The organism is Acidimicrobiales bacterium (assembly GCA_036399815.1).
In the GTDB taxonomy this organism is placed as follows: domain Bacteria; phylum Actinomycetota; class Acidimicrobiia; order Acidimicrobiales; family DASWMK01; genus DASWMK01.
The window spans coordinates 1-57083 of record DASWMK010000177.1 but is presented as its reverse complement, the minus strand read 5'-3'; the positions used below and the strand labels follow the sequence as shown (position 1 = coordinate 57083).

53 protein-coding genes and 1 other RNA gene (1 of these 54 running past the window's edge) are annotated in these 57083 nt (G+C 75.8%); 31 read left to right on the top strand and 23 right to left on the bottom strand.

All coding sequences use genetic code 11. From position 1 onward, the window contains the following. Window positions 1-161, bottom strand: the 5' portion of a protein-coding gene (locus VGB14_13020; protein ID HEX9993843.1) for a peptide deformylase. 430 nt of this gene lie to the left of the window's left edge; the window shows 161 of its 591 coding nt (coding positions 1-161); the start codon lies at window positions 159-161; the stop codon falls past the left edge of the window. 18 nt (window positions 162-179) lie between these two features. Then, window positions 180-1064, bottom strand: a complete 885-nt coding sequence (locus tag VGB14_13015; protein ID HEX9993842.1) for a DUF4349 domain-containing protein — start codon at window positions 1062-1064, stop codon at window positions 180-182. Between the two features lie 122 nt (window positions 1065-1186). Between VGB14_13015 and VGB14_13010 the strand changes: the two genes are divergently transcribed. The 5 genes from VGB14_13010 (at window position 1187) to VGB14_12990 (ending at window position 10847) form a co-directional block, all read left to right on the top strand. Next, window positions 1187-5347 (top strand): DEAD/DEAH box helicase, encoded by a 4161-nt coding sequence (locus VGB14_13010; GenBank protein HEX9993841.1) that lies wholly within the window; start codon window positions 1187-1189, stop codon window positions 5345-5347. A gap of 205 nt (window positions 5348-5552) precedes the next feature. Next, window positions 5553-6551, top strand: a complete 999-nt coding sequence (locus VGB14_13005; GenBank protein ID HEX9993840.1) for an ABC transporter substrate-binding protein — start codon at window positions 5553-5555, stop codon at window positions 6549-6551. 310 nt (window positions 6552-6861) lie between these two features. Beyond that, complete coding sequence (locus tag VGB14_13000) at window positions 6862-7659, top strand: ABC transporter ATP-binding protein (protein HEX9993839.1); 798 nt, start codon at window positions 6862-6864, stop codon at window positions 7657-7659. Further along, window positions 7656-9368, top strand: coding sequence for an ABC transporter permease subunit (locus tag VGB14_12995; protein ID HEX9993838.1), 1713 nt, complete (start codon window positions 7656-7658; stop codon window positions 9366-9368). The genes VGB14_13000 and VGB14_12995 overlap by 4 nt, the downstream gene beginning before the upstream one ends. Window positions 9369-9416: 48 nt before the next feature. Beyond that, on the top strand, window positions 9417-10847 hold the full coding sequence (locus VGB14_12990) for a metallophosphoesterase (GenBank protein ID HEX9993837.1): 1431 nt from the start codon (window positions 9417-9419) through the stop codon (window positions 10845-10847). A gap of 23 nt (window positions 10848-10870) precedes the next feature. On the opposite strand, the gene VGB14_12985 is transcribed toward VGB14_12990, so the two are convergent. Continuing rightward, window positions 10871-13051 carry an MMPL family transporter gene (locus VGB14_12985; protein HEX9993836.1) on the bottom strand — a complete coding sequence of 727 codons (2181 nt, stop codon included), beginning with the start codon at window positions 13049-13051 and terminating at the stop codon, window positions 10871-10873. Window positions 13052-13147: 96 nt separating this feature from the next. Next, complete coding sequence (locus VGB14_12980; protein ID HEX9993835.1) at window positions 13148-16213, bottom strand: BTAD domain-containing putative transcriptional regulator; 3066 nt, start codon at window positions 16211-16213, stop codon at window positions 13148-13150. A gap of 81 nt (window positions 16214-16294) precedes the next feature. On the opposite strand from VGB14_12980, the gene VGB14_12975 reads away from it, so the two are divergent. Further along, window positions 16295-16543 carry a hypothetical protein gene (locus VGB14_12975; protein HEX9993834.1) on the top strand — a complete coding sequence of 83 codons (249 nt, stop codon included), beginning with the start codon at window positions 16295-16297 and terminating at the stop codon, window positions 16541-16543. On the opposite strand, the gene VGB14_12970 is transcribed toward VGB14_12975, so the two are convergent. After that, a complete protein-coding gene (locus tag VGB14_12970; protein ID HEX9993833.1) occupies window positions 16528-17088 on the bottom strand; it encodes a GNAT family N-acetyltransferase in 561 nt (186 codons plus the stop codon). The genes VGB14_12975 and VGB14_12970 overlap by 16 nt on opposite strands. 43 nt (window positions 17089-17131) lie before the next feature. Between VGB14_12970 and VGB14_12965 the strand changes: the two genes are divergently transcribed. Then, window positions 17132-17848 carry a CPBP family glutamic-type intramembrane protease gene (locus tag VGB14_12965; protein ID HEX9993832.1) on the top strand — a complete coding sequence of 239 codons (717 nt, stop codon included), beginning with the start codon at window positions 17132-17134 and terminating at the stop codon, window positions 17846-17848. Continuing rightward, entirely contained in the window at window positions 17845-18276 is a 432-nt protein-coding gene (locus VGB14_12960; GenBank protein ID HEX9993831.1) for a nitroreductase/quinone reductase family protein, read from the top strand. Before VGB14_12965 ends, VGB14_12960 begins: the two co-directional genes overlap by 4 nt. A gap of 33 nt (window positions 18277-18309) precedes the next feature. Here VGB14_12960 and VGB14_12955 read toward each other — a convergent pair whose 3' ends face one another. After that, window positions 18310-19170 carry a helix-turn-helix transcriptional regulator gene (locus VGB14_12955; GenBank protein HEX9993830.1) on the bottom strand — a complete coding sequence of 287 codons (861 nt, stop codon included), beginning with the start codon at window positions 19168-19170 and terminating at the stop codon, window positions 18310-18312. A gap of 125 nt (window positions 19171-19295) precedes the next feature. Between VGB14_12955 and VGB14_12950 the strand changes: the two genes are divergently transcribed. Next, window positions 19296-20318, top strand: a complete 1023-nt coding sequence (locus VGB14_12950; protein ID HEX9993829.1) for a zinc-dependent alcohol dehydrogenase family protein — start codon at window positions 19296-19298, stop codon at window positions 20316-20318. On the opposite strand, the gene VGB14_12945 is transcribed toward VGB14_12950, so the two are convergent. Both VGB14_12945 and VGB14_12940 read right to left on the bottom strand, forming a co-directional pair. After that, on the bottom strand, window positions 20296-20775 hold the full coding sequence (locus tag VGB14_12945) for a DUF1801 domain-containing protein (GenBank protein HEX9993828.1): 480 nt from the start codon (window positions 20773-20775) through the stop codon (window positions 20296-20298). The two genes, VGB14_12950 and VGB14_12945, sit on opposite strands and share 23 nt — an antisense overlap. 2 nt (window positions 20776-20777) lie before the next feature. Continuing rightward, complete coding sequence (locus VGB14_12940; GenBank protein HEX9993827.1) at window positions 20778-21134, bottom strand: VOC family protein; 357 nt, start codon at window positions 21132-21134, stop codon at window positions 20778-20780. A gap of 82 nt (window positions 21135-21216) precedes the next feature. Here VGB14_12940 and VGB14_12935 point away from each other — a divergent pair, with 82 nt between their 5' ends. Next, window positions 21217-21837 carry a helix-turn-helix domain-containing protein gene (locus VGB14_12935; GenBank protein ID HEX9993826.1) on the top strand — a complete coding sequence of 207 codons (621 nt, stop codon included), beginning with the start codon at window positions 21217-21219 and terminating at the stop codon, window positions 21835-21837. 26 nt (window positions 21838-21863) lie between these two features. Here VGB14_12935 and VGB14_12930 read toward each other — a convergent pair whose 3' ends face one another. Both VGB14_12930 and VGB14_12925 read right to left on the bottom strand, forming a co-directional pair. Next, window positions 21864-22505 (bottom strand): class F sortase, encoded by a 642-nt coding sequence (locus VGB14_12930; GenBank protein HEX9993825.1) that lies wholly within the window; start codon window positions 22503-22505, stop codon window positions 21864-21866. A gap of 32 nt (window positions 22506-22537) precedes the next feature. Further along, on the bottom strand, window positions 22538-23317 hold the full coding sequence (locus tag VGB14_12925) for a hypothetical protein (GenBank protein ID HEX9993824.1): 780 nt from the start codon (window positions 23315-23317) through the stop codon (window positions 22538-22540). A 672-nt stretch (window positions 23318-23989) separates the two neighbouring features. On the opposite strand from VGB14_12925, the gene VGB14_12920 reads away from it, so the two are divergent. Further along, on the top strand, window positions 23990-25135 hold the full coding sequence (locus tag VGB14_12920; GenBank protein HEX9993823.1) for a hypothetical protein: 1146 nt from the start codon (window positions 23990-23992) through the stop codon (window positions 25133-25135). Window positions 25136-25229: 94 nt separating this feature from the next. On the opposite strand, the gene VGB14_12915 is transcribed toward VGB14_12920, so the two are convergent. Next, window positions 25230-26240 carry a serine hydrolase domain-containing protein gene (locus VGB14_12915; protein ID HEX9993822.1) on the bottom strand — a complete coding sequence of 337 codons (1011 nt, stop codon included), beginning with the start codon at window positions 26238-26240 and terminating at the stop codon, window positions 25230-25232. Between the two features lie 182 nt (window positions 26241-26422). Between VGB14_12915 and VGB14_12910 the strand changes: the two genes are divergently transcribed. Beyond that, window positions 26423-26551, top strand: coding sequence for a hypothetical protein (locus VGB14_12910; protein ID HEX9993821.1), 129 nt, complete (start codon window positions 26423-26425; stop codon window positions 26549-26551). A 231-nt stretch (window positions 26552-26782) separates the two neighbouring features. On the opposite strand, the gene VGB14_12905 is transcribed toward VGB14_12910, so the two are convergent. The 3 genes from VGB14_12905 to VGB14_12895 are packed head-to-tail and all read right to left on the bottom strand — an operon-like array spanning window position 26783 to window position 29102. Beyond that, window positions 26783-27214, bottom strand: coding sequence for a hypothetical protein (locus VGB14_12905; protein ID HEX9993820.1), 432 nt, complete (start codon window positions 27212-27214; stop codon window positions 26783-26785). Next, complete coding sequence (locus VGB14_12900; protein ID HEX9993819.1) at window positions 27211-27738, bottom strand: hypothetical protein; 528 nt, start codon at window positions 27736-27738, stop codon at window positions 27211-27213. The genes VGB14_12905 and VGB14_12900 overlap by 4 nt, the downstream gene beginning before the upstream one ends. After that, a complete protein-coding gene (locus VGB14_12895; protein ID HEX9993818.1) occupies window positions 27735-29102 on the bottom strand; it encodes a phage portal protein in 1368 nt (455 codons plus the stop codon). The genes VGB14_12900 and VGB14_12895 overlap by 4 nt, the downstream gene beginning before the upstream one ends. 289 nt (window positions 29103-29391) lie before the next feature. On the opposite strand from VGB14_12895, the gene VGB14_12890 reads away from it, so the two are divergent. Genes VGB14_12890 through VGB14_12880 form a run of 3 tightly spaced genes read left to right on the top strand, consistent with a single transcriptional unit; the run spans window position 29392 to window position 32359 of the window. Next, window positions 29392-30288, top strand: coding sequence for a phage major capsid protein (locus tag VGB14_12890; protein ID HEX9993817.1), 897 nt, complete (start codon window positions 29392-29394; stop codon window positions 30286-30288). Between the two features lies 1 nt (window position 30289). Further along, window positions 30290-30880 (top strand): hypothetical protein, encoded by a 591-nt coding sequence (locus VGB14_12885; protein HEX9993816.1) that lies wholly within the window; start codon window positions 30290-30292, stop codon window positions 30878-30880. A gap of 3 nt (window positions 30881-30883) precedes the next feature. Then, the gene (locus VGB14_12880) at window positions 30884-32359 is read left to right on the top strand and encodes a terminase large subunit (protein ID HEX9993815.1); all 1476 of its coding nucleotides are present in this window, start codon (window positions 30884-30886) and stop codon (window positions 32357-32359) included. 1095 nt (window positions 32360-33454) lie between these two features. Here VGB14_12880 and VGB14_12875 read toward each other — a convergent pair. Further along, window positions 33455-34195: a hypothetical protein gene (locus VGB14_12875; protein ID HEX9993814.1), complete on the bottom strand. Its 741-nt coding sequence runs from the start codon at window positions 34193-34195 to the stop codon at window positions 33455-33457. After that, complete coding sequence (locus VGB14_12870; GenBank protein ID HEX9993813.1) at window positions 34192-34599, bottom strand: hypothetical protein; 408 nt, start codon at window positions 34597-34599, stop codon at window positions 34192-34194. The genes VGB14_12875 and VGB14_12870 overlap by 4 nt, the downstream gene beginning before the upstream one ends. A gap of 169 nt (window positions 34600-34768) precedes the next feature. Between VGB14_12870 and VGB14_12865 the strand changes: the two genes are divergently transcribed. The 3 genes from VGB14_12865 (at window position 34769) to VGB14_12855 (ending at window position 36769) form a co-directional block, all read left to right on the top strand. Further along, window positions 34769-35209, top strand: a complete 441-nt coding sequence (locus VGB14_12865; protein HEX9993812.1) for a hypothetical protein — start codon at window positions 34769-34771, stop codon at window positions 35207-35209. Next, on the top strand, window positions 35209-36315 hold the full coding sequence (locus tag VGB14_12860) for a tyrosine-type recombinase/integrase (GenBank protein HEX9993811.1): 1107 nt from the start codon (window positions 35209-35211) through the stop codon (window positions 36313-36315). Before VGB14_12865 ends, VGB14_12860 begins: the two co-directional genes overlap by 1 nt. An 85-nt stretch (window positions 36316-36400) precedes the next feature. Next, complete coding sequence (locus VGB14_12855) at window positions 36401-36769, top strand: hypothetical protein (GenBank protein HEX9993810.1); 369 nt, start codon at window positions 36401-36403, stop codon at window positions 36767-36769. A 74-nt stretch (window positions 36770-36843) separates the two neighbouring features. Here the strand turns inward: VGB14_12855 and rnpB are convergent. The 5 genes from rnpB to VGB14_12830 all read right to left on the bottom strand — a co-directional run bounded on the left by rnpB (window position 36844) and on the right by VGB14_12830 (window position 42270). Continuing rightward, window positions 36844-37194: RNase P RNA component class A (rnpB, locus tag VGB14_12850), an RNA gene on the bottom strand. 52 nt (window positions 37195-37246) lie between these two features. Beyond that, window positions 37247-38689, bottom strand: coding sequence for an FGGY-family carbohydrate kinase (locus VGB14_12845; GenBank protein HEX9993809.1), 1443 nt, complete (start codon window positions 38687-38689; stop codon window positions 37247-37249). Continuing rightward, complete coding sequence (locus VGB14_12840; GenBank protein ID HEX9993808.1) at window positions 38686-39060, bottom strand: hypothetical protein; 375 nt, start codon at window positions 39058-39060, stop codon at window positions 38686-38688. Before VGB14_12840 ends, VGB14_12845 begins: the two co-directional genes overlap by 4 nt. Continuing rightward, a complete protein-coding gene (locus VGB14_12835; protein ID HEX9993807.1) occupies window positions 39057-40574 on the bottom strand; it encodes an FAD-binding oxidoreductase in 1518 nt (505 codons plus the stop codon). Before VGB14_12835 ends, VGB14_12840 begins: the two co-directional genes overlap by 4 nt. Before the next feature lie 7 nt (window positions 40575-40581). Beyond that, window positions 40582-42270 (bottom strand): glycerol-3-phosphate dehydrogenase/oxidase, encoded by a 1689-nt coding sequence (locus VGB14_12830; GenBank protein HEX9993806.1) that lies wholly within the window; start codon window positions 42268-42270, stop codon window positions 40582-40584. A gap of 50 nt (window positions 42271-42320) precedes the next feature. On the opposite strand from VGB14_12830, the gene VGB14_12825 reads away from it, so the two are divergent. From VGB14_12825 to trpD, 4 genes are all read left to right on the top strand, one after another. Further along, on the top strand, window positions 42321-42683 hold the full coding sequence (locus VGB14_12825) for a helix-turn-helix domain-containing protein (protein ID HEX9993805.1): 363 nt from the start codon (window positions 42321-42323) through the stop codon (window positions 42681-42683). Window positions 42684-43044: 361 nt separating this feature from the next. Beyond that, on the top strand, window positions 43045-43275 hold the full coding sequence (locus VGB14_12820; protein ID HEX9993804.1) for a WhiB family transcriptional regulator: 231 nt from the start codon (window positions 43045-43047) through the stop codon (window positions 43273-43275). A gap of 14 nt (window positions 43276-43289) precedes the next feature. Beyond that, window positions 43290-44459 carry an acyl-CoA dehydrogenase family protein gene (locus VGB14_12815; GenBank protein ID HEX9993803.1) on the top strand — a complete coding sequence of 390 codons (1170 nt, stop codon included), beginning with the start codon at window positions 43290-43292 and terminating at the stop codon, window positions 44457-44459. 562 nt (window positions 44460-45021) lie between these two features. After that, window positions 45022-46083, top strand: coding sequence for an anthranilate phosphoribosyltransferase (trpD, locus tag VGB14_12810; protein HEX9993802.1), 1062 nt, complete (start codon window positions 45022-45024; stop codon window positions 46081-46083). A 90-nt stretch (window positions 46084-46173) separates the two neighbouring features. Here trpD and VGB14_12805 read toward each other — a convergent pair whose 3' ends face one another. Together VGB14_12805 and VGB14_12800 are read right to left on the bottom strand one after the other, a co-directional pair. After that, window positions 46174-46452 carry an Lrp/AsnC ligand binding domain-containing protein gene (locus tag VGB14_12805; GenBank protein HEX9993801.1) on the bottom strand — a complete coding sequence of 93 codons (279 nt, stop codon included), beginning with the start codon at window positions 46450-46452 and terminating at the stop codon, window positions 46174-46176. A gap of 11 nt (window positions 46453-46463) precedes the next feature. After that, window positions 46464-47417, bottom strand: a complete 954-nt coding sequence (locus VGB14_12800) for a hypothetical protein (protein HEX9993800.1) — start codon at window positions 47415-47417, stop codon at window positions 46464-46466. Between the two features lie 2375 nt (window positions 47418-49792). Here VGB14_12800 and VGB14_12795 point away from each other — a divergent pair. The 9 genes from VGB14_12795 to VGB14_12755 all read left to right on the top strand — a co-directional run bounded on the left by VGB14_12795 (window position 49793) and on the right by VGB14_12755 (window position 56990). Then, window positions 49793-50020: a hypothetical protein gene (locus VGB14_12795; protein ID HEX9993799.1), complete on the top strand. Its 228-nt coding sequence runs from the start codon at window positions 49793-49795 to the stop codon at window positions 50018-50020. Window positions 50021-50040: 20 nt separating this feature from the next. Then, window positions 50041-51441, top strand: coding sequence for an NYN domain-containing protein (locus VGB14_12790; GenBank protein HEX9993798.1), 1401 nt, complete (start codon window positions 50041-50043; stop codon window positions 51439-51441). An 89-nt stretch (window positions 51442-51530) separates the two neighbouring features. Beyond that, window positions 51531-51737 (top strand): hypothetical protein, encoded by a 207-nt coding sequence (locus VGB14_12785; GenBank protein ID HEX9993797.1) that lies wholly within the window; start codon window positions 51531-51533, stop codon window positions 51735-51737. A 97-nt stretch (window positions 51738-51834) separates the two neighbouring features. After that, window positions 51835-52992 (top strand): tRNA epoxyqueuosine(34) reductase QueG, encoded by a 1158-nt coding sequence (gene queG / locus VGB14_12780; GenBank protein HEX9993796.1) that lies wholly within the window; start codon window positions 51835-51837, stop codon window positions 52990-52992. Between the two features lie 2 nt (window positions 52993-52994). Beyond that, the gene (locus VGB14_12775) at window positions 52995-54125 is read left to right on the top strand and encodes a glycosyltransferase family 4 protein (GenBank protein HEX9993795.1); all 1131 of its coding nucleotides are present in this window, start codon (window positions 52995-52997) and stop codon (window positions 54123-54125) included. Beyond that, window positions 54118-54840: a hypothetical protein gene (locus tag VGB14_12770; protein ID HEX9993794.1), complete on the top strand. Its 723-nt coding sequence runs from the start codon at window positions 54118-54120 to the stop codon at window positions 54838-54840. The genes VGB14_12775 and VGB14_12770 overlap by 8 nt, the downstream gene beginning before the upstream one ends. A 182-nt stretch (window positions 54841-55022) precedes the next feature. Further along, the gene (locus VGB14_12765) at window positions 55023-55487 is read left to right on the top strand and encodes an SRPBCC family protein (protein HEX9993793.1); all 465 of its coding nucleotides are present in this window, start codon (window positions 55023-55025) and stop codon (window positions 55485-55487) included. Window positions 55488-55490: 3 nt separating this feature from the next. Beyond that, window positions 55491-56690, top strand: a complete 1200-nt coding sequence (locus VGB14_12760; GenBank protein HEX9993792.1) for a TRC40/GET3/ArsA family transport-energizing ATPase — start codon at window positions 55491-55493, stop codon at window positions 56688-56690. Window positions 56691-56735: 45 nt separating this feature from the next. Continuing rightward, complete coding sequence (locus tag VGB14_12755) at window positions 56736-56990, top strand: hypothetical protein (GenBank protein HEX9993791.1); 255 nt, start codon at window positions 56736-56738, stop codon at window positions 56988-56990. The last annotated feature ends 93 nt before the right edge of the window (window positions 56991-57083 follow it).

Sequence of the window (57083 nt, the reverse complement as noted above, 5' to 3'; positions counted from 1 at the left end):
TCGGGCCTCGCCACCTGGTTGGCGGCCAGGCCGACCCCGGGCGCCGCTCGCAGGGTCTCGACCATGTCGGCGACGAGCGGCCCCAGCGAGCCGAGGTCGTCCCGGGCGACTGGCGGCGCCGCCACCCGGAGCAGCGGGTGGCCGGCCTGGACGATCTCCATGCCGACCAGCATGCCGCCTCAGTCGGCGGCGACCGTCCTCGGGTGGCGGCGGCGGTCGACGAGGCGCCAGGCCAGCGCCAGCGCGAAGGCGATCGGCACGAACGGGAGCAGGGCGCCGATGACCACCAGGGTCCCCGCCGTGGTCGCCTGGAGCGCCCGCCAGCCCTTCCTCAGCCCGCCGACGAACCCGCCCTCGTCCTCCTCGGCGGGCGCCGCCTGGCCGGGACCGTCGATCGAGACGCTGATCGTCGACAGCTGCACCTGGTCGTCGAGCACGGCGAGGCGGCCCTCGAGCGACTCCAGCTCGGCCTCCCGGCGGGACAGCTCGCCCTCCAGGCTGGCGATGTCGGTCACGGTGGCCGCCCGGTCGAGGAAGCCGCGCAGGCGCTCGACGCTCGTCCTCGCGGTCGCGATCCGGCCCTCGAGGTCGACGACCTGCTCGCTCACGTCCTCGGCCGACGCCGACTGCTCGACGACCTCGCCCAGGTCGCTCACCTCCACCAACGTCTCGGCGTAGCGGGGTGCCGGGACGCGCAGCACGAGGTCGGCCGACGGCTCCTCGCCCGCCGAGCGCCGGTCGTCGGCCGCGAACCCGCCGGCCGTCTCGGCGATGGCGACCGCCCGGTCGGCGGTCCGGTGCACGTCCTCGGCCTCCAGGCGGACCTGGGCGGTGAAGACGAGCGACCGCTCGAGGCTGATCGGCTGCCCCTCGGGCAGGGCGACCGCGTCCCCGCCGGTGCCGCCGCCCTCCACGGACTCGCCGCCGCCCTCGTCGAGCGCGGCCGCGTCCCCGCCACTCGCCGCGGTCCCGTCCTCGTCCTCGTCGCCGGCCGAGCACCCCGCGACGACGAGGCCTCCGCCGAGCACGACCGCCAGCAGGCACCACAGGAGTCGTCGGGTCATGCCGGTGTGACGTCCGTCCGGTCCGTGCCGGTTCCCGCCGCCCGTTACGGGTCGGTGACGCCCTCCGGCGGCGGCGGCCGGTTCCTGTCACACCCCCTGCCTACGATCGGCCCGTGGTCGCGATGCCGCTCGAGCTCCCCTTCGCCGGGCCGGCCGGCGCGGTCGGCGGGTTCCACCCGGCCGTCGGCACCTGGTTCGCGCGGCGCTTCCCCCAGGGGCCCACCCCGCCCCAGGAGCAGGGGTGGCCGCTGATCAGGTCGGGGGTCGACACGCTGATCGCCGCGCCCACCGGCTCGGGCAAGACCCTGGCCGGGTTCCTCGTCGCCATCGACGCGCTGTACCGGGCGCACGACGCGGGCGAGCCCGTCGCCGACCGGGCACGCGTCGTGTACGTCTCGCCGCTGAAAGCGCTCGCCGTGGACATCGCCGAGAACCTGGAGCGGCCCCTGGCCGAGATCGCCGCGGTGGCGGCGGAGCTCGGCGTCCGCCCGGCCCCGATCCGGGTGGCCGTGCGCACGGGCGACACCACGAGCGCCGAGCGGGCGTCGATGCTCCGGCGGCCGCCGAGCTTCGTCGTCACCACCCCGGAGTCGCTCTACCTGCTCGTCACCAGCGGCCGGGGCCGGGAGGCGCTGCGCACCGTTGAGACCGTGATCGTGGACGAGATCCACGCCGTCGCGAGGGACAAGCGGGGATCGCACCTGGCGCTCACCCTCGAGCGGCTGGAGGCGCTGTGCGACCGCCGGCCCGTGCGGGTCGGGCTGTCGGCCACCCAGCGGCCGATCGAGACGGTCGGCCGGCTCCTCGTCGGCGCCCGCCCCCTGCCGGCGGTGGTGGACGTCGGCCACCAGCGCCGCCTCGACCTCGGCCTCGAGCTGCCGGACGGCGAGCTGGAGGCGGTGGCGTCGGCCGAGCAGATGGCGGACATGGTCGACCGCATCGCCGCGCTGGTCGGCGGCCACCGGACGACGCTGGTGTTCGTCAACACCCGCCGGCTGGCCGAGCGGCTGGCCCACCAGCTGGGCGAGCGGCTCGGGGACGACGTGGTCGCCGCGCACCACGGCAGCCTGTCGAAGGAGCGCCGGCACCGGGTCGAGACCCGGCTGCGGGCCGGCGAGCTGAAGGCGCTGGTGGCCACGGCCTCCCTCGAGCTCGGCATCGACATCGGGCCGGTCGAGCTCGTGTGCCAGGTCGGCTCGCCCCGCAGCATCGCCACGTTCCTCCAGCGGGTCGGGCGTTCCAACCACAGCCGGTCGGGCACCCCGAGGGGCCGCCTGTTCCCGACGACGAGGGACGAGCTGGTCGAGTGCACGGCGCTGCTGCTCGCCGTGCGGTCGGGCGAGCTCGACGCCATCGTGCCGTCGCTCGTGCCGCTCGACATCGCCGCCCAGCAGATCGTCGCCGAGGTGGCGGCCAAGGAGTGGACCACCGACGGGCTGTTCGACCTCGTCCGCCGGGCGGCCCCGTACACCGGGCTGACGAGGGAACGCTTCGACGAGCTGGTCGCCCTCGTGGCCGACGGGATCGAGACCGGCCGGGGCCGGCGGGGCGCCTACCTGCACCACGACGCCGTCAACGGCGAGCTCCGCAGCCGCAAGGGCGCCCGGCTGGCGGCGGTGATGTCCGGCGGCGCCATCCCCGAGACCGGCGACTACCGGGTGGTGGCCGAGCCCGACGACACGTTCATCGGCACCGTCAACGAGGACTGGGCCGTCGAGTCCACGGCGGGCGACATCTTCCTGCTCGGCACCCACTCCTGGCAGATCCGCCGGGTGGAGGCCGGGGTCGTCCGGGTGCGGGACGCGGGCGACACGCCGCCGACGATCCCGTTCTGGCTCGGCGAGGCCCCGGCCAGGACGGCCGAGCTGTCTGCCCAGGTGTCGGCGCTGCGCCGCCGGGTCGACACGCACCTGGCCGCCGGCGACCCGGACGGGGCGAGGGCGTGGCTCGCCGAGGCGGCCGGCATCGACGGGGCGGCGGCCACGATGATCGTCGACTACCTGGCCGTCGGCCGGGCCGCCCTCGGCGCCATGCCCACCCAGGAGTGCCTGGTCCTCGAGCGGTTCTTCGACGACACCGGCGGCATGCAGCTGGTCGTCCACTCGCCGTTCGGGGGCAGGGTCAACCGCGCCCTCGGGCTGGCGCTGCGCAAGAAGTTCTGCCGCACGTTCAACTTCGAGCTCCAGGCGGCGGCCACGGACGACGCCGTCGTCCTCTCGCTCGGCCCGCACCACAGCTTCCCGCTCGACGAGGTGCCCCGGTACGTGTCGAGCCGGACGGTGCGCGACACGCTCGAGCACGCCATCCTCGACTCGCCGATGTTCCAGGCCCGGTGGCGGTGGAACCTCAACCGGGCGCTCCTCGTCCTCCGCTACCGCAACGGCCGCCGCAACCCGCCGCCCATCCAGCGCATGGAGTCCGACGACCTGCTGGCGGCCGTGTTCCCCCAGGCGGCCGCCTGCCAGGAGAACGTCACCGGGCCGATCGACATCCCCGACCACCTCCTCGTCCGCCAGACCATCGACGACACGCTCCACGAGGCCCTCGACGCCGACGGGCTGGAGGACCTGCTGCGCCGGATCGAGGCCGGCGAGGTGCGGGTCCACTGCGTCGACACCACCGAGCCGTCCGTCCTCGCCCACGAGATCGTCACCGCCCGCCCCTACGCCTTCCTCGACGACGAGGAGTTCCAGAACCGGCGCACGAACGCCGTCCGCCTCCGGCGGGGCCTCGCCGTCGACCTGGCGTCGATCGGCGCGCTCGACCCCGAGGCCGTCGAGCGGGTGCACGCCGAGATCGACCCCGTGCCCACGTCGGCGGACGACCTCCACGACCTCCTCTGCTCGGTCGTCGTCCTGCGGCCCCGCCTCGGCTGGCGCGAGCTGTGGTCCCAGCTGGCCGCCCGGGGCCGGGTGCAGGCCGTCGAGGGCCTGTGGTGCGCCACCGAGGCGGTGGAGGACGCCCACCGGGCGCTGGCCGGGGACGAGGCCGCCGTCGCCAAGGTCGTTCGCGGGCACCTGGAGCTGAGCGGGGTCACCACGGCCGAGCGGCTGGCCGAGGCGACCGCGCTGCCCGTCCGCCGGGTCGCGGCCGGGCTGGCCGCCCTCCAGCACGAGGGGTTCGCCCTCCAGGGCCGCTACACGGACGGCGCCGACGGGCCCCAGTGGGTGGCGCGCCGCCTGCTGGCCCGCATGCACGCCTACTCCCGGCGGTCGAGGCGGGAGGGCGTCGAGGCCGTCACCGCGCAGGACTTCATGCGCTTCCTGCTCCGGTGGCAGCACGTCGCCCCCGGCACCCAGCTGGCCGGCGACGCCGGGCTGGTCACCGCGCTCGAGCAGCTCCAGGGCTGGGAGGCGGCCGCGGCGGCGTGGGAGGCCGAGCTGTTCGCCCGCCGCGTGCGCCACTACGAGCCGGCCTGGCTGGACCGGCGGTGCCACGACGGGGACGTCGCCTGGCTGCGGCTCACCCCGAGGACGGGCGACGACGCCGCCGCCCCGCCCGCGGCGCCGAGCAAGGCGACGCCGATCTCGGTGGTCTTCCGCGGCGACCTGCCCTGGCTGCTCGCCGCCGCCCACGCCGGGGGCGAGCCGCGGTGGCCCAGCGTCGGCGCGACGGCCGAGGTCGTGGAGGTGTTGCGGGAGCGGGGCGCCTGCTTCGCCGGCGACCTCGCCGCCGCCACCCGCCGCCTGCCCGACGACGTCGAGCGGGGCCTGTGGGACGGCGTGGCCCGCGGCCTCGTGATGTCCGACGGGTTCGCCCCGATCCGGGCCAGGGTGGCCGGCAACCGGGCGCCGGCCCGCCCCCGCCGCATGTCCCGGCTGGGCCGGGTGGCGGCCGGCACGGGGGCGTCGCCGGGGCGCTGGTCGCTGGTGCCGCCGGCCGGCGCCGACCTGGACCGCGACGAGCTGGCCGAGGCGGTCGCCGAGCAGCTGCTGAACCGGTGGGGGGTCGTGTTCCGCGACCTCGCCGTCCGCGACTCGCTGCGCCTGCCGTGGCGCGAGCTGCAGTGGGCGCTGCGCCGGCTGGAGGACCGGGGCCTCGTCCGGGGCGGGCGCTTCGTCGGCGGGTTCTCCGGCGAGCAGTACGCGCTGCCGGCGGCCGCCGAGCAGCTGGCCCACGTGCGCAAGGTGCCGAGGACGGGGGAGCGGGTCGCCGTCAACGCCACCGACCCGCTCAACCTCGTCGGCCTCGTGGTCCCCGGCGACACCGTCCCCGCCGTGCGCACCAACCAGGTCGTCTACGTGGACGGCGTGGCCGAGGAGGTCGCCGCCGACCGCCGCTGACCGCCGGGGCGCCGGGGGCGCGCTGACCCGCCGCACCTCGGGCGCGTATGATGCGACCGGCACTCGAAGAACACCGGCGGTCACGCTCGGCGCGGGGTGCGTGAGGCGAGGATGCTGCAGGGGGAGCGCCGGCTCGGCGCTCTGCACTCGTCGCCCGGCTCCCGCCCGACGCCCTCGGCCGGCCGGGTGGGGAGGGGGAGCGGGGATGCGGGGATGGCTCGGCAAGGTCGTGGCGGTGCTCGGCGTGCTGGCGCTGCTGGCGGTGGCGGGCTGCGGTGACGACGGGGGTGGCGGCGACGACGCGAACGGCGACGGCACCACCAGCCTCGTGATCGCGGCGACGGGAGCGGACTCGATCCCGTTCATGGCCATCCTCCAGGTCGCCATCGACAAGGGCTGGTACGAGGAGGAGGGCCTCGACGTGTCCCTCTTCTCGGGTGGTGGCGGCGGCGACACCCTCCGCATCGCCACGAGCGGCGAGGCCGACATGGCCATCGCCGGCAACACCGCGGTCGTGCTGGCCGCCCAGCAGCCGGACTCGAACCTGACCGTGGTCGCGCCGTGGTTCCAGGTGAACGACATCTCGTTCATCACGCCCGACGCCGACGCCACCCTGGACGGCGCCGTGCTGGCGTTCTCCCGGGCCGGGTCGACGAGCGAGCTGACCATCCAGGCCATCGCCAACGAGCACCCCGACCTCGGGATCACCGGCCAGCAGGTCGGCCAGCCGGCCGACTCGTGGGTGGCCGCCGAGTCGGGCCAGGTCACCGCGGCGTGGGCGCTGCACCCGTTCATCACCGAGAAGGTGGAGGCGGGCGGGACCGTGCTGGTCGACGCCAGGGACGAGATCGGCGACTTCCCGATGAACCTGGTCGCCGTCAACAGCGACTACGCCGAGGACCACGCCGACGAGCTGCGCACGTTCTTCGAGGTGACCGACCGGGCCTTCGACTACGTCGTCGACGACACCGAGGACGCCGCCGCCGACATCGCCGAGGTGATGGGGCTCGACGCCGGCCTCGTCCAGCGCGGGCTCGAGGAGACCCCCGAGCTCGACCAGGCGTACTCGCTGACGGTCGTGCCCGACGCGCTGGCCAACCTGTCGGACCTGATGGTGTCGACCGGGCAGATCGACGAGCCGATCGACTGGAGCGAGCTGCTCGACCAGCAGTACCTGCCCGACGACGCCCGGGCCGACCTCTGACCCGGCCGGCCGGCGCGCGAGAGGGCGCGGCTGCAGTGCCGGCGACCGAGGCCCGCAGGCCCGGCGCAGCCGCCGTCGCGGTCGCCGGCCGCGCACGGCACGGACCGGCTGCAGTGACCCAGGTCAACCGGGCCGGCGGCGAGCGGGACGGCGCGGCTGCGGTGGCGGCGACCGAGGTCCGCGGGGCCGGCAGCCCAGCCGCCGTCGTCGGCGGCGCGAGGCACGACGGCGCGGCTGCGGTGGCGGCGAACCCGGCGCGCGGGACCGGTAGCCCAGCGGCAACCGGCGGGGAACGGAAGGCGCGGCTGCGGTGAAGGCGATCGAGATCGACGACGTGGGCGTGCGCTTCACCGGCGCCGGCGGAGCGACGGTCCAGGCGCTCGACGGCGTGTCCGGGACGGTGCCGGTCGGCGGCTTCGTCTCGATCGTCGGCCCGAGCGGGTGCGGCAAGTCCACCCTGCTCGACGTCGTCGCCGGCCTGCGCCGCCCGACCACCGGCCGGGCCCTGGTCGGCGACCGGGTGGTGACCGCGCCCAGTCGCGACGTCGGCGTCGTGTTCCAGGAGGACTCGACCCTGCCCTGGAAGACGGTCGCCGGCAACGTGGCCTTCGCGCTGAAGGCGGCGGGCTGGCCGAAGGCGCAGCGGGCGGCGCGGATCGCCGAGATGGTCCGCCTCGTCGGCCTCCAGGGCTTCGAGGACGCCTACCCGGCGACCCTGTCGGGCGGCATGCGCCAGCGGGTCGCCATCGCCAGGACCCTGGCCCTCGCCCCGTCGGTGCTGCTCATGGACGAGCCGTTCGGGGCCCTCGACCCCCAGACCCGGCTCATGGTCGGCACCGAGGTGCGCCGGCTGTGGCAGGCGACCGGCACCACCGTGCTGTTCGTCACCCACGACATCAACGAGGCGCTGCTCCTCTCCGAGCAGGTGTGGGTGATGGCCTTCCGACCCGGCCGGGTGATCGACGTGATCGACGTCGACCTCGACGACCGGCGCGACGCCGCCATCGCCTCCACCCCCGCCTTCGCCGCCCTCGCCGCCCGGGTGTGGGAGCGCCTGCGGGCCGAGTCCGTCCGCGGCTTCCTCGCCTCGACGGCCGGCCCGGCATGACCGCCGGGGCCGGGGCCGGGGGCGGCGCCGGGGCCGGGGCCGGCGCCGGCACGGGCGCGGCGGCCGGCGGAGGGGCCGGCGCCGCGGTCGACCCCGCCGACGGCCCGGCCCGCCCCCAGGCCACCGACGCGACCGAAAGCGAGGCCCGTCCCGGCCCGCCGCCGGCCGCGGACGCCGTCGCCCTCACGCCGACCACCCGCCGGGGGCGGCGGCCGGGGTGGGCGGTCGAGGCCGGCGGCCTCCTCGCCTGCCTCGTCCTCGCCACCCTGGCGTGGGACGCGTACGCCCGGTCCACCGGCAACGTGCCCGACGCCGGCGCCGTCTTCGAGCGGGCCCGCCTCGTGGTGCAGGAGGGCGACCTCGGCGCCGACCTCCTGCCCACCGCCCGAGCCGTCGTCGTCGCCCTGCTCGGCGGGGCCGTCGTGGGGTGCGCGGTCGGCGCCGCGCTCTGGCGCTGGCCCCGGCTGGGCCTCGCCGCCGAGCCGTTCCTCGTGGCCGGGATGTCGGTGCCGCTCGTGCTGTTCTATCCGGCCCTGTTCGTCGTCCTCGGCATCAACGAGCGGCCGATCATGATCCTGGCCGGCGTGATGGCGTCGATCCCGTGCGCGCTCAGCACCTGGGTCGGCCTCGGCTCGGTGCCCGCCGTGCAGCTGAAGCTGGCCGACACCCTGGGGCTGTCCCGGGCCGCCCGCCTGGTCCGCGTGGCCGCCCCGTCGGCCGCGCCCCACATCGTCGCCGGGCTGCGCCTCGCCGCGGTGTACGTCGTCGTCGGCGTCATCGCCATGGAGTTCGTCGCCGCGCCGTCGGGCCTCGGCTTCCGCATCCGCTACCTGTACGAGATCTTCGACGACACCGGCATGTACGCCTACATCGCCATCGTGTTCGTGCTGGCCGTCGCCATGGCCGGCGTGCTGGCGGCGCTCGAGCTGCTCGTCGCCGCCCATCGGGCCCGGCCGAGGGGGGTGGCCGAGCCGCCGCCCGACGCGCCCCGCCCCGGCGCCCGCGGCCTGGCCGCCATCGCCGCCGTGCTGGTCGCCGCGTGGTGGGTGGTCGGCGCCGTCAACCTCGTCGTCCCCACCCCGCCGGCCACCGCGGCCGCCCTCGTCCGGCTGTTCGGCGACGCCGAGTTCCGCACCAACCTGACCGCCACGGCCGGCAAGGTCGTCGTCGCCGCGCTGCTGGGCACCGCCCTCGGCGCCGCCGCCGGGTTCGCCCTCGGCCGGGTGACCCTCCTCCGCCGGCTGCTCCAGGCCTACCTCGACGCGCTCAACGCCGTGCCGAAGCTCGTCCTCTACCCCGCCCTCGTCGGCATCCTCGGCTTCGGCCCGGACGCCCAGGTGGCGATGGGCGCCCTGTTCGCCTTCTTCCCGGTGATGATCAACGTGTCGGTCGGCGCCCAGGCCGTGCCGCCCGTGCTCGACGACCTGGCCAGGACCCTGGAGCTCGGGCGGGCCCGGCGCCTCGCCACCGTCGTCGTCCCCGCCATCCGCCGCCCGCTGGTGGTCGGCTGCCGGCTGGGGACCAGCCTGGCCGTGATCGGGGTGGTGGTGTCGGAGATCGTCGCCACCCGCTCGGGCCTCGGCCGCGTCGTCATGCGCACCTACGGCCAGGGCCAGTACGAGGAGATGATGGCCGTGATCCTGGTGATGGTCGCCCTCGCCTCGCTCCTCGCCCTCGGCCTGCGGGCCCTCGAGCGCCGGATCCACTAGGCCGGCGTCCCCGAATCGGGGCCGCCCATCGGGGGCAGGCTCGGCCGGGTGAGGGAACGGGCCCGTCGCCGGTGGAGGGCGCGGGCCGTCCTGTTCGGCCTGGCCGGGGCGGCGCTCGGCCTGTGGGTCGGGGCCCGCCAGCCGGTCGAGATCGGTCCGTTCGACGCGACGCTCTGGCTGCGGCCGTCGATCGAGGGCGACACCCTCGTCCGGCTCGGCCCCCTCGGGACCATCCGGGTCGACACCCACGACGCGCCGGTCGCCGTCGAGGCGAGGATCGACGAGCTCCGGGTGGCCGAGGCCGAGCGCATCGCCTCGAACCCGTCGGTGCTCGGCACCATCGAGGAGGAGCTGGCCGGCGACGCCCGCGACGCCGTCCGGTCGCTGGCGCTGCGCTCGGCCCTGGCCGCCCTGGTCGGCGGCATCGTGGGCGGCGCCGTCGCCGCCTTCCACTGGCGGGCCGTGGCCACCGGCCTGGTCGTGGCCGGGCTGGCCGCCGGCGGGGTCGGCGGCGCCACCGCGGCGACGTGGCGACCGGAGGCGCTGGCCGAGCCCGAGTACACCGGCCTGCTCGGCGTGGCCCCGAGGGCGGTCGGCGACGCCCAGGTGCTGATCGACCGGTTCGGCGAGTACCGGGCCCAGCTGGCCGAGCTGGTCGACAACCTCGCCACCGTCTACCAGGCCGCCCAGGGGCTGCCGACGTTCCGGCCGGGCGACGAGGCCATCCGCGTCCTCCACGTCAGCGACATCCACCTCAACCCGCAGGCCTTCGACCTGGCCGAGCGCCTGATCGACTCCTTCGCCGTCGACGTGGTCGTCGACACCGGCGACCTCACCGACTGGGGCACGCCGCCGGAGAACCGGTTCATCGACCGCATCGGCGCCCTCGACATCCCCTACGTCTACGTGCGGGGCAACCACGACTCGGCCGTGACCCAGGCGGCGGTGGCGTCCCAGCCCAACGCCGTCGTCCTCGACGGCGGGAGCGAGGTCGTCGCCGGCGTGCGGTTCTGGGGGATCGGCGACCCCCGGTACACGCCCGACAAGTCGGCGCCGGACGGCCCCGAGGCCGAGGCGGCGGCCGCCGCCGCCTTCGCCGACGAGGTCGAGGCCGCCGTCGCCGCCGAGCCCGAGCCGCCCGACGTCGTCCTCGTGCACGACGCCAGGGTGGCCACCGGGCTCGGCTCGCTCGTGCCCCTCGTCCTCAGCGGGCACACCCACGCGGCCCGCCAGTCGAGCATCGGCGAGGCCGTCCTCCTCGTGCAGGGGTCGACGGGCGGCGCCGGCCTGCGCGGCCTCCAGGGCGACGAGCCCGAGCCGCTGACGGCTTCGGTGCTCTACCTCGACCCCGACACCCTCGACGTCCTCGCCTACGACGCGGTGACGGTCGCCGGCCTCGGCGGGAGCGGCGCCCGCATCGAGCGCCACGTCCTCGCCGAACCGGCGACCGCCACCGACGGGCCGTCGTCCCGCCCCTGACGACCCTCCCGTCCCGGGCCGGGTCAGGCGGCGACGAGCTCGCGCTCCGGCTCGCGGTCGGTCCCCGGCGCGTCCTGCGGCCCGCCCTCGAGGTCGAGGTGGGGGAGGATCCGGTCGAGCCAGCGGGGGAGCCACCAGTTGGCCCGGCCCACGAGGCTCATCGTCGCCGGGACGAGGACCATGCGGACGAGCGTGGCGTCGAGGAGCACGGCGACGGAGAGGCCGACCCCGAACAGCTTGCCGTTGGGGTCGTCGCTCAGGACGAAGGCGCCGAACACGCTGATCATGATCAGCGCCGCCGACGAGATGACCCGGGCGGTGGACGAGAGGCCTCGCACCACGGACCCGTGGTTGTCGCCCGACGCCACGTACTCCTCACGGATGCGGGTGAGGAGGAACACCTCGTAGTCCATCGACAGCCCGAAGAGGATGGCGAACATCATGAGCGGCAGGAACGGGTTGATCGGCATGGTGCTCTCGAGCCCGATCAGCTCGTTGCCCCACCCCCACTGGAACACGGCGACGAGCACGCCGTAGGCCGCGGCGATCGACAGCAGGTTCATCACGGCGGCCTTCAGGGGCACGAGCACCGAGCGGAACACGATCATCAGCAGGACGAACGACATCGCCACGATGGCGGCGATGAACACGGGGAGCCGGCTCGTGATGCGGTCGGTGAGGTCGGTGACCATGGCCTGGCCGGTCAGCGAGACGGTCGCCCCGGTGCCGTCGACCGCGGCGGGCAGCACGTCGGACCGGAGGTGGTGGACGAGGTCGTCGGTGCGCTCGTCCTGCGGCGCCGTGGTCGGGTTGGCCGTGAGGACGGCGGTGTCGCCGGCCGGGTTGAGCACCGGCGCCGTCACCGCGGCGACCCCGGGGTCGGCCCGGAGGGCGTCGTGGACCCGGTCGACGGCGGCCAGGTCGGCCGGCCCGGTGACCTCGACCACGACCTGGATGGGCCCGTTGAACCCGGCGCCGAAGCCCTCGGCCAGCTGGTCGTAGGCCGTGCGCTGGGTGGTGTGCCGGGCGGCGTTGCCGTCGTCGGGCGTGCCGATCCGCATGCCGAGGGCCGGGACGGCGATGGCGCACAGGGCGGCGAGGCTCAGGATCGCGTAGCGGACGGGGTGGCTCCCGACGTGGTGGGCCCAGCGGCCGGAGAACGTCTCGCCCGCCGGCTTGGCGACCCGGCGCCGGCGGTGGATCGACAGCCGGTCGATCCTCGTGCCGGCCAGGCCGAGCAGGCCGGGGAGCAGGGTGACGGCGGCCGCCATGGCCACGGAGACGACCAGCGCCACCGACACGCCCATGGAGCTGATGGCCGGGAGGCCGGCGAGGAACAGGCCGAGGATGGCGACGACCACGGTGGTGCCGGCGAACAGCACGGCCTGCCCGGCGGTGGCGTTGGCCGTGCCCGCCGCGTCGGCCACGCTCATGCCGTCGTGCAGGTGCTGGCGGTGCCGGGTGACGATGAACAGCGCGTAGTCGATGCCGACGCCGAGGCCGATCATCATGCACAGGATCAGGGAGAACTCGGGGACGTCCATGACGGCGGACAGCACCCCGACGCCGGCGGCGCCGACGAAGATGCCGAGCAGGGCGGTGACGATCGGGAGCCCCATGGCGACGACCGAGCCGAAGGCCACGAGGAGGACGACGACGGCCACGCCGACGCCGATCAGCTCGCTGCTGGGGTCGTCCTGGGCGAGCTGGGCGAGGGCGCCGGTCAGCTCGACCTGCACGCCGCCGGCGCCGGCCCGCTCGGCCACCGCCGTGGCGTCGTCGAGCTGGGCGGCGGTCAGCTTGTCCACCGCGTAGGCGACGTCCACGTACGCCGTGCGGCCGTCGGCGCTCACGGCGGCGGCCTCCGGCGCGAACGGGTCGGTGACGCCGGCGACGGCCCGGCCGCCGGCCAGCTGCCGGCGGGCCAGGGCGACGGTGGCGGCGGGGCCGGGGTCGTCGAGGCGACCCTCGTCGGCGTGGAGGACGAGGCGGGCGGACTGGCCGCCCCGGCTCGGGAACCGGTCGTTCAGGACGTCGGCCGCGTGCTGCGACTCGACGCCGGGCACGCGGAAGCTGTCGTCGAACTCGCCGCCGGCGGCGCCCTGCAGCGCCACGATGGCGACGGCGGCCACCAGCCAGAGGCCCAGGACCCGCAAGGGGTGCCGGGCGCTGCTGCGGCCGAGGCGGTAGAGAAGTGCGCTCACGGGATCCTCCTGCGTCTCGCCCCGCGCTCTGCGGGACGGGAGCACCATCCCTGGCCGCGCTGACACGGGGCCGCGCCGGCGCTGAGGCCGGCCGGCTCAGGAGGCGGCCGGCACCTCGTCGGCCAGCCGGCCGCGGTCGAAGGCGGCGTCGAACGCCGTGCGTCCGAGCGCCGCCACCGCCGCCGCCCTGGCCCGGTCGAGATCCGCCCGCTGGAACGGGGGCACCTCGGCGCCGGCGTCGGCGCGGAGGCGGGCCGCCCGCCCGAGCAGGGTCGCCGCCCGGGCCGGCTCGTCGCCCTCGGCGGCGACGGCGGCGAGCACGGTGCAGCACGCGGCCGCCGCGGCGCGGCCCTCGTTGCGGGGGTCGATGCGGTTGCGGAACCGGCGGGGGTCCCCGGCGCGGTGGACCTCGAGCGCCTCCTCGGCCGCGGCGCGGGCCGCCTCGTCGCGGCCGTGGCGCCGGTGCAGGACGGCCATCCCGGTGAGGGCGAGGAACACGACCGGCGCGTTCCCGATCCGCCGGGCGCCGTCGAGCGCCCGCCCGTAGGCCTCCCCGGCCCCGGCGACGTCGCCCACGTGCAGGCGCACCCATCCGAGGCGGGCGAGCAGCGAGCCGGTGAACCCCCGGAGGCCGCACGACTCGTTGGTGGCGATCGCCTCCTCCAACGCCCTGGCGGCGGCCGCGTGGTCGCCGGCCCGCTCGTCGAAGTCGGCCACCACGTCGAGGGTCATCGACCGCATCACCGGTCGGTCGAGCCGGGAGAACCCGTCGGCCGCGGCCCGGTAGTGGCGCTCGGCCTCGGCGAGGTCGCCGTCGAGGATGGCCAGCTTCGCCCGCGAGTACGAGCGGGCCGCGATCGCGAACGGCTCCTCCGGCGAGCGCCCGTAGAAGTCGAGCACGACCAGCCGACGGCGGCGGGCCTCGGCGAGGTCGCCCCGCACGGCGGCCTGCTCGGCGTAGAAGGAGTGGGCCAGCGCCATCGACTCGACGTCCCCGTGGCGGCCGAAGACCTCGAGCGCCGCCTCCAGGTCCGCGTCGGTGTGCTCCGGTGCGCCGGCCAGGAAGTCGAGCAGCCCGCGGCCGGTGAGCGCGAGCGCCACCGTCCGCTCGTCGGCCGGGCCGCCGCAGGCGAAGGCGTCGTCGAGCCAGCGCTTGCCGTCGATCACCCGGCCGGCCAGCCAGTGGGGCCAGCTGGCGCCGCCGGCGATGGTCAGCGCCGTCTCGGCGTCGTCCCCGGCGACGGCCCAGTCGAGCGCCGCCCTGAGGTTGTCGTGCTCCTCGTCCATCGCCGTCAGCCAGGCCCGCTGCCGGTCGCCCGTGAAGGCGGCGGCGCTCTCCGCGCACAGGCGGGCGAAGTGCCGGGCCATGGCGTCGCGGACGCGGGCGGCGTCGCCCCGTTCGGTGAGCCGCTCCCTGCCGTACTCGGCGAGGGTCTGGAGCTGGGTGAACCGCAGCCCGTCGCCGGCCGGCACGGCGAGGACCAGCGACTTGTCGACAAGGGCGTGGACGTGGTCGGCGACGTCGGCCTCGGCGATGTCCCCGTCGGCGCAGACCGCCTCGGCCGTGGCCAGGTCGCAGCCGCCGGGGAACACCGACAGCCGCTCGAACACCCGCCGCTCGTCGTCGAAGAGCAGGTCGTAGCTCCAGTCGACCACGGCCCGGAGGGTCTGCTGGCGGGGGAGGGCGGTGCGGGACCCGCCCGTCAGCAGCCGGAACCGGTCGTCCAGGCGGGCGGCGATCCGGGCGATCGGGAACGCCCTGGCCCGGGCGGCGGCCAGCTCGATGGCGAGCGGCAGGCCGTCGAGGCGGGCGCAGACGCCGGCGATGACGGCGGCCTGCTCCGGCGTCGGCTCGAGCGGCGCCCCCGCCGCCCTGGCTCGGGTGACGAAGAGGCGCACGGCGTCGTCGGCGGCGAGCGGCGGCACCGGCCAGATCGTCTCGCCGCCGACGCGCAGCCCCTCGCGGCTGGTGGCGAGGACGCGCAGGCTCGGGCAGCGCCGCAACAGCTCCTCGGCCACCTCGGCCGCCGTGTCGATCACGTGCTCGCAGTTGTCCAGCACGACGAGCAGCTCCCGGTCGCCGATCAGCTCGGCCAGGCGCCGGGGGTCGGGCAGCTCGAGCGCGGCGGCGACGGCGGCCCGGACGCCACCGGGGTCGCCCACCGGCGCCAGCTCGACCACGCAGCCCTCGACGCCCAGGTCGCCGGCCGCGGCCCTGGCCACCTCCAGCGCCAGCCGGGTCTTGCCCACCCCTCCCGGCCCGACGAGGGTGACGAAGCGGTGGTCGGCGACCAGCGCGACGAGGGCCCGCCGCTCGGCGTCGCGGCCGATCAGCGGCGTGAGCGCCTCGGGGATGGGCGGGCGGCGACCGGGCCGCGCCGCCGGAGCGGCGCTCGGGCCGGGGCCGGCCGGCGGGGCGTCGAGCGACCGGTCCTGGGCGAGGATCGCCGCCTCGAGCGCCCGCAGCTCGTGGCCCGGCTCCAGGCCCAGGTCGTCGGCGAGGATCCGGCGGCCCTCCTGGAACGCCGCCAGGGCGTCCGCCTGCCGGCCGCCGCGGTACAGGGCCAGCATCAGCAGCCAGCGGAGGCGCTCGCGGAGCGGATGGGCGGCGACGAGCGCCTCCAGCTGGACGACGGCGCCGTGGTGCCGGCCGCACCGGAGCTCGAGGTCGAGCCGCTCCTCGACGGCGGCGAGGCGCAGCTCGGACAACCTCGTGACGGCCGCGGCCGCGAAGTCCTCGTAGGCGAAGTCGGCCAGGGGCTCGCCCCGCCACAGGGAGTCCGCCTCGGCCAGGAGGGCGACGGCCCGGCCCGGGTCGCCGTCGGCGGCCGCCGCCCGGCCGGCGGCGACGAGCGCCTCGTACCGGTGCACGTCGACGGCGTCGGCCGGCAGCTCCAGCGCGTAGCCCCCGCTCCGCATGGCGACGGCGTCGGCCGAGCCCAGGGTGCGCCGCAGCCGGGAGGCCAGCCCCTGGAGCCCGTTGCGCACCGCGCCCGGCGGGTGCTCGCCCCAGAGGGCCTCGACGAGCTGGTCGGTCGGGACCACCCGGCCGGCGTGCAGGGCGAGCACGGCGAGGAGGGCGCGCAGCTTGGCCCCCGTCACGACGACGTCCCGACCGTCGTCGTCGCGCACCTCGAGCTCACCCAGCAACCCGACGCGCACCGGGCGACCGTAGCCCCGGCCGGGCCCGACCTCTCAGTCCGGCGTCAGCCGGGCGTCAGCCGCAGGGCGCACCCTCGGGCCATGACGCCAACGATCCCCGCCGCGCCGGCGCCTCGTCCTCCCGCGACGAGCGCCGTCGAGCACGCCGTGCTCGCCCTCGCCGCGGTCGAGCGGGGCGACGGAGCGGCGGCGCGCCACCACGCCGGCCGGGCCCGGCGGGAGGCCCGCCCCGCCACCCGCCGCGACCGCCAGCGCGGTGCCGGCCTCGCCCTCGAGCACGCCGCCGAGTTCCCCGGCGACGCCGACCTCCTCGCTCACGTCGCCGGGTGACGGGCCTCCCCTGCGCCGGTCCCCGGCGGGACCGGGCGCGAGCGCCACACGACGCCGAGGGCGAGGTCGCCGGTGGCGCTCGGCTCCACCCGGTCGACGGCGAAGCCCTCGCGCTCGTAGAAGGCGCCGGCCCGCTCGTTGGCCGCGAAGTGCTCGACGTACAGCCGGTCGGCGTCGGCCGGCAGCTGCCCGGTGAGCGCGTCGAGCAGCCGCGGGCCGAGCCGGCGGTCGCGATGCCCGGGGTGGACGTAGAGCTTGTAGACGACGTGGTCGTCACCCCGGCGCCCGCGCTGGCCGACGCCGACCACCTCCCCGCCGGCCTCGGCCACCACGACGAGCCCGGCGGCGACCGCCGCCCCGATCTGCTCCTCGTTCCACCACCGGGCGACCTGCTCGTCCGCGGCGGCGGCCCCGATCAGCGGCGCGTAGTGGGCCCGGACGTGCGCCTCCCCGAAGCCACAGATGGCCCGGACGTCGTCCGGCGCGGCGTCCCGCACCACCGTCTCGTCGCCCGACGCCATCGCCGCCTCCCTCGTCGCCCACACCGGACCGGCCGAGTCTCCACCGTCCTGCTGGGATGATGGGCCGGTGACGCCGTCGACGTGGCCGCGGGCGGTGCGCCGGGCCGTCGCCGTCGAGCTCCGGCAGTGCCGAGCCGAGCTCGACCGGCTCCGCGGGCGGGCCGGCGTCCGGGTGCCCGTCGTCGTCGCCGTCGTCGCGTCCGTCCTCGCCGTGGCCTGGGGCAATGGCACCGTCGTCGCCGGGCGCCGCCTGGGCCACGACGACGCCGTCACCCTGGTCGCCGTGCCGGCGCTGGCGGCCGCCGGCCTCGCCGCCCTCCGGTGGGCGGGGTGGACCTGGCGCGACCTCGGGCTCGACTGGCCGTCGGCCGAGCCGCCTCGGGCGCAGCCGCTCGCCTGGCTGGTGGCGGCGACGGCCGTGGCCGTGGGCGGGGCGGTCGTCGGCCTGGTCGCCGGACCGGGCGACACCCGCCTCGCCGTGGTGCGGCTGGTCCTTGGCACGGCGGCCGGCGAGGAGGTCGTCCACCGCAGCGTGCTCCTCGCCCTGTGGGCGGCGACCCCGGTCGGCGGGCGCGCCGTCGTGGCCGCCAACGTGGTCACGTTCGGCGCCTGGCACGCCGCCGCCGCCACCCACGCCGACGGGCTCCGGTGGTGGGAGGTGGCCGTCCCGGCGGGCACGGCGGTGCTGCTGCTGTGGGCCCGGCTGCGCTTCCGCAGCGTGCTCGCGCCCGTCGCCTTCCACGCCGGCGGCAACCTGCCCGGCCTGGTGGCCTCCGGGTCGTGAAGCGCCGCCTCGTCCGCCTCGTGCAGAAGTACCTGGTGAACCCGCCCGTCCGCCTCGCGCTGCGGCTCGGCGTCCTCCCGCCCACCCACGCGCTGCTCGAGACGACCGGTCGCCGCTCGGGCCGGCCCCGCCAGAACCCCGTGGGCAACGGCCTGGCCGCCGACGGGTCGACGTTCTGGATCGTCGCCGAGCACGGCCGCGCCGCCGCCTACGTCCGCAACATCGAGGCCGACCCGCACGTCCGCGTCCGCGTCGGCCGCACCTGGCGGACCGGCGTCGCCCACCTCCTGCCCGACGACGACCCCCACCGCCGCCTCCGCTCGATCGGCCACCCGGTCAACGCCGCCATGGTCCGGGCCATGGGCACCGACCTGCTGTCGGTCAGGATCGACCTCGACCCGCCCGGCGACGCCGGCCCGCCCGGCTGAGCGCGAGGGCCGCGTCCGCGCCCCCTCCCCGGGTCAGCCAGGGCGCTCGGGCGCCGGCCGGCTCGCTCCCCACCCGGCGAGGCGGCGGAGCGCGTCCTGCGAGGGCGACCCGGGCTCGGCGGCGTAGACGACGAGCGTGAGCCCGACGTCGGCGACGAGGTCGAGCGCTTCGTAGCCCAGGTTCAGGTCGCCGACGAGGGGGTGGTGGAACCGCTGCTCGCCGGTGGCGTAGAGGCGGACGTCGTGGGTCGCCCAGCGGGCCCGGAAGTCGTCGCTCCGCACCGACAGCCGGCCGACGAGCTCGGTCAGCTCGCGGCCGTAGGGGTCGCGCCCGGCCTCGGCCCGGAGGCTGCCGACGGCGGCGTCGGCGATCCCGTCCCAGCCCCGGTAGAAGGCGCGCGAGCGCGGGTCGAGGAACACGAAGCGGGCCAGGTTCACGGGGCGCTCCGGGTCGGCGAACGCCTCCGAGTACAGCGCGTCGCCCAGACGGTTGGCCGACAGGACGTCGAGCCGGCCGTTGCGCACGAACGCCGCCGCGTCGGTGACGGCGTCGAGGACCCGCTGGACGCCCGGGCGCACCTGGGCCGGCGGTCGCCGCCGCCGGGTCGGGCGCTGCTTGGCCGCGTGCACCAGGTCGGCGAGGTGCGTGCGCTCGACGTCGTCGAGCTGGAGGGCCCGGCCGATGGCGTCGAGGACGTCGTCGGAGACGCCGCCCACGGCGCCCCGCTCGAGCTGGGTGTAGTACTCGACGCTGATCCCGGCGAGCATCGCCACCTCGTCCCGGCGGAGCCCCTTCACCCGGCGCCGGCCGCCGTAGGCCCGGAGCCCCGCCTGTGCCGGGGTGATCCGGGCGCGGCGGGTGGTGAGGAACTCCCTGACCCCGTTCCCGGCCACGTTCGCCACGGTAGGGAGGCCTACCCAGCGGAAGGAGGGGCTGCCGGCACCCCCACCAGCGTCGCCTCCCTCGCCGCCCGGCGCCGCGCCATCCTCGGGACGGCCACCACCGAAGGGAACCGACCATGCGCGGAGCGGTGCTCCACAGCCCCGGCGACATCCGGCTCGAGACGAGGGACGACCCGACCATCGAGGAGCCGACCGACGCCATCGTCCGGCTCTCGGCGACCTGCGTCTGCGGGTCCGACCTGTGGCCCTACCGCGGCGTCGAGGCCGTCGACGGCGCCGTGCCGATGGGCCACGAGTACGTCGGCATCGTCGAGGCGGTCGGCCCCGACGTCCACACGATCGAGCCCGGCCAGTTCGTCGTCGGCTCGTTCTTCGCGTCGGACAACACCTGCGCGATCTGCCGGGCCGGCTACCAGAGCTCCTGCGTCCACCGCCGGCCCATGGGCGCCATCGGCACGCAGGCGGAGCTGGCCCGCGTCCCGCTGGCCGACGGCACGCTCGTCGCCACTCCCGAGGTGCCGCCGGCCGAGCTGGTCCCGAGCTTCCTCGCCGCCTCCGACGTCCTCGGCACCGGCTGGTTCGCCGCCGTCGCCGCCGAGGCCGGCCCCGGTAGGACCGTCGCCGTCGTCGGCGACGGCGCCGTCGGGCTCCTCGGCGTCCTCGCCGCCCGCGAGCTCGGGGCCGAGCGCATCATCGCCATGAGCCGCCACGAGCCCCGCCAGCGGCTGGCCCGGGACTTCGGCGCCACCGACGTCGTCGAGGAGCGGGGCGACGACGGCGTCGCCCGGATCAGGGACCTCACCGACGGGCTCGGCGCCCACTCCGTGATCGAGGCGGTCGGCACCCAGGAGTCCATGCTCCAGGCCATCCGGGCCACCCGTCCGGGCGGGCACGTCGGCTTCGTCGGCGTCGCCCACGACGTGCACCTGCCCGGCGACGAGCTGTTCTTCTCCCACGTGCACCTGCACGGCGGCCCGGCTCCGGTGCGCCGGTTCCTCCCGGACCTGATCGACCGGGTCTCGACCGGCCGGATCGACCCGGGCAGGGTCTTCGACCTCACCCTGCCGCTGGCGGAGGTCGCCGAGGGCTACCGGGCCATGGACGAGCGCCGGGCCGTCAAGACGCTGCTGACGGTCTGACCGCCTTCTGCACGAGGGCCCGGATGGAGGCCTCGCTGGCGGCGGTCAGCTCCTTCAGCGCGAAGGACGTGGGCCACATGGGGCCGTCGTCGAGGTGGGCGGCGTCATTGAACCCCAACGTCGCGTACCTCGCCTTGAACTTGTCGGCGCTCTGGAAGAAGCAGACGACCTTGCCGTCCCTGGCGTAGGCCGGCATCCCGTACCAGAGCTTCGGCTCGAGGACCGGCGCGCTCTCCTTGACGATGGCGTGGAGCCGCTCGGCCATGGCCCGATCCGGCTCGGGCATCTCGGCGATCTTGGCGACGACGGCCGCCTCGGCGTCCGCCTTGCCGGCGCGGCGGGTCTCCTCCTTCAGCTCCTTCGCCCGCTCCTTCATGGCGGCCCGTTCCTCGGCCGTGAAGCCGGACGACGCCTTCTTTTTGGTGGTGCTCGTCGCGGCCTTCTTCCCGGTGGCCATCGTCATCGGTCCTGGAGCAGGCCGAGGACGTTGCCGTCCGGGTCGGTGACGGTGGCGACGAGGCGACCGCCGCCGACGTCGTGGGCCGGCTCCTCGATCCTGGCGCCGGCGGCGGTGACGGCGGCGAGCGTCGCCTCGATGTCCGTGACGTGCCAGAACGCCACCGGCGAGGTCATCTCGCGCGGCCCACCGCGGGGCACCAGCCCGATGTGCTGGCCGTCGACGTCGAAGCCCACGTAGTACGGGCCGTCCGCCTGGGGGGGCACGCCGAGCAGGGCGGTGTAGACGGCCTTGGCCGTCGTGAGGTCGGCGACGGGATGGAGGACGGTCCTGATGCCGAGGGTCGTGGAGGTGGTCATCGGTCGCTCCTGGGTGCCGGTGCGGCGGTCGGGGACACAAGTGATAGTACTACTCTCGAATCGAGAGTACTAGTCTCATGTTGTGGCGACGCAGGCGAGGACCCGCCTGGCCCGGGCCGCGGTGGTCGAGGCCGCCAGGGCGCTGTTCACCGAGCGCGGCTACGGCGCGACGACCGTCGAGGCCATCAGCGCCCGCTCGGACGTCCCGCCGGCGACCGTGTACCGGCTGTTCTCGTCCAAGCGCGGGATCCTCAAGGCCCTCCTCGACGTCTCGATCGCCGGCGACGACGAGGCCGTGCCACTGGCCGACCGCCCTCCCGTCCGGTCGCTCCTCGCCGACCCCGACCCGAGGAACAGGGTGGCGGGCTTCGTCGCCGTCGCCGCCCAGGTGAACTCGAGGACGGCGCCCATCTACCGCATCCTCGTGAGCGCGGCAGCCTCCGACCCCGATGCCGCGACGGTGCTCGACGACCTGACCCGCGAGCGCCAACAGGGCCAGGGCCGGCTGGCCCGTTCGTTGGCCCGCGCCGGCGCGCTGCGGCCCGGCCTGCGCGAGCGCGACGCCGGCGACATCGTCCACGCCCTGATGTCGCCCGAGGTGTACGGGCTCCTCGTCGTCGACCGGGGCTGGCCCCCGGAGCGCTACGAGCGGTGGCTCACCGACACCCTCGTCGACCAGCTCCTCGCCCCGCCCGGCGCATAGCCGGGACCGGACGGGCGTCGGCGCCGTCAGCCCGGGGTGGCGAAGACGACGAGGTTGTCGACGTAGTGGCCGGTGGACGCGTCGAACTCGCCGTCGCAGGTGATCAGGCGCAGCTCCGGGCCGGGGGTGAGGCCGTACACGTCGAAGGTCGGGAAGGCGTCCTTCGGGAAGCGCTCCAGCCGCTGGACCACGAACCGGGCCGTGCCCCCGCCGTCGAGGTCGACCTCGACGACGTCACCGGGCACGACCTCGCGCAGGCGGTAGAACGCGGCGGGGCCGGCCGTGGAGTCGACGTGGGCGACGATGACGGCGGGGCCCCGCTCACCCGGTTGCGGCCCCCGTTCCCACCAGCCGGCGTCCTGCCAGTCGGGCACCTCCAGCGTGCCGTCAGGGTTCTTCCCGAGGTCGACCACCGGGGCGTCGACCCCGATCCGGGGGATCCTGACCCGGGCGGGCGTGCCGCTCGCCATCCCGTCGGCCTCGGCCGTCGCCGGCGGGGCGGTGGTGGGCGTGGCGGCCGGCGACGTCACGCTGGTGGACGACGGCGCCGGGGCCGACGTGGACGACGAGGCGGGGGACCGGGTCGAGGCCCGGTCCCCGGTCTCGTCGTTCCCGGCGCACGCCGTGAGCACCACGGCGACCGCGAGGCCGGTGGCGCGGAACCGCATCGTGCGGGACGCCGGTGTGGAGTGCGTGGTGGTCAGGCGGCCCGGCGTCGCAGGGCGATGCCACCGGCGGCAGCGAGGACGGCGCCACCGGCGCCCAGGGCGATCACCGTGCCGTCGGACCCCGAGCCCGAGCCCGAGCCGTGCGTCGCGTGGTCGTGGGCGGCCATGGCGCCGCCGCCCGTCTGCACGCCGCCGGTCGGCATGGCGACGAGCTCGCCGCAGTCGGCCGGATCGGTGGCCTCGGCCGGGAGCGACGGGTCGAGGTCGCTCACGCGGTCGCCGTCGTAGGCGCCGCTGCCGTCGAAGTCCACGCCGTGCTGGACGACGTGGAGGGCGTCGATGTTGTCGGCCACCTCGGCGGGCACCTCGAACGTGCGGCTGTAGGCCAGGTTGCCGTTGGCGTCGGCGACCGGCATCCGGTCCACGGCCAGGGCGTCGGCGTCGGGGGCCATGCCCCCCTCGGTGGTCAGCGACACGAGGATGGGGCCGTACCGGACGGCGCCCTCGGTGGTCGTGACGATGCCGTCGCCGTCGGCGTCCTCGGCCGCGGTGGGGCAGCTGTTGTCGCCGCCGACCACGCCGTGGATGTGCTGGGCGTGCGGCGACTCGCCGGGCGTGAAGCCGCTGCCCTCGATCTTCACGGTCATCTCCGTGCCGTTCACGGTCACGGTCACCGTCGCCTGGGCGCCGGACCCGTTCTGCTCGGTGAGGTCGGCCTGGAGCTGCTGGCCGGCTTCCTGGGCGGACGCTGCGGGGGCGAGGGCGAGGCCGAGGCCGACGGCCGCAGCAGTGCCGAAGAGGACGCGCTTCATGAGGGTGCAACTCCGATTCGTCGTGGGACTGGTGCTCCGCCCTCGTGCCTGCGCCGCCCAGCGCCGCCCCCGCGCCGCGCCTGTCCTGCCCATCGGGCGCTGGGCCAACGCGATTTCTCCCATCCGACCCGATGTCCCGACGATCACCTCGACCCGCGGGTCGCCATTTCGCACCAAACGCTGCCCGGACGCCGCGCCAGCCCGTCGGCGCGCCCCGTCTCGCAGGCGACGAGGCAGGCACACCGCGGCCTGACCAGCCGGCCGTCGCCCCCCGCCCGAGCGGCTCGGGCGGCTGATCGGACACCGGCCGAGCGCGCGCCGACGGCCCTCGGGCGGTGATGCGGACGAGCTCGGCGACCCACGGCGACGCCAGCGTTGCCGACCACCGCCAGCCCGTCGCAGCGCGGCGCGGACACGGCGGTCGAGGGTGGCCCGGTGACGAGCTGATCGACGAACGGGCGGGGCCGTGCACCGTCGCGCCGCTCCGGCGGGCACCGGCGTGGCTCGCCCCAGACGCCGGGCGCGCGGGTGCTCGGGGCGCGGCCCGTCCCTCGCGTCGCCGTGGGCGGCGACGGATCGGCGGCGTTGTTGAATCCCTCGCGGTGCGGCAGCCGTAGGACAGGTCGTCGAGGGCGCGCTCCGTGCGGGTCCTTCTCGAGGAGGAGGCGAACCATGCGTTCCACCGCCCGGCGATGGCTCGTGGTGCCGACCTGCGTCCTGGCCGTGGTGGTGCTCGTCGCCACGCCGGCGGCGGCGGCGACGCCGTGGACGATCGTGCCCAGCCCGAGCTCGGGCAGGGACTTCAACCGCCTGAACGCGGTGACGGCGGTGTTCTCGAACGACGCCTGGGCCGTCGGCCTCGCCCGCCGGTCGGGCCGGTACCGGACGCTGATCCTGCACGACGACGGCACCGGTTGGCGGCAGGTGAGCAGCCCCTCGGTCGGCTCGTCGACCAACGAGCTCCTGGCCGTGCACGGCACGTCGGCCGGCAACGCGTGGGCCGTCGGCCGGGCCTTCACCGGCTCGGTGGACCACACCCTGGCCCTGCACTTCAACGGGGCCGGGTGGTCGACGACCCCCACCCCCAACGTCGGGCCGGGCGACAACGCGCTGCGGGGGGTGGCCTCGGTGACCCCCTATGACGTGTGGGCCGTCGGCGCCTCGACCGGGGACTACACCTTCGCCCCGCTGGCCATGCACTTCGACGGGTCGGCGTGGACGGTGGTGCCCACCCCCGAGCCGCCGGGCGGCGGGTTCCTCGACGCCGTCGTGGCCCTGGCCCCCGACGACGTGTGGGCCGTGGGCGGCACCGGCGACGACGGCGACGCCGCGCTGGTGGAGCACTGGGACGGCACCAGGTGGCGGGTCGTGCGCACCCCGCCGCTCGCCGGTGAGGACTCGCTGCACGCGGTGTCGGCCCTGGCGGCCGACGACATCTGGGCCGTCGGCCGGGTCGGCAGCTCCACTCTGACCGAGCACTGGGACGGCTCGGCGTGGTCGGTCGTCCCGAGCCCGGACCCGCTGGCGACGAGCAGCGGCACCAACTTCCTCACCGGCGTGGCCGCCGTGTCGCCCACCGAGGTGTGGGCCGTCGGCGGCGCCCGGGACTTCACCGCCGGCGGCGTGGTCCGCACGGCCACCCTCCGGTACGACGGCACCGGGTGGCGGGTGGTCCCCAGCCCGAACGCCGGCTCGGGCGACAACACCCTCCTCGGCGTGGCCACCCCCGGCCCCGGCCACCTCGTCGCCGTCGGCAGCTACCGCCCCACCCCGAGCGCCTACGACCGCACCCTCGTCCTCGCGGCAGACCGGATCTGAGCCGGCGAGCTCCCGGGGCGTCGCTCACCGGCGGCGCTCAGCAGCGCGGCGCGCCCACCGGGGCCGAGGGTGGCGCGGTGACCGGTCCCGCCCGTCAGGTGACGAGCTGCTCGACGAGCTCGTCGAGGAGCCGGGAGAACGCCCGGGCGACGGTCGTGTTGGACAGCATGGTCCACGTCGACCGCCGAGCGGGGTCGGTCTCGGAGCGGAACCGGACGCCGGCGTCCCAACCCTCCAGGCGCACGGTGTCACGCGACTCGTGGAGCCAGAGCCCGAGGCCGTAGCGCATGCCCTCCGACGGCACGTCGCTGCGAGGGCGGACCATCTCGGCGACCCAGCCCGGCGACACGATCCGGCCGGCGAGGAAGGACGACCAGAGGGCGTGGACGTCGGCCGCGGTCGAGTAGATGCCGCCGTCGCCGCTGCCCCGGACGGGGAGGTGGAACACGTTCGTCCTCGGCTGGTCGGGGGTGAGGTACCCGACCGCCGCGTCGCCGGGGAGCTCGTCGGAGCGGAGGAAGGCGGTGGCCGCCATGCCCGCCGGCCGGCAGACGCGCTCGTCCACGAGGTCGGCGAACGGTGTGCCCGTGGCCCGCTCGGCGAGGAGCGCGAGCAGCACGTAGCCGCTGTTGCTGTACGAGAACCGCTCACCGGGCGGGAACTTCGACGGGCGGCCGTCGAGCACGCGCACGTACTGCTCGGTGGTGGCCAGCTCGTGGACCGGGACGGTCAGCACGTAGCCGTCCACGTCGAGGTCCGACTCCTCGTCCACGTAGTCGCCGATGCCCGACCGGTGGGCGAGCAGGTGCTCGACGGTCACGCCGTCGTCGACCATCGGCAGGTCGTCACCCAGCAGGGAGCGGGCCGTCGTCGCAGGATCGAGCCGTCCGTCCTCGACGAGGCTGACGACGGTCAGGGCGGTCAGGCCCTTCGTGCCGCTGGCGATGCCGAACCGGGTGTCGACGGTGTTCGGGATCCGGTGCGCCCGGTCCGCCATCCCGTAGGCCCGCTCGAGCACCACCGTGCCGTCGACGTCGACCCGCACGACGCCCGAGAAGTCGGTCTCGGCAGCCGCGCGGTCGAGCGCCCCGGCAGGATCGTCCATGGCACGGACCGTAGATCGTCCGCGGCTCGGCCGGCGTCGTCACACCGCGCCGGTCCCGAGTCGACGCGCCCACTTCGAGCCCGCCGCGCCGCCACCACCGACGTCATCGCCACCCGCTGGCGTCACGTGGTCGGCGACCTGGGCGGCGGCTCCGACGCTTCGTGCCCACGTACGCTCGGGTGATGGGAAGCAAGTCGACACCGTCGAGCTCGCCGAAGAAGCCGAGCCGCAGCCTCAAAGAGAAGCGCGCCGCGAAGCACGCGAAGCAGGAGCAACAGAAGGACGCCCGGAAGGGCTGGAACACCAAGTAGGCCGCCTCCGAGCGACCGACTCGCCTTGCAGGCGGGCGACGGTGAGCCGGCCTGTAGGCGGGGTTCTGGCCTCACCGGCTCGGCGCACGCCGTGACCAGGGCCGAAACCGGCGTTGACCAGGGCCTACGGCTGGTAGCAATGCCAGCGGCCCTGACCCCGGACCTGCCCGGCGGGCGACGGATTGTGTCGCGCCTGTGTCGCGCCGGCCTCGCCGCCGCCCTCGGCCTCCACTAGCCCGCCGCGTCCCGCAGGACGGCGGCCAGGTCGAAGCTCGGGGCCTGGCGGCGCACCCCGAGGTCGGCCTCCCCGAACCGGCGGGCGGCCAGGTGGGGCTTGCGCTCGGCCAGCGCCTCGGCCGCCGCCCTGATCCGCTCGGCGTCGGGCAGGCCGTCCTCGCCCACCAGCTCGGCGGCCGGGACGTGGGCGGTGAGGTCGTCGCCGTCGGCCAGGACGCCGTCCACGGCCCGGGCGACCTCGGCGGTCAGCAGGCGGCGGGTCAGGGCCTCGGCCCTCGCCTCGGCGTCGCGGGCGGCGGTGCGCCGGTCGGCGGCCTCGGCCCGCAGCCGCTCGACGTAGCTGCGGGGGAAGGTGTCCGCGTCCTCGGGCGGGTCGGCGTCGGCCTCGGGGGCCCCGGGGGTCGGGTCGGTGGGCTGGTCGGTCAAGGGTGGCCTCCTGGGCGCTCGGTGACGACGGGGCGGGGCCGGCAGCGGCAGCCGGGGTGGTGCCAGAACGGTTCGGCGGGGGCGATGCCCTCGGCCGGCTCGGTGGCCGCCCACGCCCGGCACCGCTCGCACGCCCCGGGGGCGGTCTGCCGCGTCCAGTTGACGTGGCGCTCGGTCAGGGCCAGCAGGTAGGCGGCCTGGGCCGCGCTCATCGGCTCGGCCATGGCCACCCGCTGCCAGCGGGGCACGTCGCCCCGCTCGGCCTCCAGCGTGGCGAACGCCCGGTGCAGGCGCTCCAGGTCGTCGGGCGGCGGGGCCAGGCCGAGGACGACCTCGGGGCGGCCGAACGTGACGGTGAGGGTGGCGGCGGCCGACAGGTCGGCCAGCGCGTAGGCCCGAGCGTCGGCCCGGGCCACGGCGGCGGCGGCCAGGGCGACGAGGAGGGCCGGCGCCAGGCCGAGGCCGAGGAGGGCGACCACGGCGGCCGCCGTGGCCTCTGAGAGGGCCTGTACCGGTCCCCTCACGGCAGCAGGGCCTCCAGTGCCCTCACGTCCACGCCGGCTCCGTCCAGAGCCTCCTGGCGCCGCTGGGCGCGCATGAGGCTCACCGTCTCGGGCGAGTAGCCGAGGTCGGCCATGAGCTGCGCCCACGGCACGCCCACCTGAGACTTCTTCAGCGCGGCGTCGGCCTGGGCCGCCTCGGCCTCGGTCCTCGGGTCGCGCCACACGCACTCCATGCGCTCGGCGCCGGCCGGCAGGCGGCCGTCGCGCACGAGGAGGGCGAGCCGGGCGGCCTGCTCGACGGGCGGGGCGAACGTCCGCTGCCGGCGGCGGGCCTTGGCCACCAGGCCGGCCTCGGCGGCCCGCACCGACTCGGCCGACACCTGCTGGCCCTTGTACGCCCCGAGGGCCAGGTGGGGCGGGACGGCGGCCTGGGAGAGCAGGTGGGCGGTGGCCGCGTCGATGGCGGCCAGGAGGGCGGCCAGGTCGGCGGCCGGGAACTGGCCGAGCTTCGCCTGCTCGGACTCGACCACGTACAGCCGGCCGGGGCCGGCGTCCCCGAACGGGTCGATGGCGGCACCCGTCTCGGGATCGACCGGTACCTCCACGCCGGTGGCCCACCGCCTCGGGAGCGCGTAGGCCTCGGCCCCGACGGCCAGCGACGACACCAGGTGGCCGAGAAGGTCCTGGAGAGCCAGGACGCCCGGCGTCAGCTCACTCTCGCCCGACCCCATGAGCCGCTGCCGGTTGGCCAGCTCCACCACGGGGACGACGCCGAGCGGGTTCCGGACGACTTCGACGGTCTGCCAGTTCCGCACCGTCTCCAGGCTCATCCCGTCGGTGAACGGCCGCTCGGAGGCCAGCCGGTAGACGGCCTCGGGCAGGTAGAGGGTGGCCCGGGCCAGCTTCGCGTCGGGGTCGGCCCACCGCTTGAGGGCGGCTGTGACCCGCCGGGCGCCGCGCTGGGCCGGGTCGATGAAGGCGGCCACCTGGTGGGCCGACTCCGCGCTGACGACCGGCCGGCCGGCCTCGTCGCCCCACACGGTCAGGAACGACCGGCCGTGGAGTAGGGCCTCGGGCAGGGCGAGGGCCAGCGCGTCGGACCCGCCGGCCTCCTCCCAGGTGTTCCACACGTCCTCGCTGGCCTCGGTCGAGCCGGCCAGCCGGAACCCGACGACCTCCAGCCGCTCCGAGAGGGCATCGCAGGCCAAGCGAAGCCAGTTGGTCGTCAGGCCGGCCAGGCCGGAGAGCTTGGCCGTTCGCAGCCGCTCGGCGGCCAGCGCGAGAGGCGCAGTGCCCTCGTAGTAGCGGTCGAGCCGGGACAGGCGGGGGCCGGCGTCGTCCAGCCGGCGGGAGAGCAGGTCGGTCACCTCGGCCACGGTCGCCACCCGGCCAGCCTAGATCGGCAGGAGCGATGGACACCGGACGGTCCATCGCCACAGCCGATGGCGTCGCTACAGTGGTGCCGTCGCTCACCCACCGAGGGCCGCGGGGCGCACAGCACCTGGGCACCGCGGCCCCCGGGCGGGCGACGAAGCGCACCCCGCACGGGGTCGCCAGTGGTGTCCTCGTCTCCACCGGGCTGGCGGCCTCGTCGGGGAGCAGGCGCCAGGCGCGCCGCCCCGCCCGCCCGGGCCGGCCTCGGGCTTCCGCTCACCACCCGCGGAGGTCCGCGCAGTGCCCTCGTCCTTCAACACCCCCGGCGCCGGAGCTGAACTCGTTCGTGAGGCCGTGGCCGGGCTCTTGATCGAGCCCCTCATGGCCGAGAGCATCATCCTGCGCTCCGGCCCACGACTGTTCACGGCCTCGGGTGGCGTCCCGATCCGCGTCCCCAAGCTGGTCGAGTTTCCGATCGGCGTCGGCACCGGCGCCTCGGCCACGTATTGGGTTGGCGAGTCGGAACCGATCGGCCAGGCGGAGGCCACGTTCTCGGAGCTGGTGCTCCTGCCGTCGAGCCTCCGCTCTATCAAGGTGATCCACCGCGTTAGTGCAGAGCTAGCCCGGCACGCCGTGATCGACGTCGTGAACGTCCTCCGCTCGGCGCTCGTCCGGCGGATTGCGCTCGCCCTCGACTCCGTCTTCATCGCCGGCACTGGCGACAACGACACGCCCCTCGGCATCCTCAACACGCCCGGGACGCAGTCGGAGGACTACGGGGCCGGCGGCCCGACGGTGGACGACCTCATCGACGCCCGCGCCCTCGCCATGGCGGCCAACGCCGAGCCCAACGTCTGGTTCGTCCACCCGGACGACTTCACCACTCTGGCCAAGCAGCGCGAGGACTCGGGCGCCGGACCGGGAACGGGGCAGTACCTCCTCCAGCCCGACCCGACCGAGGCCGCCACCATGCGCCTCCTCGGCATCCCGGCCCGCGTGAGCACGCAGGTACCGGCTGGCCAGCTGGTCCTCGCCGACATGCGGCAGGTTGCCGTCGCTCGCGATGTCGACGCCTCGGTCGCCATTCTCAGGGAGACGTTCGCCACGACCGACGAGGTTGGCATTCGGGTCGTGTCCCGCTGGGACGTGGGCCTCCTGAACCCCGAGGGCGTCGTCGTCCTCCAGCCCGCTGCCTGACGTGCCCCTCCCCCTCCTCGCCTCGCCGGGGAAGGTGGCCGAGGCCTTCGGGGCCGACCTCGACCAGTGGGCCGTGGACGCCGTGCGGATGGCCTCGGACATGGCCCGGGGCTACCTGCGCCTGACCGTCACCGCCGTGGCCGACGACACCGTGCACCTGCCCGGCACCCTCGGGGCGAGGCTCGCCCTCCCCGAGCTGCCGGTCACCGCCGTGACGGCCGTGTCGGTCGACGGGACCGCACTGGCGTCGTCGGGCTACGCCTGGCGCCGCTCCGGCCTCCTGCTGCGCCGCGACGGCGCCGGCTGGGGCGGCCCGGACGCGGAGGTGGCCGTCACCTACGACCACGGGTGGGAGACGGTGCCGGGCGACCTGGCCGCCGTCGTCCTCGCCGCCGCCCTGCGCCTGGCCCCCAACCCCGGCCAGTACGACTACCGCTCCTACGGCGGCCCCGTCGTCCACGACGGCCACAACTACGGCAGCCAGGACGACCGCGCCGGGAACGTCTACCGGGGCGCCTGGGCCGGCTGGACGCTGGCCGAGCGGATCGTCCTCGACCGCTACCGGCGGCGCTGGGCCTCCGTCGCCGCCTGAGCAGTGAAGCGCGGCCCCAAGGCCCCCGTCCGGCTCGACCCCCTCCCCGGCCTGGACGACCTCCCGCCGGCCGGCGGCGACCGCGTCGCCGCCTTCGCCGAGCGGTACCTCACCGTCCCCCGCGGCCACGGCGTCGGCGAGCCGCTGGTCCTCCGGTCCTGGCAGCACCGCATCGCCTGCCAGCTGTTCGACGCCCCCCGGCCGTGGACCGCCGTGCTCTCCCTGCCCCGCGCCCAGGGCAAGTCCACCCTGGCCGCCGTCCTCGCCCTCGCTGAGGCCCACGCCGGCCCGCCCTCGGCCGAGGTCCTGTGCGTGGCCGCCTCCGGCGAGCGCCAGGCCGCCATTGTCCTCGGCCAGGCCGCCCGCATGACGGCCGCCTCCCCCGAGCTGGCCGACCGGACCCAGGTCTACCGGGACCGCCTCGTCGTCCCCGGCACAGACGCGCAGGTGCTCACGCTCCCCTCGGACCCCGCCGCCGTGGAGGGCTACGACCCGAGTCTGGTAGTGGTCGATGAACTCGGGCACGTCCGGGAGGACGTGTGGGAGTCACTGGTCGGCTACGCCGGCAAGCGGCCCGCCTCCCTGGTGGTCGCCATCTCCACGCCGGCCAGCTCCGAGGACTCCCTCATGTGGCGGCTAGTCAAGGCCCGCCGCGAGGCCCCCGACGCCCTCCACCGGCTGGTCGAGTACGCCGCCCCCGACGGGTGCGACGTGGCCGACGAGGCCGCCTGGGAGGCCGCCATGCCGGCCCTGGACGATTTCTGCTCGCGCTCCGCTGTACGGTCGAAGCTCACCACGCTCCGGCCTGAGGCGTTCCGCCGGTACTGCCTCGGCCAGTGGACGACGGCCGCCGACGACGTGTGGCTGCCGTTCGGCGCCTGGGAGGCGTGCGCCGACCCCGAGCGCACCGTCCCGCCCGGCACGCCGGTCGTCCTCGGCTTCGACGGGTCGGCGAGCGGGGATAGCACGGCGGCCGTCGGGTGCACGCTCGGCGACGACGACACGCCGCCCCACGTGTTCCTCGTCGGCCTGTGGGAGAACCCGGGCGACCGGGGCTGGCGAGTGGACCGGAGCCTGGTCGACGCCGCCGTGGAGCGGGCCTTCGCCACCTGGGACGTGCGCGAGCTGGCCTGCGACCCGTGGGGCTGGCGCGACTCCATCGCCCGCTGGGCGGCCCGGTGGCCGGGCCGGGTGGTCGAGTGGCCGACGAGCGTCGGCAGCCGCATGGGGCCGGCGACCGACCGCATGTACCAGGCCGTTCTGGACCGGACGGTCAGCCACGCCGGCAACGCCGACCTGGCGCGCCACGTCAACAACTGCCGGGCTCGGTCCACGCCGGTGGGCGACCTCGTCCACAAGCAGGCCAAGTCCTCGCCGCTCAAGATCGACGCCGCCGTTGCGGCCATCGTCGCCCACGACAGGGCCGCCTGGCACCGGAGCCGGCCCCGCCGCTCGGGGCGGGTCCACGTGTTCCGTTGACGGGGATCGAGGTAGAGGGCATTCAAACAGATTCCGAGGGCTCTTCGTCTCTCCTTAGAGAGTCGGGTCGTCGAGCTTCCTCCCACAAGCTCTTTCGTATGCGGACATACACGTGGAGAATGCGTCGGAGGAAAAAGAAGGCGAAAGCCATAAATAACCCCAGGGAGATAGCATAAAAGACAGACAATATGACAGATTGGTTGCTCGTATTCGTGACTATGATGATGAGGACTTGTCCTAGCATCGCAACAATGAAGGCGGTAAGATGTGAGAATAAGTAGGCAGTCATTATCGCGGTGTTACCGGCTGTCATCGTCGCCTCAACGAGCGCTTGGCGTTCCCGCCGACGCGCCGCAGCGGCGGCCCGAGACGCGCTCCGTCGTGACCACCACGCTTTCAATTTGTCGCCCCAAAGCACCTGGGCGACCGTGAGTACCGCGGAGACGAGAACGCCCGCTAGGAACACCAACCACGTCGTCACAACGGCGGATGCTATGGGGGGCCGTTCGGCGGTGCCGGGTGGGTTCGGCTTCCGGGCTAGGGGGGCGGTCGTGACGAGACTCGCGAAGCGGGTCACCCCCCGCCGCGCCGAGGGCCGCGACGGCCGTTGCACGCGCGGCACACGACCTCCACGTCCACGCCGAGCCGCAGGCGCTCGCCCCGCTGGACCCGCTCCCACGCGCCCGGCAGGTGGTCGAGGGTGAGGTCAGCTCCCCGTCCGGTGGCGCCGCAGTCCTGGCAAAACGGCTGGAGCTGGCGCGCCCGCTGGCTGGTCTGGCGCCAAGCCCCCCCGTAGCCGCGGGCGGAGCTGGACCGAACGTGCCGGCGGTAGTTGCCACAGTCGGCGCAGCGCGGCCCGGGCGACGTCGGCGTCCCACAGGTCAGGCACGGCACCGGCGTGTCCACGCCGCCAAGTGTGGCCGCGCCCCCGTTCCCACAAGGGCCTTAGTAACGCCGGCCGCACAGCCCCTACCTTCGCGACTGGCGCCGCTACCTGCGCGCCACCCCTAACCCTGTCTACATCCACCTCTACGCCACCTCTGCTTGTGGAACACGCACCCCCTCTGACCTGCGGTGCCACCGCTATCACCCCTATCACCCCGACCTGGACACGACTTTGCTCGTACGGCTGGCGGTACTAGGGGTGGCGGCCGTCGGCACGTCGAGCGCCACGTCCTCGGGCAGCCGCCACCAGTCCCGCGTACCGCCGCCCTGGCGGCGCCGGTCGAGCTTCATGGATACGCACCCGCCGGCCCGGAGCACGACCCCCATGCGGCGAGGGGTGACGTTGTCGCCCCGGGCCACGTGGAGCCACTTCCGCAGCGCGGGGCCGTGGACGTACAAGTCGCCGTCGTAGGCGAACGGGAAGCCGAGGGCCACGGCCTCGTCCTCGTCGGCCATCGGGGGCCGCTCGCTCAGGAACTCCTCCAGCCACGACGCGCACAGGCCCCCGTCGGTGGCCTCTCGCCCGATGGACTCGTCGCTGGCAGCCCGCATGATCAGGTCGGCCACGCCCAGCCAGTCGGTCGCCCGGGACTTCACCGTCTCCCGGGCCGCCTCCGCGATCCTCGCCCGGGCCTTGGGCAGCGAGCACAGCTCCTCGGTGGACAGGTTGACGGCCGCCCCGTTGTCGAACACCAGCCGCCAGACCGGCGGTTCGCTCAAGTACTGCACTACGTCGACCAGCTTCCGGCGAGACAGGCCCATGGCGTCGCTCGCCGCCGGAATCAGGAGCGCGGCGTCGTCGGTCGCCTCCAGCGCCCGCTCGGACCGCCGCCGGTCCATCTCCCGCTCCAGCTCGGGCTCGGACAGCGCGTGCACGTCGCGGACGGTCACGCCGCCACGTCCGGCATCGGCTCAAAGCCGGTCGTCGCCCGGAAGGCCTGCGCCCCCCGCTCGACGCCGGCCGGCGAGCGGTCTATCGGCCGGCCCAGCAGGTCGCACGGCCACGTCCACCCGTCCAGCTCGGCCCGCGCCGCCCGGTCGCCCCGCTTGGCCCGCCGCACCAGGTCGGCCCGGTGCTCGTCCACTTCGGCGGCGGCCCGCCGCACGGCCCGCAGCCGCGCCCGGAAGTACGGGTGCTCCCGGTGGAGCCGGGCCTGCTGCACCGGGTGCAGGCGGGCGACGAAGGCCAGGAACGCCGCCTCCACCTCGGGCGGCCAAGAGGCCCACAGATCGCCCACGACCCCGGCCAGCTCCCGGTCGGGCACGTGGCGGTACCGGACGGTGGTGTCGTCCATCCACTGCCACCACGCGTCTTCCCGTTCTGGGGTGAGCCGGTCTGCCCGGAGAGGCCCTCCCGCCGCCTCGCCTCGATCTTCACCACTGCGGTTTACCATCCGCACGCCGAACCTCCGTCGTCGGTACTATTGCGCGTAACGGTACGTCGCCAACCCGAGAGGATCGCGGATGCCCCGCCCCGCCAAGCCCGACGACGAGAAGCTGCGCCAGGTGGGCCTCCGCCTGGACCCCGCGGACTACGAAATGCTGAAGGCGTTCGCCGCCAGCAAGGCCCGCACCATGGCCGACGTGACCAGGTGGCTGGTGCAAAGCGCCATCGCCAAGGGCGAGCTGGTGGCCGACGACCTCGGCCCCGCCGCCGAGCAGGGCGAGATCGACCGGTTGCTCGCTCGGGACGGCGGCATGCGGACCCTGAGCGAGGACATGGCGGTCCTCGTGTCGGCCCTCGGCTACCTCCAGAACGTCATCGACCAGATCATCCGGGGCAGCGCCCGCCGGGGCATCCTGGCCGCCGCCGGGGCGGGCGACGCCCTCCTGCGCTACGCCGACCAGGAGGCCGCCCGGCGGGGCACCACCGTGGAGGCCCTGATGGCCGAGGCCCGGGCCTGATGGCCTCCATCGACAAGCTTCCCAATGGGAAGTACCGCGCCCGCTGGCGCACGCCCGACGGCGCCAGCCGGTGCAAGCACTTCGACCGGCGGGCCGACGCCCGGCGCCACCTGGCGACCGTCGAGCACACGAAGGCCACGGGTGCCTACGTGGACGCCCGGGCCGGCCGGGTCACCTTCCGCGCCTACGCCGAGGAGTGGCGGGCCGCCCAGGTGCACCGCCCCAGCACCGCCGCCCAGGTGGAGGGCAACCTGCGCCGCCACGCCTACCCGGCGCTGGGCGACCGGCCCATCGCGGCCATCCGCCCGTCGCACGTCCAAGCGTGGGTCCGGGGCCTGGCCGACACGCTCGCCCCCGCCACCGTCGAGGTCGTCTACCGGTACGTAGCCGCCATCTTCCGCGCCGCCGTGGCCGACCGGGTGGTCGCCACCAGCCCGGCCGCCCGGGTCACGCTCCCGAGGGCCGAGCGGGCGACGGTCGAGCCGCTGGCCGTCGAGGCCGTCGAGGCCATCGCCGCCGCCCTCCCGCCCCGCTACCGCGCCCTCGTCGCCCTGGCCGCCGGGACCGGGCTGCGCCAGGGCGAGGCCTTCGGCCTGACCGTCGACCGCGTCGACTTCCTGCGCCGCACCGTCCGGGTGGACCGCCAGCTCCTCCTCCTGCCCGGCGGGCCGCCGACGCTCGCCCCGCCCAAGACCGAGGCCAGCCGCCGCACCGTGCCCCTCCCGAGCGTCGTGGTGGACGCCCTGGCCGCCCACCTGGCCGCTTACCCGGCCGGCCCGGACGGCCACGTGTTCACCGACGAGGCCGGCCGGCCGATCCGCCGCAACCGGTTCGGGGAAGTCTGGCGGGCCGCCGTGCGGGCGGTCGGCGTGCCCGTCGGCGCGGACTTCCACGCGCTCCGGCACTTCTACGCCTCCCTCCTGATCCGCCACGGGGAGAGCGTCAAGGTCGTTCAGGACCGGCTCGGCCACGCCTCGGCGGCCGAGACGCTGGACACCTACTCGCACCTGTGGCCCGATGCCGAGGACCGCACGCGGGCCGCGGTCGACGCGGTGCTCGGCGTAGGAGTGATGGTCACGGGTACCGAGGGAAGGGCTCGGCGGTGACCACCTTCGTCGCCGTGGCGGCCCTCGTGCTTCAGTCGTCAGCCTCGCGTGGCAGATCATCACCTGGCGGGAGTCGGGCGCAGAGGTGACCGCCGGCGTCATACCGATGGCTGAAGGACGCCGCCGGCCCGGCGACACCGAGGCCGGGCCGCATGTCTGTGTCGCAATCAAGAACACCGGTCGAGGCGCAATCCAGGTGCGGAGCGTCTACTTCGAGCCGGAGCCGCAGTGGCAGCACCGGCTCATCGAGAAACAAGGGCTCCAGTGGCGGTTCCCGTTCGTGCTCGCCGGCCTCTCCACCGAGATGGTGGCGTTCGATGCTGAGCAGCTCGCGCAGGCGATCGCTGCCGGTGTCGACGCCAGCGTCGGGAGCGTGCAGGCCACCGCGACGGTATGGCTTGGCAACGGTGACCGCGTGAAGGCAACCGGGACGTTCGACATTAGGGTCGCGTAGCGGGCCGAATGTGTCGCAGGCGTGTCGCGCCGGCCCCTCCAGCGGCTAGAAACCGCAGGTCAAAGCGGTTATCGACGGTGAGCCGGCCTGTAGGCGGGGTTCTGTCCGGCGCCGGAGCGCCGGGGTGGCCATCCATCTACGCGGCCTACCTGGGGACATCGGGCGGGCTACCCGTCCCCTGCTCGGCCTTGCTCCGGGTGGGGTTTGCCGAGCCGCCCCGGTCGCCCGGCGCGCTGGTGCGCTCTTACCGCACCGTTTCACCCTTGCCTGTGCCGCCCGGCGGACCGGTCGGCCATCGGCGGTCTGTTCTCTGTGGCACTTTCCTGCGGGTCGCCCCGACTGGCCGCTAGCCAGCACCCTGCCCTGTGGAGCCCCGACCTTCCTCGACCCGGTCGATGCCGGGCCGCGGCCACCCGGCCGGCTCACCGTCGACCTCCACTCTAGGTCGAGGGCCCGCCGGGCCGCCCGGCCCGCCCCTCAGAAGTGCAGCGCCGACAGCTCCGGCACCCATCCGCCGGCCCGCCGGCACGCCTCCCGCCAGCGGTCGCGGTCGGTCACCCGGCCCGGCTCCACGACGACCCTCGGCGACCACAGCGACGCCACCTCCTCGTCGCCCGACCACACGCCGAGCGCGGTGCCGGCCAGGAAGGCGGCGCCGAGCGTGGTCGCCTCGGTCACCGGCGACACCTCGACCGGGCGCTGCGCGGCGTCGGCCAGCGCCTGGACGAACGTGGGGTTGGCGCTCATCCCGCCGTCGACCCGCAGGGACGCGATCTGCACGCCGCCGTCGGCCTCGGCCGCCTCGACGAGGTCGGCGCCGCGGTGGGCGACTCCCTCCAGCACGGCCCGCACGACGTGGGCCCGCTCGGTGCCCCTCGTCAGCCCGAGCAGCGTCCCCCGCGCCCCGTAGTCCCAGGCCGGCGTGCCCAGCCCGAGCAGGGCGGGGACGTACCAGACGCCGCCGCTGTCGGGGACGGACGCCGCCACCTCCGCCGACTCGGCCGCCGAGGAGATGATCCCGAGGTCGTCCCGCAGCCACTCGACGTTGGAGCCGGCCGACAGCACCACCCCCTCGACCCCCCACGTCAGCTGGCCGCCGCGCCGCCAGGCGACGATCGGGAACGTGCCGCCCTCGCCCCACGTCTCGAACGCCGGCCGCTCGGGCCCGAGGCAGACGTCGAGCATCCCGCCGGTCCCGAACGTCGCCTTCGCCATGCCCGGCCACAGGCAGGCCTGCCCGGCGAGCGACGCCTGCTGGTCGCCGGCGATCCCGGCGATCGGCGGCGCGCCCGGGAGCGCCGACGCCTCGCCGACCACGCCGGCGGAGTCGACCACCTCGGGCAGGACGGCCTCGGGGATGCGCAGCGCCGACAGCACGTGGTCGTCCCAGCCGGCGGCGTCGCTCGTCAGCAGCCCGGTCACGGCCGCGTTCGACGGCTCGGTCACGTGGAGGCGCCCGCCCGACAACGTCCACGCCACCCACGTGTCCACCGTGCCGAAGCACAGGTCACGGGTGCGGTCGGGGTCGGCCAGGTCGAGCAGGAACGCCAGCTTGGTGGCCGACAGGTTCGGCGCCAGCCGCAGCCCCTGCTGCTGGAGCATCAGGCACATGCCGGCCGTGCGCAGGTCCTGCCACCCGACGCCGGGCCCGACCGGCTCGCCCGTCGCCCGGTCCCACACGATCGTCGACGCCCGCTGGTTGGCGATGCCGACGCCGGCCACCGGGCCGCCCCGCTCGAGCGCGGCCGTGGCCACCTCGAGGACGGCCGCGGCCATGGCCGCGGCGTCGAACTCCACGAACCCCGGCGCCGGCGAGGACGGGAGCACCTCGCGGTAGGTCTCGCCGACCACGCTCGCGTCCGGGCGGACGACGGCGGCCCGCACGCCGCTGGTGCCGACGTCGACGACGAGCACGCTCACCGCCTCGCCCCCCTCGACACCGCCACCACGCCGCCCAGCAGCCCCGACGCGTACGCGATCAGCGCGCTGAACACCATCTGGGTGACCCGGATGGGGTCGTCCCGCACCACCCGCAGCACGACGCCGACGGCCTGGACGAGGACGAACGCGGCCAGGGCGGCGAGCGCGGCGTTCGTGTAGGGCGCGGCCGCCGCCGACCGGGCCGCGGCGTACCCGCCGGCGGCCAGGCCCAGCAGCACGGCGAGGAAGGGGAGGACGACGGCGTCGGACTCCCGGTCGGTCAGCACCTGGCCGATCACGGCGGCCGGCACGCACACGAGCAGGGCGGTCGCCGCGCCGAGGAGGACGGCCCGCCCGTCGACGTCCCTCACGGCCAGCCGACCGCCCCGAACGGGCTGGGGAGGCCGAGCTTGCCGGGGTTGAGGACGCCGGCCGGGTCGAGCGCGGCCTTGACGGCGGCGAGCACGCCGAACGCCGGACCCAGCGCCTCCTCCACGAACCGGGCCCGGTTGAGCCCGACGCCGTGGTGGTGGCTGAGCACGGCGCCGGCCGAGAGGGCGGCCCGCGTGCCGGCGTCCCACACCGCCCGGTAGTAGGCGTCCCGCTCCTCGGCCGGCGGCACGCCGCCGAAGCTGAAGTACAGGCAGGCGCCGTCGCCGTAGGCGTGGGACTGGTGGGCCGACGCCGCGAGCGTGTGCTCGACGCCGGCGATCGCCGCCGTGGTCCGCTCGTACACGGCGGGCAGGTCGGCCCAGCGGGCGGCCACCTCCATCGTGTCGACCACGTACCCCCGGCCGATCAGCGCCTCGAGCGCCGACACGTCGTTGCGGTGCTCGAGCCACCGCCCGACGAGCCCGGCGTCGAGCGGCGCGGCCGACCCGCTGCACTCCTCGGCGACGACCTCCATGGTCGGCTCGACGAGCGCCCGGTCGCCCTCGTCCAGCACGAGGAGGAGGTGGAGGTCGCCGGTCCCGTAGCTGCGCTGGGCCTCCGCCGCGTCGTAGAGGCGGAGGACGGCCGGCCGGGCGCCCCGCCGGACGATGCGCCGGCAGGCGTCGAGCCCGTCGGCGAACGAGGCGAAGGCCCACGCCTCCCGGCGCTCGGCCGTCGGCGCCGCGTGCAGGCGGAGGCGGGCGCCGGTGATCACGCCGAGCGTGCCCTCGGACCCCACGAACAGCTGGGTGAGGTCGGGCCCGACCGCCGCCCGGGGCGCGCCGCCGGTGGTGATCACGGTGCCGTCGGCCAGGGCCACGTCGAGCCCGGTGACCAGGTCCTCGATCTTGCCGTAGCGGGTCGACAGCTGGCCGGCCGACCGGCAGGCCAGCCACCCGCCGACGGTGGACAGGGCCATCGACTGCGGCCAGTGCCCCAGGGTGAGCCCCTGGTCCCGCAGCTCGGCCTCGAGGCGGTCGCCGAAGGTGCCGGGCCGGACGTCGACGGTCAGCGAGGCGTCGTCCACGTCCACCACGCCGGCGACGCCGCACAGGTCGAGGACGACCCCGCCGAACACCGGGACGCTGGCGCCGCACACCCCGCTGCGACCGGCGGCGGCCGTCACCGGCACTCGGGCGTCGGAGCAGGCGGCGAGGACGGCGGCCACCTCGCCGGCCGTCCGGGGCCGGGCTACGAGCGCGGCGAGCCCGCCGACCTGCCCGCCGGTCGCCCACGTCATGGCCAGCGGCCACCAGTCCCGGCTGGCCTCGGCGAGCCCCGCCGGCTCGGCGTCGACCTCGGCGCAGACCCCGCGCAGCCGCTCGACGAAGGCGTCCGGGACCTCGACGGCCGGCGTCGCCAGCCGGGCGGTGACGGGGCCGGCGCCGCCGAAGGCGATCGGCGGGGTGGGCGCGCCCGGGCCGGGCGGCGGCAGGGGAGCGGGCTCGGCCATGCCGCGGTCAGGCCCCGGCCAGCAGGTCGACCGGGCTCGGCGGCAGCCCGGCCGCCTCCCGCTCCTCGTCGACCGACGCCCGGAAGGACGCGACCTGCGCGGCGACCGTCGCCTCGTCCCACCCGAGGTCGGGCGCGACCAGCGCGGCGACGTCCTCGGCGGCGGCCGCGGTGGCGTCCCTGGCCAGGATCCGGGCCCGGGTGCGCCGGCTCAGGACGTCGTCGAGCGTGGTCGCCATCTCGTAGCGGACGGCGTAGCGGGCCTCGGCCCGCAGGTAGGGCAGGCCGGGGACGAGCGGGCGGGCGAGGTCGGGGTCGGCGGCCAGCATGGCGAGCACGGTGCGGGCCTCGCCGCCGTAGCGGTCGGCGAGGTGGGTGAGCACGGCCGGGTCGACCCCCGGCTGGGTGGTGGCCGAGGCGACCAGGTCGTCGTAGCCGTCGGCGCCGCGGAGGCGCAGGTCGGCGGTCGGCGTCCGCCGCCGGGCCCGGGCCCGGTCCCGCTCGGGCAGCAGCGGCAGCACCTCGTCGACCGTGTCGGCGGCCATCTGCCGGTAGGTCGTGAGCTTGCCGCCGCTGATCGTCACCAGTCCGCTGGCCGAGTGCTCGACCCGGTGGCGGCGGGAGAGGTCCGCGGTGCGGGCGCTGTTGGCGTCCCGGACGAGGGGGCGGAGGCCGGCCCACGTGCCGACCACGTCGTCCTCGGTCACGGGCTCCTCGATCGAGGCGTTCAGCGCCCGCAGCAGGTAGGCGACGTCCTCGCCGGTGCACCGGGGGTCGTCGAGCGGGCCGTCGTAGTCGGTGTCGGTTGTGCCGACGTAGGTCAGGTCGCCCCACGGCACCACGAACACGGTGCGCCGGTCCTTGGGGACGGGCACGACGGCGGCGATCCGGTTGCGCACCTTCGACCACGGGACGGTGACGTGCACCCCCTTGGCCGGGCGGATCGTGCGGGGCCGGCCGACCTCGTCGACGGCCCGGAAGCGGTCCGACCACACGCCGGTGGCGTTGACGACGACGGAGGCCCGGACGTGGACCTCCTCGCCGTCGGCCAGCACCGTGGCGCCGCGGAGGCGGCCGTCGTCGCCCTTGTCGAGCCCGACCACCGACGCGTACGTGGCCACGACGGCGCCGTGGTCGAGGACGGCGGTGCGGGCGACGGCCAGGGTCAGCCGGGCGTCGTCGGCCTGGGCGTCGTAGTAGAGGTAGCCGCCGGCCACCCGGTCCCGCCGGAGGGTCGGCATCTGCTCGAGGCACTCCTCGGCGGAGAGCTTCTCGTGCAGCTTGCCGATGCGGGCGCCGCCGGTCAGGTCGTACATCCACATGGCCGTGCCGAGCGCCCGGGCCAGCTTGCGGCTGATGATCCCGTCCCTGCTGAACACGGGGACGAGGAACGGCAGCAGCTTGACCAGGTGGGGGGCGTTGCGGCGCAGCCGCTGGCGCTCGGCGAGGGCCTGGTAGACGAGGCGGACGTCGCCCTGCTGGAGGTAGCGCAGGCCGCCGTGGACCATCTTCGACGACTTCGACGACGTGCCCGACGCCAGGTCGCCCTTGTCGACGAGGGCGACGCGCAGGCCGCGGGCGGCGGCGTCGAGGGCGACGCCGGTCCCCGTGATCCCGCCGCCGACGACGAGGACGTCGAAGGGGTCGTCGGCCAGCCGGGCGAGGGCGGCGGCCCGCTCGAAGGGGCTGGCGAGCACCCCGGCATCCTAGAAGCCGGCCCCGCAAAGCCCGAACCTCGCGTTCCTCCATGTCGGGCCGCATCGTCCGGGATAGGTTGGTATCGGCGGCACCGACCGGTGTCGCTAGCCGGCGGACCAGGGACAGCTACGACGTGGTGAAACAGGCGGAAGAGCGGGCAGCGCTCGTGACGGAGTTGTTCTCGAATACGGGCACCGGGCCGAGCGGACGACTGTTACGGACGCGCGAGGTCGCGATCCTGTTCCAGGTGTCCGAGCGGGCCGTGACCGACTGGGCGAGGAAGGGCCGCATCCCATCGGTCCGCACGCCCGGCGGTCACCGACGGTACCCGGCGGACGCGGTGAGGACGTTGCTCCAGACCGTGCAGGAACCGGCGATGGTCGACGAGGCCGTCGTCATCGAGGCGCCCTGAGCCCAGCGCCTGCCCGGCTGCTCGACCGTCGGAGCGGGGCGGGCGAGCAGCCGCCGAGGCGCGCCCCGGCGAAGGTGGCGGGGCGTGGTCGTCGGGGGTGAGCGTTCACGAAGCGTGGTCGGCCGGTGGCCCGGGGGACGGATCGGGCGGTCCAGCCTGGACAGGGCCAGGGTGACCGGCAATACTTGCGATTTCGTTGCGAAGGGCTCCCGGCGACGAGGCGAGACCAGGTCTCGGACCGGTCGTGCAGGGGTTCGCGCGACAAGCCGACGTTGGCGCCCTCCCATCGCCAGCTGTCGGTGGCGGACCGCAGGGACTGGCCCGAATCGAAGTCGAACGAACGCGGAGTGAACCCCCGACGATGAAGCTCACCTGGCGCGACGCCGCCGCTTGCCGAGGTCTCGACCCCGAGATCTTCTACCCGGTGTCCGACGAGGAGGCCGACCAGGCCAAGTCCGTCTGCTCCGGGTGCGCGGTCCGCCAAGCGTGCCTGGAGCACGCGCTGGGGGCGCGTGAACGTGACGGGGTGTGGGGCGGCGCCACGGAGAAGGAGCGCCGGCGCATCATCCGTCAACGCCGCCGCACCGCCTGAGGGCGGCGCGGGCGATGGACTTCGAGCTCTCCGAGGAGCTCCAGGCCCTCCAGGAGACCTGCCGGCGCATCGCGCAGGACAAGGTCAAGCCGAGGGCACGGGAGATCGACGAGACCGAGGAGTACCCGCAGGACCTGTTCGAGATCTTCCGGGACGCCGGCCTCCTCGGCCTGTGCATTCCCGAGGACCTCGGCGGCTCCGGCGCCGGCATCCTCGGGCTCACCCTCGCCATCGAGGAGGTGGCGAAGTACTCGAACGCCGCGGCCCTGATGCTGCTGCTCACCCGGCTGCCGACCGGCCCGGTGATGATCGCCGGGTCCCGCGAGCAGAACGAGCGGTACGTGGCCCCGATCGCCGACGGGTCCCTGCGGGCGTCGTTCTGCTTGTCCGAGCCCCAGGCGGGCAGCGACGTGATGGGCATGCGCACCAAGGCCGTCCGGCGCGGCGACGACTGGGTGCTGAACGGGACGAAGTGCTGGATCTCGGGCGTGCGCCAGGCCGACTGGTACACGGTGTTCGCCAAGACGGCCGACGACGTGACGTCCCGCCGCCACGACGCCGTCTCCGCGTTCATCGTCGAGCGGTCCTGGGACGGAGTCGAGCTCGGGTCGATCGACCGCAAGATGGGGGTCAGGGGGGTCGACACCGGCGAGCTCGTGCTCACCGACGTGCGGGTGCCGCCCGAGAACGTGATCGGCGAGATCGGCGGGTTCCGGCTGGCCATGCTCGGGCTCAACTCGATGCGGCCGATCGTGGCCGCCCGAGGGATCGGGCTGGCCGAGGGCGCGCTCATGTACGCCACCGAGTACGTGAAGCAGCGGGCGGCGTTCACGAAGACGATCGCCGACTTCCAGGGCGTGCAGTGGGAGATCGCCAAGCTGGCGACCGAGATCGAGGCGGCCCGGCTGCTCACCTACCGCTCGGCGTGGATGGCCGACCGGGGCCAGTTCCACAAGGAGCACGTGCCGTTCCTGTCGATGGCGAAGTACTACGCCACCGAGGTCGCCGTGCGGGCGTCGAACGTGTGCCTCCAGATGCTCGGCGCGGCCGGGTACATGAAGGACCACCCGATGGAGCTGTACTACCGGGACGCCAAGCAGCTGACGATCGTGGAGGGCACCAGCCAGATCCAGCTCGGCCTCGTGGCGAGGGGCGTGCTGGACGGCGACCTCTGGTGGGACTGACGCCGTAGCCCCGGCTGGCTGGCCAGGGGTGGGTGGTCGGCCGGCGACGGTCGGGCCGTCGCTGGTCGGGCCGTCCGCGAGGGGCCCGTGACGAGGGGCCTGTTGACGACCGGGCGGATGGCGAGTCGTCGTCCAGCAGGTTGACGACCGCCCCGATGGGCGACCCGTCGTCCAGCCCGCCGCCCGCCGGTTCGCGACCCGTCGCCCGGTTCGCGATCGGTCCGCTCGCGACCCGGTCGTCCGGTAGGCGACCGACCCGCTGGCGACCCGCCCTGCGGTCGGCCCGGCCATTGCCGACCCGCCCTGCGGTCGGCCCGGCCGTTGCCGACCCGCCCTGCGGTCCGCCACTCCCTGCCGGAGCGTCGGGCACGACCGGCGCCATCGTGCCGTCCGGGCCCGGGCGGGCGTCGTCGGACGTTGGCCCGGCCGGCCGGGTGGATGCCGCCGACCTTCGACGGCGTCATCGCGTCGTCTCCTCGTTCGCCGCTGCCTGCTCCGGTCCGCCGGTCGCCCGTGCGGCGTGGTGGCGCCCGGGTGCGGGGCCGCCGCTACGGTCGCGGGCGTGGGCGCCCTGACCCTCACCGACCTCGGCGGCTGGCCGGCCGTGCTCGGACCGCTGACGTCGGGCCGGTCGCTCACGTCGGTGCTGGCCGAGGCGGCGATGGCCGAGGTGCTCGAGGGGGCGGCGACGCCGGCCCAGCTGGCCGGGTTCATCGTCGCCCTGCGCATGAAGGGCGAGACGGTCGAGGAGCTCGTCGGCCTGCTCACCGCCATGCTGGCGGCGGCCGAGCCGGTGCCGTTGGCGTCCACCGACGGCCTCGTCGACACCTGCGGCACGGGCGGCGACCGCAGCCGCACGATCAACGTGTCGACCATCGCCGCGCTGGTCGTGGCCGGCGCCGGCGGGCGGGTGTGCAAGCACGGCAACCGGGCCGCGTCGTCGGCCTGCGGCTCGGCCGACCTCCTCGAGGCGCTCGGTGTCGCCATCGACCTCGGCCCCGCCGGCGTCGCCCGCTGCATCGAGGAGGTCGGGATCGGGTTCTGCTTTGCCCCCCGGTTCCACCCGGCCATGCGCCACGCCGGTCCCGCCCGGCGGGAGCTCGGCGTGCCGACCGTGTTCAACTTCCTCGGGCCGATGGCCAACCCGGCCCGGGTTCGGCGCCAGGTGCTCGGGGTGAGCGACCCGTCCATGGCCGAGCGGATGGCGCAGGTGCTCGGGGCCAACGGCGCCGAGCGGGCGCTGGTCGTCTACGGCCACGACGGGCTGGACGAGCTGACCACGACGACCACCTCGACCGTGCTCGAGCTGCGCGACGGCGGTCTGCGGACCTACGTGGTCGACCCCGGCGAGCTCGGCCTCGCGCCTGCCGACCCGGCCGAGCTGAAGGGCGGGGATGCGGCGACGAACGCGTCGCTGGCCCGTGCGGTCCTCGGCGGCGAGCCAGGCCCGCGGCGCGACGTCGTGCTGCTCAACGCCGCAGCCGGGCTGGTGGCCGCCGGCCTGGCCGACGACCTCGTCGACGGCCTGGTGCTGGCCGCGTCCTCGATCGACGAGGGCCGGGCGGCGGCGACGTTGGACCGCCTCGTGGACATTTCGACCGCGGCGCGCACCGCCGGCGGCTGAGCCGCCCTCGACGTCGCCGCCGCTCCGGCCCCGGACGAGCGGCCGGGGCGGAGCCCGCGTAGCGCTACGACGCCGGGTGGGCCGGCGGCGCTACTGCACGCCGAGGCTCCACATCGCCTCGAGATCGTGGCGGCTGTAGGAGCGGAAGGCGATGAGCGTCCGGGTGGCGAGGATGCCCTCGTGCCCGGCGATACGGCGGGTGACGACGTCGGCGAGGTCCTCGTGCTTGCGGACCCGCACCACGACGACCAGGTCCTCGTCGCCGGACACGGAGTACACCTCGGCGACGCCGTCCACCTCCGCCAGCTCCGACGCCAGCGCCGCGATGCGGGCCGGCACGGCCTTGATCAGGACGAAGGCGGACACCATGGCGGCGAAGGCTACCGGTGGCGCCGATCGCCGTCCGGTGGCGCCGATCGCCGCCCCGGGCGCCGGGGCACGCCGACCGGGGGCGGAGGGATCGGCGGGATCGGCGTTGTCGCCGCAGGTGGCGGCGCCGGGAGGACGGCCGGCGCCGGCGGCGGCGGGGGAGGAGGTGGTTGGGCGGAGGAGATCGGCGGCGGCGGGGGAGAAGCCGAGGACGACGGCGGTGGCGGCGGCGCGGGCGATGGTGCCGAGGACATCGTCGGCGGGGGAGGCGGCAGGTGGGCGGACGATCGTGCCGGGGCCGCCGACGCGACGCCCCCACTGTCGACCCGGTTCCCACCGGGGATGAAGGACGGGATCGACACCCCCGCGCCGGGCAGGCCCGCGGTCGACGGCGGGGCGACCGGGACACCGGAGGGCGCCAGCCCCAACGCAGCCTCGATCGCCGCGAGCTCGTCCCTCGCCGCCTCCAGTGCGTCGAGGCGCTCGCCGATGGCGTCGAGCGGCGACGCCTGGTGGCTCGGCTGCCGGTGCGCCGACGCCGCCACCCCGGCGGCGACCAGGCGGGCCGACAGGTCCTCGATCCGCCGCACGTGCCCATCGAGCGCCCGGAGACGCTGCCGCCGGTCGCGCGCCGTCGCCCGGGCGGCCGCGACGACCTGGAGGTCGACCGCCACCGCCTGCGCCTCCAGGTCGTCCACCATCTCGGCGATCGGCGACCGGGGCGCTCGCTGGCGGCGGCGCCCGGCCGGCGCGACGAGCCGGGCGGCGACCACCGCGGCCCGCAGCCTGCGATGCAGCCGTGCCGCCTCGGAGGGCAACACCAGCCACCACAGCGGCGCTGGCGTGGGCGTAGTCCTGCTCACCCGGTTGCGCCGCACCACCTGCCGCCACGCCAACGCCGTCGCGAGCGCGGTGACGAGGATGGACAGGAGGAGGAGGACGAGGAACACCTCGACCGGGCTCACCCGGGCCAGGGTAGCGACGCTCCTCCGGCCCGGAGGTTCGGGCGAGTGGCGCCGTCCTCGGCGCGAACGTCCGTAGCCGGTCGGCCGGGTGCGCCAGCCCGCCTTCCGAGTGGACGACGCGCACGCGGGATGCCTCGTCGTCGAGCCACCGGGCGACGCACACGACCTCGTCCACGACGTGCCTCGGCAACGGGACGAGCCGACCAGCCGAGCCGGCGCCGACCGCGCCGACAGCGCCCGCGGAGGCTCCCACCCCCGCCCCGTCGCCCGTCGCCCCCACAGGGGCCAGCGCGCCTCGCCCGGCCGCCTCCTCGCCGGGCGGCGGGACCACCGTCGGACCGCACACGGCGCTCGACGGCCCCGTGGCGGCCGTACCGGGAGAGCGGACGCCGTCCGGGTGTCGGCGTCGGCCCTCACCGGTGACGGAGGACCGGCCGAGCTCGGTGCCGTCGCTCGGTCGGTCGCCGCCCCCGCCCGCCGGAGCGAGCGGGACCGCCGGGCCGGGCGGGGCGTGACCGCCCGGCCCGACGGCCGCCGTGCGCGCTCGGCGGCCACCCCCACCGCCGAGCGCAGGCCGTGCCGGTCCGGCCAGGCGGAGCGTGGGCGCGAACGCTCCGGCTGCCGCCCCGTGCGCTGCGACGGCCCCTCCCGGTCCGTCGCCGGTCCCCGACCCCCCGCCCCGGTCGACCGCACCCGGCGCGGGCGCAGCCCGCACCGCCACGGCCCCCGCCGAGACGGCGGGTCGTTCGTGGGCGGCGACGGCCCGCCGCGAGCCGTCGCCGCCGTGGCGGGCGCCGTCCCCCACGGCGCCCGCGTCCTCGAGGGCGTCCGGAGCGGCGTCCGGTGCCTGGCTCGCCGTCGCCGGCGCCGGCCGCCACGCCCGGACGAGGCGTCCGTCCTCGATCTCGGCCCACTCGCCGCCGGGCCCCTCGACGACCGTGCGGCCCGCTCGGCGGAGCGCGTCGAGGCGTCGCTGCGTGGCGATGGCCGACGCGAGCGCCGCGGCCCGTTCCCGCACGCCGGCCGCGTCCTCGTACCGACCCGCCGCCGTGAGACGGTCCAGCCGCTGGTCGAGCGGCGCGAGCAAAAGCTCCGGGTCGGACGTCAGTCCACCCACGACCACGTCGACGAGCGACCCGTAGGCCCGCTCCGAGATGTCGCTGGCGCAGGGGCACGTGGCGACGCCGAGGCGGGCGGGCGCGCACGGCGCCGGTCGCGGCGTTCGGGGCGGCCGGGCGCCACACCGTCGCAGCGGCACCACCGTCTCGACGGCTTCCACGGCGAGCCGCGCCTCGCGCCGCGACGGCAGCGGCCCGAGGTACAGGGCACCGTCGTCGCGTACCTCGGCGACCACCGCGAGCCGCGGGAAGCGCTCGCCGAGGCTCAGCTTCACGTAGGCGTACCGGCGCCAGTCCGCAGCAGGGTCGTGGCGGGGCACGAACCGGCTGGCGAGCCGCGAGCGGAGGACCGTCGCCTCCAGCGTGCCCCCGCACACGACGTGGTCCACCGTCGCCGTCTCCCGCACGAGCGCGCTCATCTGCCGACGGCCCCCGCCCGAGAGGTAGGACCGCGCAGCCGCCCGGAGGTTCGAGGCGGTGCCGACGTGGAGGACGCGACGACCGTCGTCGCGGAAGACGTACACGCCCGGCCGCCGCGGCAGGTGGGCGGTGAGGCGCAGCTTGGCCAGCCGAGCGGGACCGTGGATGGTGGGCAGGAGGAGGAGGTCGTCGAGGCCCGTCACGCCGAGCGTGCCGACCCGCTCGAGCAGGGCGTGCAGCAGGTCGACCGTGGCGAGCGCGTCGTCGAGCGCCCGGTGGGTCGGGCGGTGGTCGAGGCGCAGCCCGTCGGCGACCGTGCCGAGCCGGCAGTCGGGCAAGTCCCCCACGAGCAGGCGGCGCGCCAGCGCGCACGTGTCGACCGACGGGTTGCCGAGGCGGTCGTAGCCGGCCCGGAGGAGCGCGGCACCGAGGAAGGCCAGGTCGAAGCGGACGTTGTGCCCGACGACGACGCTCCCACCGACGAACTCGAGCAGGGCGGGCAGGACGGGCTCGATGCGCGGCGCTCGGACCACCATCGCTTCGGTGATCCCCGTGAGGACGGTGATCGACGGTGGGATGGTGCGGCCCGGGTCGACCAGGCTCTGGAAGGTGCCGAGGCGCTCGCCGCCGCGCACCTTGACCGCACCGATCTCGGTGATGGCGTCCGACGACGGGTCGCCGCCTGTCGTCTCGACGTCCACGACGGCGAACGTGACGTCCGCCAGCGGGGTGCCGAGGTCGTCGGAGCACCGGTGCATGGCGGCGAGGCTAGATCGAACGTACGTTCGATGTCAAGCAAGGGCTCGGCGTCGGAGGCCGACAGTACAGTCCCGAGGCGTGGGCGCCGTCCGCTACCGCTGCACGTCGTGCGGGAACCTCACGCGGTTCGACGTCACCGCCACCCGCCGGACCCGCTCCTTCCACCACTACACCCTCGGTGGCGAGCTGACCGTCGAGGACGAGACGGTGCTGGCCGAGACGGTCGAGGACGTCGCCTGCCGCTGGTGCGGCACGAGTGGCGCGGTCGAGGTCGTGGCCGTGCCGGGGAACGAGGGGGCGGCCTGAGCGACGAGCTCGCCGGGCTGTTGCGGCCCGCCCTGGACCTGGCGCTCGACGTCGCCCGCGCCGGCAAGGTGGTGAAGCCGTCGTTGCCGGCACCGAAGCCGGTGGAGCGGGTGCTCGGGTTCGCCAAGCTGTCCTCGGCGGCGTGGGAGGACGTGCGGCGCGGCGTGGCGTCCGACGACGGGTTCCGCGCCCGGGTGGCCATGGTGGCCGACGAGGACGACGTCGGCCGGGCCGGCTGGCTCTGGCTGCACCGGCCCGACGGGTGGGAGGCGGAGCTGGACGACCTGGTCCGTTCGGCGTCCGAGGAGCGCACGAGCGGCGTGGCCGCCGCCGAGCGCCGGGCCCGTCGGGAGGCGGAGCGGGAGGCACGGCGCCGGCAGCGGAGCCTGGAGGAGGAGCGGGACGCGCTGCGCGCCGAGCTGGCGGCGTCGGACCGGGCCCGTCGCCAGGCGCAGGCGGCGCTCGCCGAGCTGGAGGCCGAGCTGGCTCGTGTCCGCGCCGAGTCGCTCGGGGCCAAGCGCCGGGCGAGCGACGCCGAGCGACGCCTCGCGGCCAAGGGAGCGGAGGCGAAGCAGCTGGCCGAGGAGGTCGCCCGGCTGCGGTCGGCGGCGGGCGCGAGCACACCCCCGCGCGACGACCCTCCTGACGACGTTGGCCAGCGGACGGCACCCCCGGACGCGGCGGCCGCCGGAGCGCCGACCATCGCCGATCCCGACCTGCAGGCGGACGGCGACCCGGCCCCCGTCGCCCACACCGCCGCACCGGTGGACCGGGGCGCCGTCGCCGCGCAGGTCGGAGCGGCGGCGAGGGCCGCGGAGGACCTCGCCGGTGCGCTGGGCGCGCTCGCCGCGCTGCTCGACGCCCGGCCGCCGCAGGACGAGCCGACGGGCGGACGGCGCGAACCGGCTGGTCCGGGCGTCGACGGCCGGCGCCTGAGCCGGCAGCCGCGGGGGCAGTCGGCGGCCCGTCGCCGGCCGCTGCGCCTGCCCGGCGGCATCGAGGAGGGCAGCGTCGAGGCCGCAGCCTGGCTCGTGCGCCAGCCGGCGACGGTCCTGGTGGACGGCTACAACGTCTCCCGCTCCGCCTGGGACCATCTCCCGATCGCCGAGCAGCGGGAGCGGTTGCTCGACGCGCTCGAGGCGCTCGAGGCCCGCACCGCCGCCGACCTGCACGTCGTCTTCGACGGGGCGGCTCCCGAGACGACGGCGGCGGCACGCCGGCGGGGTGTGCGCCGAGTGCGCGTCACCTTCTCTCCGGAGGGGGTCGAGGCCGACGATGTCGTGCTCGACCTCGTCGCGTCCGTGCCGGCGGAGCGGCCGGTCGTGGTCGCCACCAGCGACGGGCGGGTCCGTGCGGGGGCCGCCGGGCGGGGGGCGAACGTGGTCTCGGCGCAGCAGCTGCTGGCCATCCTGCGCCGCTGACCTGCGCCGACCGTTCCTGTCACACCCCCTCGGTACGTTCCCCCACGGGTGGCGTCGAGCACCCGGAACGCTGCCGAGGAGACGACGACGTGGACGGAACCTTCCGCATCGACTGCGACGAGTGCGTGATGCAGCACACGCCGACCTGCGAGGAGTGCGTCGTCACGTTCCTCTGCGCCCGTGAGCCGGACGAGGCCGTCATCCTCCACGTCGCGGAGGCGCAGGCGCTGCGCGTCCTCGGCCGCGGTGGCCTCGCCCCCCACCTGCGGCACCGGCGACGGATCGGGTCGGCATGAGCGCTGCCCTCGCGGCCGTCACCGTGGCCGCCGTGGTCGCGGCCTGCGTCCTGTCGCGGGTTGCACGGCGGCAGGCACCGGGCGCGACCATGGCGCCGTGCCCGGTGCCGACTACGTCGAGGATCTGCGCGCCACCGGGCTCGGCGCGGGGCTCGACGCGGTGGGCGTGGCGGCAGCCGACCCGTTCGAGGACACGCGCGCCGTCCTCGAGGAGCGCCGCGAGGCGGGGCTGCACGGCGGCATGCAGTTCACGTACCGGAAGCCCGAGCGGTCGGCCGACCCGCGAGCGACCTTCCCCTGGGCCCGCTCGCTCGTCGTCGGGGCGCTCGGGTACCGCCGGTCGCCGGCGAGCGACGGGCTCGACTCGGGCGAGGTGGGGGACCGCGTCCCGGCGCCAGCGGCACGCGTCGCCCGGTACGCCTGGTTCGATGCCTACGCCGACCTCCGGGCGGCGCTCGGCGCCGTCGCGGACCGGTTGGCGGGCGACGGCTGGCGGGCGACGGTCGTCTGCGACGACAACGCGCTCGTGGACCGCGCCGCCGCCCACCGGGCCGGTCTCGGGTGGTACGGCAAGAGCACCAACCTGCTCCTCCCCGGTCGGGGCTCCTGGTTCGTCCTCGGGTCGGTGGTCACGGACGCGCCGCTCCCGCCCGGCGTGCCCGTCGACGACGGGTGCGGCCCGTGCCGTCGGTGCATCGACGCCTGCCCCACCGGCGCCATCGTGGCGCCCGGCGTCCTCGACGCCCGCCGGTGCCTCGCCTGGCTGGTCCAGGCCGACGGGGTGTTCCCACGCGAGCACCGGGTGGCGCTCGGCGACCGGATCTACGGGTGCGACGAGTGCCAGGAGGTGTGCCCGCCGAACCGGGTGGAGGAGCGTCGCGTCGCAGCGGCACCGGCGCCGGCGGGGGCGACGCCGGAGGTCGACCTCGTCGCGCTCCTCGCCGCCGACGACGACGCGCTCATGGCGCGCCACGGGCGGTGGTACGTCCCGCGTCGCCAGCCGCGGTACCTCCGCCGCAACGCGCTCGTCGCCCTGGGAAACGCCGGGCGGGGCGACCACGCGCCGACGGTCGAGACCGTTCGGCGGTACCTGGGGTCGGCCGATCCGCTCCTCCGTGCCCACGCCGTGTGGGCGGCCCGCCGCCTCGGCCGGCACGACCTGGTCGACGCCGTCGACGACGACGACGACCCGTTGGTGCGTGACGAGCTGGCGGCATCGGCGCCTCCTGCCGTCGCCGTTGCCGCCGCTCGCTGACGGTGCACCACCTGCTCGTCACCAACGACTTCCCGCCGAAGGTCGGTGGGATCCAGTCGTACCTCTGGGAGCTGTGGCGCCGGCTGCCGCCCGACGAGTTCACGGTGCTCACGACCCCTCACCCGGGTGCCGCCGAGTTCGACGCCGCCCAGCCCTTCGGGGTCGTGCGGACACGCGAGCGAGTCCTGTGGCCGACGAGCGGGCTCCTCCGCCGGATCGAGGCCCTCGCCCACGACCGCTCGGCCGGTCTCGTCGTGCTCGACCCCGCGTTGCCGGTCGGGCTCCTCGGGCCGCGACTGTCGGTCCCCTACGCCGTCGTCGTGCACGGGGCGGAGGTGACGGTCCCCGGTCGCCTGCCGGCGACGCGGCCGCTGCTGGCCCGGGTGCTGCGCGGGGCGACCCACGTCGTCGCCGCAGGCGGGTACCCGGCCGCGGAGGCGGAGCGCGCCGCCGGCCGATCGTTGGCGACGACAGTCGTGCCTCCCGGCACCGACGTCGACCGGTTCCGACCGCTCGACGGGCCGGCCCGCGCCGAGGCCCGGCGGGCCATGGGCCTCCCGCCCGACGGCCGTCTGGTCACCAGCGTCAGCCGGCTCGTGCCGCGCAAGGGAATGGACGTCCTCGTCCGGGCCGCGGCCCGATTGACGGCCGACCGTCCGGACCTCTCGGTCGCCATCGCCGGCAGCGGGCGGGACCAGGGCCGGCTCGAGCGACTGGCGGCCTCGACGGGCGCGCCCGTGCGGTTCCTCGGTCGCGTTCCGGACGACCGCCTCCCCGCCGTCTACGGCATGGGTGACGTGTTCGCCATGCTGTGCCGCAACCGGTGGGGCGGCCTGGAGCAGGAGGGCTTCGGCATCGTGTTCCTCGAGGCGGCGGCGTGTGGTGTGCCCCAGGTCGCGGGCGACAGCGGTGGCGCGGCGGAGGCCGTCGCCGACGGCGAGACGGGCATCGTCGTTCGCCGGCCGGCCGACGTCGAGCGCGTCGCCGACGCGCTCGCGTCGCTGCTCGACGACCCCGACCGGCGGCAGGCGCTCGGGCGCGCAGCGCGCCAGCGGGCCGTCGCCGAGTTCTCGTACGACCACCTGGCGCGGCGGCTGCACGGGGCGCTCGCCGAGGCGGCCGGCCGTGGCTGAGCGGGAGGGGACCGTCGGCGGGGCGATCGTCCGCGCCTCGTTCGCCGGCACCGCGGTGCTGATCCTCGCCTGCGCCGCCGGGGTCGCCGACGCCGACACGCTCGGCGTCGTGACCGCGGGCGTCGGCGTCGCCATGCTGGCCGTCGGGTCGGTGCTGTTCCTGTGGGCGTACGGCATCGCCGTCAACCGCAGCCGCACCGACGCCATCGGCATCGGCGGCCTCTACTTCCTGGCCGGCAGCGCGCCGCGACCGGTGCGCGTCCGGCTGCTCGGGTCGTTCTTCGCGCAGGTCGTCGTCGCCGTCGTCGCCGCGAGCATCCGCCCGTACACGAACCTGGCGTTCTCGGTGCTGGCCCCGGTCTACGGCCTCGCGCTCTGCGGGCTCTGGGCCGCCCGGTACGGCACCTTCCCCGCGCGGAACCCCTCGCCCAAGGGCGGGCGGCGCACCGCCGCCTCGTCGTCGGGCCGCCGAACGGACGCACCGTCGGGCGGCGCGCCTGGCCAGCAGCGGGCGGCGGGCGAGGGGGCGGCGGCTGGCGGGCAGTCGGCGGGACGCAAGGGCGAGGCGGCGGCGGGCGGGCCCGCGTCTGCGGGTCGGCGACGGCGGGGGGGAGCGGCATCAGATCGGGGAGCGCCCACGGACTCGGGAAGGGCCGCGACGGGCGATGGCGACTCGACGAGCGAGCGGCCGCCCGGCACCACCGACCCCGGATGACGGCGCCAACCCCTCGGCACCACCGACCCCGCTTGACGGCGCGCACCCCTCGGCGCCACCGACCCCGGCTGACCGTCGCCGGGCGTCGCCCCCCGGCCCGGAACCCGGCCGCCCGCCGCCGCGAAGCGCACGACCGGACGGGGACGGAGCCCGCCACCGCGGCCATCGACCACAATGCAGGCATGGCCGACCAGGCGACGCAGCGGACGACGATCAGCGCCTCCCCTGAGCGGTGCTGGGAGGTGGCGACCGGGTTCGAGCGCTATCCCGAGTGGGCCAGGGACGTGAAGGAGGCGCGGGTCGTCACCCGCGACGAGGAGGGCCGGGGGGTCGAGGTCGAGTACCGGGCGGCGGCCATGGGCCGGAGCACGACGTACACCCTCTGCTACGACTACGAGGGCGCGCCGTACCGGCTGTCGTGGCGGCTCGTGAAGGGCGACATCATGCGGCGCCTCGACGGGGCCTACGAGTTCTCGCCGGTCGAGGGGGACGAGGACGCCACCGACGTCGTGTACCACCTGGCCGTGGAGCTGGTGGTCCCGCTCCCCGGCTTCGTGAAGCGGCGGGCCGAGGCCCGCATCATCCACGTCGCCCTCCGCGAGCTGAAGGCCCACGTCGAGTCGCTCGCCGGCGCCCACGGCGGCTAGCCGGTGCGCGTCCTGCTGTTCACCGGCAAGGGCGGCGTCGGCAAGACCACGACGGCGGCGGCCACGGCGCTGCGCTGCGCCGACGCCGGGCAACGGACCATCGTCCTCTCCACCGACCCGGCCCACTCGCTGGCCGACGCCTTCGACATCGAGCTGGGCTCGCTCGCGACGCCGATCACCGACCACCTCTGGGGCCAGCAGCTCGACGCCCAGGAGCGCATGGAGGACTCGTGGGCCGAGATCCAGGCCTGGCTCTCCGAGGTCTTCCGCTGGGCCGGCGTCGAGGCCATCGAGGCCGAGGAGCTCGCCGTGCTGCCCGGCCTCGACGAGATCTTCGCCCTCGCCGACCTGAAGGCCTACGCCACGTCGGGGGACTGGGACGTCGTCGTCGTCGACTGCGCGCCGACCGCGGAGACCCTGCGCCTCCTGTCGCTCCCCGACGTCCTGTCCTGGTACATGGAGCGGCTGTTCCCGCTCGGCCGGCGGGTGAACCGGGTGGTGGCGCCCGTGCTGTCCAGGGTGACGTCGCTGCCGGTCGCCGGCGACGAGGTGTTCGCCGCCACCCGCCGCTTCTACGACCGCCTCGACGGCATCCGTGACGTCCTCACCGACCCGGCCCGCACGAGCGTCCGGCTCGTCGTCAACCCGGAGCGGATGGTGATCGCCGAGGCCCGCCGCACGGCGACCTACCTCGCGCTGTTCGGCTACTCCGTCGACGCCGTCGTCGCCAACCGCCTCCTGCCCGACGCCGTCAGCGACCCCTGGTTCGACCGCTGGAAGAAGACCCATGCGCTCCACCTGGCCGCCATCGAAGAGGGGTTCGCGCCGCTGCCCGTGCTGCGGGCCGAGCTGGCCGACACCGAGCTGGTCGGCGTCGACCTCCTCCGGGAGTTCGCCGCCCGCCTGTACGCCGGCGTCGACCCGGCCGAGCGGCTCCACGAGGGCACGCCGCTGCGGGTCGACCGGCGCGGCGACCGGTGGGTGCTGACCCTGCCGCTGCCCTTCGCCGACCGCGACGACCTCGAGCTCGGGCGGCGGGGCGACGAGCTGCTCGTCCGGGTCGGCGCCTACCGCCGGGCGGTCCTGCTGCCCGACACCCTCCGGCGCCGCGAGGTGGCCGGCGCGAGCCTCAAGGACGGAAGCCTGGCCGTGACGTTCGAGGATGGGCCGGACCGGCCGATGGATGGGGGAGCGCCCCGCTAGGGCGACGAGTGCCGGCCCGCGACCCGGGTCGGGACGGGAGGACGAGTGGACGACGCACGAGCGCGAGAGGGACTCGAGCACCTGCAGGCCGGGGTGCTGGAGCTGATCGCCGCGGCCAGGGCCCTGCTCGACGTGGCCGAGGACCTGGTGCGCGACCCGGGGACGGCCGCCGCGGTCACGACGGTGGTGTCGACCGTGGCGCGCGCGGTGACGGGAGCGGCGGCCGCCGGCCGGGCCGCCACCGAGGAGCCGGCCGATCGCGAGCGCGGCGGGTCCGTGCAGCGCATCCGGGTGTCGTGACGCCATGCGCCTCCTCCGGCTGACCGACGACCGCACCTTCGAGCTCGACCTCCACCCCTTCGTCACCGTCGTCCAGGGCCTCGACGAGCGGAG

Bases quoted from the DNA above. Each gene is read 5' to 3' on its own strand.
- VGB14_12865 (HEX9993812.1), top strand. From the start codon at position 34,769: ATGCCCCGCCCCGCCAAGCCCGACGACGAGAAGCTGCGCCAGGTGGGC.
- VGB14_12825 (HEX9993805.1), top strand. From the start codon at position 42,321: ATGTCGGGCCGCATCGTCCGGGATAGGTTGGTATCGGCGGCACCGACC.
- VGB14_12975 (HEX9993834.1), top strand. From the start codon at position 16,295: ATGACGCCAACGATCCCCGCCGCGCCGGCGCCTCGTCCTCCCGCGACG.
- VGB14_12860 (HEX9993811.1), top strand. From the start codon at position 35,209: ATGGCCTCCATCGACAAGCTTCCCAATGGGAAGTACCGCGCCCGCTGG.
- VGB14_12805 (HEX9993801.1), bottom strand. From the start codon at position 46,452: ATGGTGTCCGCCTTCGTCCTGATCAAGGCCGTGCCGGCCCGCATCGCG.
- VGB14_12950 (HEX9993829.1), top strand. From the start codon at position 19,296: ATGCGCGGAGCGGTGCTCCACAGCCCCGGCGACATCCGGCTCGAGACG.
- VGB14_12915 (HEX9993822.1), bottom strand. From the start codon at position 26,240: ATGGACGATCCTGCCGGGGCGCTCGACCGCGCGGCTGCCGAGACCGAC.
- VGB14_12870 (HEX9993813.1), bottom strand. From the start codon at position 34,599: ATGGACGACACCACCGTCCGGTACCGCCACGTGCCCGACCGGGAGCTG.
- VGB14_12945 (HEX9993828.1), bottom strand. From the start codon at position 20,775: ATGGCCACCGGGAAGAAGGCCGCGACGAGCACCACCAAAAAGAAGGCG.
- VGB14_12835 (HEX9993807.1), bottom strand. From the start codon at position 40,574: ATGGCCGAGCCCGCTCCCCTGCCGCCGCCCGGCCCGGGCGCGCCCACC.
- VGB14_12765 (HEX9993793.1), top strand. From the start codon at position 55,023: ATGGCCGACCAGGCGACGCAGCGGACGACGATCAGCGCCTCCCCTGAG.
- VGB14_12940 (HEX9993827.1), bottom strand. From the start codon at position 21,134: ATGACCACCTCCACGACCCTCGGCATCAGGACCGTCCTCCATCCCGTC.
- VGB14_12910 (HEX9993821.1), top strand. From the start codon at position 26,423: ATGGGAAGCAAGTCGACACCGTCGAGCTCGCCGAAGAAGCCGAGCCGC.
- VGB14_13010 (HEX9993841.1), top strand. From the start codon at position 1,187: ATGCCGCTCGAGCTCCCCTTCGCCGGGCCGGCCGGCGCGGTCGGCGGG.
- VGB14_12930 (HEX9993825.1), bottom strand. From the start codon at position 22,505: ATGCGGTTCCGCGCCACCGGCCTCGCGGTCGCCGTGGTGCTCACGGCG.
- VGB14_12995 (HEX9993838.1), top strand. From the start codon at position 7,656: ATGACCGCCGGGGCCGGGGCCGGGGGCGGCGCCGGGGCCGGGGCCGGC.
- VGB14_12815 (HEX9993803.1), top strand. From the start codon at position 43,290: ATGGACTTCGAGCTCTCCGAGGAGCTCCAGGCCCTCCAGGAGACCTGC.
- VGB14_12925 (HEX9993824.1), bottom strand. From the start codon at position 23,317: ATGAAGCGCGTCCTCTTCGGCACTGCTGCGGCCGTCGGCCTCGGCCTC.
- VGB14_13015 (HEX9993842.1), bottom strand. From the start codon at position 1,064: ATGACCCGACGACTCCTGTGGTGCCTGCTGGCGGTCGTGCTCGGCGGA.
- VGB14_13005 (HEX9993840.1), top strand. From the start codon at position 5,553: ATGCGGGGATGGCTCGGCAAGGTCGTGGCGGTGCTCGGCGTGCTGGCG.
- VGB14_12820 (HEX9993804.1), top strand. From the start codon at position 43,045: ATGAAGCTCACCTGGCGCGACGCCGCCGCTTGCCGAGGTCTCGACCCC.
- VGB14_12920 (HEX9993823.1), top strand. From the start codon at position 23,990: ATGCGTTCCACCGCCCGGCGATGGCTCGTGGTGCCGACCTGCGTCCTG.